Source organism: Desulfospira joergensenii DSM 10085 (assembly GCF_000420085.1).
GTDB classification, from domain to species: Bacteria; Desulfobacterota; Desulfobacteria; order Desulfobacterales; family Desulfobacteraceae; genus Desulfospira; species Desulfospira joergensenii.
In genome coordinates this window covers 634,386-692,056 of record NZ_ATUG01000003.1, presented here as the reverse complement: position 1 = coordinate 692,056, position 57,671 = coordinate 634,386, and the positions used below count along the sequence as shown (strand labels likewise).

General features: G+C 48.0%; 52 protein-coding genes (2 of these 52 cut by a window edge). 32 read left to right on the top strand and 20 right to left on the bottom strand.

The genetic code is table 11. The features are described 5' to 3' along the window. From F608_RS0127250 to F608_RS0127160, 19 genes are all read left to right on the top strand, one after another. Nucleotides 1-1,356, top strand: partial view of a sodium:proton antiporter gene (locus F608_RS0127250; protein WP_022668927.1) — the 3' portion only. 180 nt of this gene lie to the left of the window's left edge; 1,356 of the gene's 1,536 nt are visible here — the last part of the coding sequence; the start codon falls outside the window, past its left edge; the stop codon is at nt 1,354-1,356. 34 nt (nt 1,357-1,390) lie between these two features. Then, entirely contained in the window at nt 1,391-3,472 is a 2,082-nt protein-coding gene (locus F608_RS0127245; protein ID WP_022668926.1) for a PAS domain-containing sensor histidine kinase, read from the top strand. 11 nt (nt 3,473-3,483) lie between these two features. Then, on the top strand, nt 3,484-5,010 hold the full coding sequence (locus tag F608_RS33600) for an ATP-binding response regulator (protein ID WP_022668925.1): 1,527 nt from the start codon (nt 3,484-3,486) through the stop codon (nt 5,008-5,010). Nucleotides 5,011-5,032: 22 nt separating this feature from the next. Then, complete coding sequence (locus F608_RS0127235; RefSeq protein WP_022668924.1) at nt 5,033-5,425, top strand: response regulator; 393 nt, start codon at nt 5,033-5,035, stop codon at nt 5,423-5,425. Between the two features lie 63 nt (nt 5,426-5,488). Then, nucleotides 5,489-6,364, top strand: a complete 876-nt coding sequence (locus F608_RS0127230) for a universal stress protein (protein WP_022668923.1) — start codon at nt 5,489-5,491, stop codon at nt 6,362-6,364. A gap of 161 nt (nt 6,365-6,525) precedes the next feature. Then, complete coding sequence (locus F608_RS0127225; protein ID WP_022668922.1) at nt 6,526-6,999, top strand: response regulator; 474 nt, start codon at nt 6,526-6,528, stop codon at nt 6,997-6,999. A 51-nt stretch (nt 7,000-7,050) separates the two neighbouring features. Continuing rightward, nucleotides 7,051-7,596: a Na+/H+ antiporter subunit E gene (locus F608_RS33595; RefSeq protein WP_022668921.1), complete on the top strand. Its 546-nt coding sequence runs from the start codon at nt 7,051-7,053 to the stop codon at nt 7,594-7,596. Next, the gene (locus tag F608_RS0127215) at nt 7,593-7,880 is read left to right on the top strand and encodes an MrpF/PhaF family protein (protein ID WP_022668920.1); all 288 of its coding nucleotides are present in this window, start codon (nt 7,593-7,595) and stop codon (nt 7,878-7,880) included. The genes F608_RS33595 and F608_RS0127215 overlap by 4 nt, the downstream gene beginning before the upstream one ends. 13 nt (nt 7,881-7,893) lie before the next feature. Then, a complete protein-coding gene (gene mnhG, locus F608_RS0127210) occupies nt 7,894-8,238 on the top strand; it encodes a monovalent cation/H(+) antiporter subunit G (RefSeq protein WP_022668919.1) in 345 nt (114 codons plus the stop codon). 2 nt (nt 8,239-8,240) lie between these two features. Continuing rightward, nucleotides 8,241-8,486 carry a Na(+)/H(+) antiporter subunit B gene (locus F608_RS0127205; protein ID WP_022668918.1) on the top strand — a complete coding sequence of 82 codons (246 nt, stop codon included), beginning with the start codon at nt 8,241-8,243 and terminating at the stop codon, nt 8,484-8,486. Further along, entirely contained in the window at nt 8,483-9,301 is an 819-nt protein-coding gene (locus F608_RS0127200) for a Na(+)/H(+) antiporter subunit B (RefSeq protein WP_022668917.1), read from the top strand. Before F608_RS0127205 ends, F608_RS0127200 begins: the two co-directional genes overlap by 4 nt. A gap of 9 nt (nt 9,302-9,310) precedes the next feature. Further along, on the top strand, nt 9,311-9,709 hold the full coding sequence (locus F608_RS0127195; RefSeq protein ID WP_022668916.1) for a cation:proton antiporter subunit C: 399 nt from the start codon (nt 9,311-9,313) through the stop codon (nt 9,707-9,709). A 3-nt stretch (nt 9,710-9,712) separates the two neighbouring features. Further along, on the top strand, nt 9,713-11,188 hold the full coding sequence (locus F608_RS0127190) for a complex I subunit 5 family protein (RefSeq protein ID WP_022668915.1): 1,476 nt from the start codon (nt 9,713-9,715) through the stop codon (nt 11,186-11,188). A 35-nt stretch (nt 11,189-11,223) separates the two neighbouring features. Then, nucleotides 11,224-12,705, top strand: a complete 1,482-nt coding sequence (locus F608_RS0127185; protein ID WP_022668914.1) for a monovalent cation/H+ antiporter subunit D family protein — start codon at nt 11,224-11,226, stop codon at nt 12,703-12,705. A gap of 4 nt (nt 12,706-12,709) precedes the next feature. Further along, nucleotides 12,710-12,844, top strand: coding sequence for a hypothetical protein (locus F608_RS37230; RefSeq protein ID WP_279615107.1), 135 nt, complete (start codon nt 12,710-12,712; stop codon nt 12,842-12,844). A 19-nt stretch (nt 12,845-12,863) separates the two neighbouring features. After that, entirely contained in the window at nt 12,864-13,136 is a 273-nt protein-coding gene (locus tag F608_RS0127175; protein WP_022668913.1) for a hypothetical protein, read from the top strand. Beyond that, nucleotides 13,126-14,916, top strand: coding sequence for a Na(+)/H(+) antiporter subunit D (locus tag F608_RS0127170; protein WP_022668912.1), 1,791 nt, complete (start codon nt 13,126-13,128; stop codon nt 14,914-14,916). The genes F608_RS0127175 and F608_RS0127170 overlap by 11 nt, the downstream gene beginning before the upstream one ends. Nucleotides 14,917-14,927: 11 nt before the next feature. Further along, a complete protein-coding gene (locus tag F608_RS0127165; RefSeq protein ID WP_022668911.1) occupies nt 14,928-15,434 on the top strand; it encodes a Crp/Fnr family transcriptional regulator in 507 nt (168 codons plus the stop codon). A 27-nt stretch (nt 15,435-15,461) separates the two neighbouring features. Beyond that, the gene (locus tag F608_RS0127160) at nt 15,462-15,947 is read left to right on the top strand and encodes a Crp/Fnr family transcriptional regulator (protein ID WP_022668910.1); all 486 of its coding nucleotides are present in this window, start codon (nt 15,462-15,464) and stop codon (nt 15,945-15,947) included. Nucleotides 15,948-16,108: 161 nt separating this feature from the next. Here F608_RS0127160 and F608_RS0127150 read toward each other — a convergent pair whose 3' ends face one another. The 3 genes from F608_RS0127150 to F608_RS36395 are packed head-to-tail and all read right to left on the bottom strand — an operon-like array spanning nt 16,109 to nt 18,283. Further along, nucleotides 16,109-17,881 carry a Na(+)/H(+) antiporter subunit D gene (locus tag F608_RS0127150; protein ID WP_022668908.1) on the bottom strand — a complete coding sequence of 591 codons (1,773 nt, stop codon included), beginning with the start codon at nt 17,879-17,881 and terminating at the stop codon, nt 16,109-16,111. Beyond that, entirely contained in the window at nt 17,871-18,116 is a 246-nt protein-coding gene (locus F608_RS0127145; RefSeq protein WP_022668907.1) for a hypothetical protein, read from the bottom strand. The genes F608_RS0127150 and F608_RS0127145 overlap by 11 nt, the downstream gene beginning before the upstream one ends. A 23-nt stretch (nt 18,117-18,139) precedes the next feature. After that, on the bottom strand, nt 18,140-18,283 hold the full coding sequence (locus F608_RS36395; protein WP_022668906.1) for a hypothetical protein: 144 nt from the start codon (nt 18,281-18,283) through the stop codon (nt 18,140-18,142). 844 nt (nt 18,284-19,127) lie between these two features. Here F608_RS36395 and F608_RS0127130 point away from each other — a divergent pair. After that, nucleotides 19,128-19,499 (top strand): hypothetical protein, encoded by a 372-nt coding sequence (locus F608_RS0127130; protein WP_022668904.1) that lies wholly within the window; start codon nt 19,128-19,130, stop codon nt 19,497-19,499. On the opposite strand, the gene F608_RS35405 is transcribed toward F608_RS0127130, so the two are convergent. The 10 genes from F608_RS35405 to F608_RS0127080 all read right to left on the bottom strand — a co-directional run bounded on the left by F608_RS35405 (nt 19,494) and on the right by F608_RS0127080 (nt 35,560). Continuing rightward, complete coding sequence (locus tag F608_RS35405; protein WP_022668903.1) at nt 19,494-21,005, bottom strand: ATP-binding protein; 1,512 nt, start codon at nt 21,003-21,005, stop codon at nt 19,494-19,496. The two genes, F608_RS0127130 and F608_RS35405, sit on opposite strands and share 6 nt — an antisense overlap. A gap of 136 nt (nt 21,006-21,141) precedes the next feature. Further along, a complete protein-coding gene (locus F608_RS0127120; RefSeq protein ID WP_022668902.1) occupies nt 21,142-22,035 on the bottom strand; it encodes a deoxyribonuclease IV in 894 nt (297 codons plus the stop codon). Nucleotide 22,036: 1 nt separating this feature from the next. Next, nucleotides 22,037-23,920, bottom strand: a complete 1,884-nt coding sequence (locus F608_RS0127115) for a DUF294 nucleotidyltransferase-like domain-containing protein (RefSeq protein WP_022668901.1) — start codon at nt 23,918-23,920, stop codon at nt 22,037-22,039. 25 nt (nt 23,921-23,945) lie between these two features. Continuing rightward, on the bottom strand, nt 23,946-24,581 hold the full coding sequence (locus F608_RS0127110) for a LemA family protein (RefSeq protein WP_022668900.1): 636 nt from the start codon (nt 24,579-24,581) through the stop codon (nt 23,946-23,948). Then, a complete protein-coding gene (locus tag F608_RS36390; RefSeq protein ID WP_153307618.1) occupies nt 24,566-24,754 on the bottom strand; it encodes a hypothetical protein in 189 nt (62 codons plus the stop codon). Before F608_RS36390 ends, F608_RS0127110 begins: the two co-directional genes overlap by 16 nt. Nucleotides 24,755-24,833: 79 nt before the next feature. Further along, nucleotides 24,834-26,957: a 3'-5' exonuclease gene (locus F608_RS0127105; RefSeq protein ID WP_084681297.1), complete on the bottom strand. Its 2,124-nt coding sequence runs from the start codon at nt 26,955-26,957 to the stop codon at nt 24,834-24,836. 421 nt (nt 26,958-27,378) lie between these two features. After that, a complete protein-coding gene (locus F608_RS0127095; RefSeq protein ID WP_022668898.1) occupies nt 27,379-29,160 on the bottom strand; it encodes a sodium:solute symporter family protein in 1,782 nt (593 codons plus the stop codon). A gap of 133 nt (nt 29,161-29,293) precedes the next feature. Next, nucleotides 29,294-31,195: a propionyl-CoA synthetase gene (locus F608_RS0127090; protein ID WP_022668897.1), complete on the bottom strand. Its 1,902-nt coding sequence runs from the start codon at nt 31,193-31,195 to the stop codon at nt 29,294-29,296. A 96-nt stretch (nt 31,196-31,291) separates the two neighbouring features. After that, complete coding sequence (gene acs, locus F608_RS0127085) at nt 31,292-33,322, bottom strand: acetate--CoA ligase (RefSeq protein ID WP_022668896.1); 2,031 nt, start codon at nt 33,320-33,322, stop codon at nt 31,292-31,294. Nucleotides 33,323-34,060: 738 nt separating this feature from the next. Further along, nucleotides 34,061-35,560 (bottom strand): hypothetical protein, encoded by a 1,500-nt coding sequence (locus F608_RS0127080; protein WP_022663626.1) that lies wholly within the window; start codon nt 35,558-35,560, stop codon nt 34,061-34,063. 290 nt (nt 35,561-35,850) lie between these two features. Here F608_RS0127080 and F608_RS0127075 point away from each other — a divergent pair, with 290 nt between their 5' ends. Beyond that, entirely contained in the window at nt 35,851-36,504 is a 654-nt protein-coding gene (locus tag F608_RS0127075) for a lactate utilization protein (RefSeq protein WP_027363177.1), read from the top strand. Nucleotides 36,505-36,507: 3 nt separating this feature from the next. After that, nucleotides 36,508-37,140, top strand: a complete 633-nt coding sequence (dfsP, locus tag F608_RS0127070; RefSeq protein WP_027363176.1) for a DUF166 family (seleno)protein DfsP — start codon at nt 36,508-36,510, stop codon at nt 37,138-37,140. Between the two features lie 62 nt (nt 37,141-37,202). Here dfsP and F608_RS37035 read toward each other — a convergent pair whose 3' ends face one another. From F608_RS37035 to F608_RS0127045, 5 genes are all read right to left on the bottom strand, one after another. Continuing rightward, nucleotides 37,203-37,484, bottom strand: a complete 282-nt coding sequence (locus tag F608_RS37035; protein WP_027363175.1) for an acylphosphatase — start codon at nt 37,482-37,484, stop codon at nt 37,203-37,205. A 1-nt stretch (nt 37,485) separates the two neighbouring features. After that, nucleotides 37,486-38,658, bottom strand: a complete 1,173-nt coding sequence (gene dinB / locus F608_RS0127060; RefSeq protein WP_027363174.1) for a DNA polymerase IV — start codon at nt 38,656-38,658, stop codon at nt 37,486-37,488. 71 nt (nt 38,659-38,729) lie between these two features. Further along, a complete protein-coding gene (locus F608_RS0127055) occupies nt 38,730-39,110 on the bottom strand; it encodes a PilZ domain-containing protein (protein ID WP_022668892.1) in 381 nt (126 codons plus the stop codon). After that, nucleotides 39,085-39,813: an OmpA/MotB family protein gene (locus tag F608_RS0127050; RefSeq protein WP_022668891.1), complete on the bottom strand. Its 729-nt coding sequence runs from the start codon at nt 39,811-39,813 to the stop codon at nt 39,085-39,087. Before F608_RS0127050 ends, F608_RS0127055 begins: the two co-directional genes overlap by 26 nt. Nucleotide 39,814: 1 nt before the next feature. Then, nucleotides 39,815-40,591, bottom strand: a complete 777-nt coding sequence (locus tag F608_RS0127045) for a motility protein A (RefSeq protein WP_022668890.1) — start codon at nt 40,589-40,591, stop codon at nt 39,815-39,817. A 265-nt stretch (nt 40,592-40,856) separates the two neighbouring features. Here F608_RS0127045 and F608_RS0127040 point away from each other — a divergent pair, with 265 nt between their 5' ends. The 3 genes from F608_RS0127040 (at nt 40,857) to F608_RS0127030 (ending at nt 44,146) form a co-directional block, all read left to right on the top strand. Next, nucleotides 40,857-42,740 carry an extracellular solute-binding protein gene (locus F608_RS0127040; RefSeq protein ID WP_022668889.1) on the top strand — a complete coding sequence of 628 codons (1,884 nt, stop codon included), beginning with the start codon at nt 40,857-40,859 and terminating at the stop codon, nt 42,738-42,740. Then, nucleotides 42,737-43,741 (top strand): ABC transporter ATP-binding protein, encoded by a 1,005-nt coding sequence (locus tag F608_RS0127035; RefSeq protein ID WP_022668888.1) that lies wholly within the window; start codon nt 42,737-42,739, stop codon nt 43,739-43,741. Before F608_RS0127040 ends, F608_RS0127035 begins: the two co-directional genes overlap by 4 nt. 204 nt (nt 43,742-43,945) lie before the next feature. Beyond that, entirely contained in the window at nt 43,946-44,146 is a 201-nt protein-coding gene (locus F608_RS0127030; RefSeq protein WP_022668887.1) for a cold-shock protein, read from the top strand. 153 nt (nt 44,147-44,299) lie between these two features. Here the strand turns inward: F608_RS0127030 and pepN are convergent, their stop codons facing one another. Then, on the bottom strand, nt 44,300-46,912 hold the full coding sequence (pepN, locus tag F608_RS0127025; protein ID WP_022668886.1) for an aminopeptidase N: 2,613 nt from the start codon (nt 46,910-46,912) through the stop codon (nt 44,300-44,302). A 66-nt stretch (nt 46,913-46,978) separates the two neighbouring features. Then, entirely contained in the window at nt 46,979-49,324 is a 2,346-nt protein-coding gene (locus F608_RS0127020) for a tetratricopeptide repeat protein (RefSeq protein WP_022668885.1), read from the bottom strand. 476 nt (nt 49,325-49,800) lie between these two features. Here F608_RS0127020 and F608_RS0127015 point away from each other — a divergent pair, with 476 nt between their 5' ends. The 7 genes from F608_RS0127015 to F608_RS0126985 form a co-directional block, all read left to right on the top strand. Beyond that, on the top strand, nt 49,801-50,556 hold the full coding sequence (locus F608_RS0127015; protein ID WP_022668884.1) for a PEP-CTERM sorting domain-containing protein: 756 nt from the start codon (nt 49,801-49,803) through the stop codon (nt 50,554-50,556). A 380-nt stretch (nt 50,557-50,936) separates the two neighbouring features. Continuing rightward, complete coding sequence (locus F608_RS0127010) at nt 50,937-52,625, top strand: GumC family protein (RefSeq protein WP_022668883.1); 1,689 nt, start codon at nt 50,937-50,939, stop codon at nt 52,623-52,625. Between the two features lie 18 nt (nt 52,626-52,643). Further along, the gene (locus tag F608_RS0127005) at nt 52,644-53,531 is read left to right on the top strand and encodes a polysaccharide biosynthesis tyrosine autokinase (RefSeq protein ID WP_022668882.1); all 888 of its coding nucleotides are present in this window, start codon (nt 52,644-52,646) and stop codon (nt 53,529-53,531) included. A 28-nt stretch (nt 53,532-53,559) separates the two neighbouring features. Further along, nucleotides 53,560-54,954: a TIGR03013 family XrtA/PEP-CTERM system glycosyltransferase gene (locus tag F608_RS0127000; RefSeq protein ID WP_022668881.1), complete on the top strand. Its 1,395-nt coding sequence runs from the start codon at nt 53,560-53,562 to the stop codon at nt 54,952-54,954. A 113-nt stretch (nt 54,955-55,067) separates the two neighbouring features. Then, on the top strand, nt 55,068-55,658 hold the full coding sequence (locus F608_RS0126995; RefSeq protein WP_022668880.1) for a polysaccharide biosynthesis/export family protein: 591 nt from the start codon (nt 55,068-55,070) through the stop codon (nt 55,656-55,658). A 176-nt stretch (nt 55,659-55,834) separates the two neighbouring features. Beyond that, nucleotides 55,835-57,397: an outer membrane beta-barrel protein gene (locus tag F608_RS33585; RefSeq protein ID WP_022668879.1), complete on the top strand. Its 1,563-nt coding sequence runs from the start codon at nt 55,835-55,837 to the stop codon at nt 57,395-57,397. After that, nucleotides 57,394-57,671 carry the start of an exosortase C-terminal domain/associated protein EpsI gene (locus tag F608_RS0126985; RefSeq protein WP_022668878.1) on the top strand. 355 nt of this gene lie beyond the right edge of the window, so only the first 278 of its 633 coding nucleotides appear in the window; it begins with the start codon at nt 57,394-57,396; its stop codon lies off the right edge, out of view. Before F608_RS33585 ends, F608_RS0126985 begins: the two co-directional genes overlap by 4 nt.

The window sequence follows — 57,671 nt, the reverse complement described above, 5'->3', positions numbered from 1 at the left end:
GGCCACGGCAATCATGTAAACCTGGGAGAAGTGCTTCCCCTTTATTCCTGCATCCCCTTTGCCTGCATGCTGCTGTCCATTGCCCTGCTGCCCCTGGTGGCCGGGACTTTCTGGCACCATCATTTCGGGAAGATCTCCGCATTCTGGGCCGCCACTCTTGCTGTTCCCTTTGTGGCAATATTCAAGGGTGTCGCGGTTTATGAAATTCTGCACATCATCCTGGCCGATTATGTCCCCTTTATCATTCTTTTATGGGCCCTGTTTACGGTATCCGGGGGGATCCTTCTCAAAGGGAGCCTGCGGGGCACCCCCATTGTCAATACCGGGATCATCCTGCTGGGAACCGTCCTGGCCTCCTGGATGGGGACCACGGGTGCGGCTATGCTTCTGATCCGGCCCCTTTTAAGGGCCAATGCCCACCGGAAAAACAAGACCTTTATGGTGGTGTTTTTCATTTTTCTGGTGGCCAATATAGGCGGGGCCCTCACTCCCCTGGGAGATCCGCCGTTGTTTCTGGGATTCCTCCACGGGGTCAGCTTTTTCTGGACCTTTAAAATCCTGCCCGAGATGCTGGTTGCATCCGGGATTCTTCTGACGGTTTATTTTTTTCTGGATTCATACCATTATAAAAAGGAAGATGTCGTGGTTCCGGATGACGGGGAAAAACAGCCCCTGCGCCTGGTAGGGACCTATAATTTCCTTTTTCTGGCCGGGGTAGTGGGCTCGGTTCTCATGAGCGGGATAGTCGATTTGGGAACTGTCTCCACTTTAGGCGTTCACCGGGCAGTCCAGGACTGGCTCCGGGACGGGCTGCTCATCTGCCTGGGTCTGGCTTCGCTATGGGCGACGCCCAGGGTGCTGAGGGAAGAAAATGAGTTTTCCTGGTTTCCCATTATCGAGGTGGCCTATCTGTTCATCGGGATCTTTATTACCATGATTCCCTGTCTGCTTCTGCTCAAGGCAGGCCCTGACGGCGCCTTTGCCTTTTTGATCGCTGCGGTGAAAGAACCCTTTCACTATTTCTGGGTCACCGGATGTTTATCCTCGTTTCTGGACAATGCCCCCACTTATCTGACATTTTTCAATACCGCCCTGGGCAGTTTTTACGCAGGCATGCCCGAGGCCCAGTCCGTCCCCCTGCTCATGACCGAGAATGCGATCTTCCTCAAGGCCATATCCTCGGGAGCCGTGTTTTTCGGGGCCTGCTCCTATATCGGCAATGCCCCCAATTTTATGGTGAGATCCATTGCAGATGAGGCAGGAACGACCATGCCCAGCTTTTTCGGTTATATTCTTAAATACTCCCTGGTCTTCCTGATTCCGACTTTTGTGATTGTCACCTTTATTTTCTTCTAATATAGTAGGAAAGAGAGGACAAAAGGAGAAAACCATGAATTTTGATCTCCACGGCTTAAAAATAGCAATTATCGGCGGCTCCGACCCCTGTGCCCGGATTTTGGATATGCTGACCGGGCCCGGGTTAAGTAAACTGGATATCCGGGTGGTTATGGTGGCGGATACCCTGGTGAACAGCAAGGGAGTGGTCCGGGCCCGCGAACTGGGCATCCCCGTGGAAACCGATTATGCAGAGGTCTGCAACCGCCAGGATCTTGACCTGATTCTAAAACTCAAAAACGACGAAGCCCTGACACCCATGCTGGAAACCATTGATTCCTGCAGTATGAGGGTCATTGATCTGGACACATATCAGGCAGGTTCCTTTATTAATTTTCTGGAGATTCAGGAAAAGATTCTCCAGATCAAAGATAGGCTCGGGGATAAAAAAGTGACCAGGGAAGATCTGGCCGGTCTTTTTGACGAGTTTTCAGACCAAGTAATCCAGGTGGCAGACCAAAGAAACCTCCATCTTAAGAATGAAAGAGAGACCCTGCTGGAGATGGAAAAGGAGCTTACCCAGATCATCCAGGGCTCCATGATCCCCACCTTTATCATCAACAACGAACATATCATTACCCATTGGAACCGGGCCTGTGAGGACCTGACCGGCCACAGGGCCTACGAGCTGGTGGGTACGGACCGTCAATGGGTTCCCTTCCGGTCTGCCAAGCGGCCCACCATGGCCGATGTGGTGGTCAGCCAGATGTCGGAAGAAGATGTAAAAAAGTACTATGGTACATCCTGGCGTAAATCCAACATCATTAAAGAGGCCTATGAAGCCGAAGAGTTCTTTCCCCATCTGGGGGAGAATGGAAAATGGATCTTTTTTACGGCCGCTCCCATTAAATCCCCGGACGGTAAGATCATAGGGGCCATTGAAACCCTGCTCGACCAGACCGAAGACAAAAAAGCAAAAACGGAAATCGATCTCCAGGACCGGGAACTGGCCAAACTCCATGAAAAGTATAAGGCATCGGAAGAAAAGTACAGGTCCCTGTTCAACAACAACCCCAATCCCATATTCATCATTGACCGCGGGACCCTGGAAATCCTCGATATCAACCACCGGGTGGAGGGGGAGTACGGATATTCCAAGGCCGATCTTCTGGGAAGTTCTTTTCTGGAAATCGGGGAAAAAGACGACAAGATCATCAAGAAGAGGTTCATGGAACTGGGCAGGGGAGAGGCCGCTCTCTTTACCAAAAAACGGCATTTCAAAAAATCAAAACAGGCCTTTTATGTCAATATCAAGGTGGTGAACGCCAGGTACAGCCACAGGGATGTGCTCATTGCATCGACCACGGATATCACCGAGAGCATTGAAAAGGAGACCCAGCTTATCCAGGCCGGGAAACTGGCTACCCTGGGGACAATGGCAGCCGGCATGGCCCATGAGATCAACCAGCCCCTGAACGTGATCCAGATCTGTGCCGACCTCATGCTCAAGATGATTAAAAAGGGAATTTCCATTCCCGAGGATGAACTCAAGGGAATGGCCGAGGATATCATCGATAATGTGGCAAGGGCTGCAGGGGTGATCAAGCATGTCCGTGATTTTTCAAGGCAGTCGGAAAGGGATTTGAAAAAGCTTGATCTCAATGATCCCATCAGCGATGTATTCAAGGTTTTGGGCCACCAGCTTACGGTTCACTCCATCAAGGTGAATCTGGACCTGGATTCTGACCTGCCCCCGATCCGGGCGGAACACAACCGGCTGGAACAGGTATTCATCAACCTGGTGACCAATGCCATAGATGCCATGGATGAAAAGGAAGCAAAGGCCAAGGCAGGGCAGGGCGGTGATGAACCTGTGGAGAAAAAACTGACCATTACCACTCGGAGTTCCGGAAAAGAGGTGATTGCCGTGGTCTCGGATACAGGGGTCGGTATGAGTGAAGAGGTCAGACAGAAAATATTTGAACCTTTTTTCACCACCAAGGAAACCGGAAAGGGGACCGGGCTGGGTACCAGCATCAGTTTCGGAATCATCAAAGATTATTCCGGAACCATCGAGATTGAGAGCGAGGAAGGGGTCGGGTCAAATTTCACAATTAAATTTCCAGCAATTGAATAGGGGATCCTGTTATGTCGGCCAATAAGATATTGATTGTGGATGATGAAGAGATCATCGTGCGGCTTTTGTCCATGTCCCTGAGAAGCGACGGGTATGAGACCGTGACCGCCTATAGCGGGGAGCAGGGGCTGGAAAAGTTTCAGTCGGAATCCCCGGATATTGTGGTGACGGATATCAAGATGCCGGGAATGGACGGGCTTGAGCTTTTACGAAAGATCAAGGAGATCGATGCGGACAAGGAGGTTATCATCGTCACCGGCCACGGGGATATTGATTCCACCATTACGGCCCTCCAGTACGGGGCAAGTGATTTCATCAACAAACCGGTGAGGGACGAAGCCCTGGCCATTGCCCTGGACCGGGCCAAGACCAAGATCCATATCCGGGAACAGCTGGAGGGGTATACCAAGAACCTTGAGAAAAAGGTGGCCGAGGCCACGGAAGAGATCCGCCGCCGGGCCCGGTTCCAGAAACTGCTGATCCAAAGCAGCAATGACGCCATTGTGGCCTTTGATCATGATTGGAAGATCGTCGTGTACAACCCCGAGTCGGGCAGGATCTTCGGAAAAAAACCGGGTGATGTGCTCAATCAGACGACCATTGACGACCTGTATACCTCAGACCTTGTGGAGGAGTTAAAGATTCAGGCCCGGAACAAGGAATCCGGCAAAAGCACGCCCTGGCATGAAAGAACCCTGGAACTCAGGGACGGCACCCGCATCCCGGTGAGATATGCCACCAATGTACTCCATGAACGGGGGGAGTTTATGGGGATCGTTAATTTTTTCCAGGACCTGACCGAGATCAAGCGGCTGGAACAGGAGCTGGTCCAGTCCGAACGCCTGGCCGCCGTGGGACAGACGGTCAGCGGCCTGGCCCATTATGTTAAAAACATCCTCATCGGACTCAAGGGAGGGTCCTATGTGGTGGATGTGGGCATGAAAAAGAATAATACGGAAAAACTTAAGGCCGGATGGGAGACCATTAAGAAAAACATCAACCGGGTGGCAGATCTTACCCAGGATCTTTTAACCTATTCCAAGGAAAGGGAACCCGAATTTGAGCCCTGTGATCCCAACGAGATCGTGGAGGAGATCATTGACCTGGTGGCAGATACTGCCGCATCCAAGCAGGTCCGGGTTCTGAAGGAGCTAGATCCGGTTTTAGGGGAGGTGATTGCCGATCCCCGGACCATTCACAGGTCTCTGCTTAACCTGGTCTCCAATGCCGTTGATGCCTGTGAGGAGGATGAAGACCGGACAAAGGACTTTAAGATCCTCATCAAAACCTATACAGAGAAGGGCTGGCTCTGCTTTGATGTAAAAGACAACGGCTGCGGAATGGATGATGAGATCCGGGCCGGACTCTTTAATCCCATGTTCAGCTCCAAGGGGGGCAAAGGAACAGGGCTTGGCCTCCTGGTTACAGGAAAGCTTGTGGAAGAGCATAAGGGACGGATTGACACCGAATCAAGCCCGGGACAGGGAACAACTTTCACTATCCGGCTTCCCCTTGCGGAATCTGAAGCGGTTGAATAAAATTGACAAAGGAGAATAGATTATGAGTAAAAAGGTTCTTGTGGTGGATGATGATCCCGATGTGAGGTCATTCGTTGTCACAGTCCTGGAGGAAAACCAGTATACTCCTTTGGTTGCTCAGGACGGCGTGGAAGGATTGGAGAAAATTCTGAAAGATCCGCCGGATCTGGTGATTCTGGATGTGCTCATGCCGAGGGGAAGCGGTATCCGGCTTTACCGTCAGTTAAAAACGGATGAAGTCCTTAAAGGAATCCCCGTGATCATGTTCACGGGAATTGCCATGCGCTCATTTCTCAAATCCCAGAAAGTTCTGGAGGAATTTAAAGGAGGGGAAGTGCCCAAGCCGGATATTTACCTGGAAAAGCCTGTTGAGCCGGAAGAACTGGCCCGGGCCATCAAAAAAAAGATCGGGTAAAAAGACAGGGGTAGAGAACCGTTTATATATATGCGACGCCGGATAACGGCCGCGGGAGGTTTCATGAAAATTAACAAACTGCTTTTTGTGACCAAGTTTGAAGATCTGTGTTATGACGCCTTGAATTCATTGCTGAGCCTGAGAAAAGCAGATCTTGAGCATGTGGTTTTCCTGAATGTGATTGAACGGGAAAAGGTGGCCATGAAAAGGGGAGCCGGATACTTAAAAGAGGAAGAGGTCAAACTCAAGGAGACGGCCAATATCCGGTTTATTGACTGGGCGGAGAACCTCTTTGAAATGGGAATGGAAGTCGGAGCCTACATAGAGGTGTCCACCCTGATTCCGGAAATTCTCAAGGTGGTGGAACGGGAAAAACCGGATCTTATCGTTATCGGGCGATCCCACAAGGGTCCGTTGGAGCAGCTTTATTCCCGGTCCGACATCACGGAACTGACCCGGAGGACCCGGGTTCCCATCCTGGTCTTCAAACATATAGCCGAAGACAATATGGTTCCCGAGGAGCTGTTCAAAAGACCCCTTTTTGCCACCTCATGGTCCAACTCCGGGGAAAAGGCCGTGGCCTGTCTGAAAACCCTGGGACAGGTCATCGGAGAGATGCACATCATGCATGTGGTCAAGGAAAAGGACCTGGAAGGTCCGGACTCCCATGAAGTCCAGAAGGTAAGAAAAAAAGAGAGAAAAAAACTGGATGATCTCTGTGATGAATTTGAAGATGCAGGGATTTGCTGCCGGCCCCATGTATATGTGGGGGACCCGGAAAAAGAAATTTTAAAAGCGGCAAAAGAGTACCAGGCCACCATGGTGATTTTGGGCTTCAGCGAAAAAACCGCAATTCTGGAACGGTGGATGGGTTCCATCTCCAGGAATATAGCCGATAAATCTGTTTTTCCCTGCCTTCTCTTCCCGGTCAAGGGCTGACATCCTGACATCAATATATCCAAAAGCCAGGATCCGGCTGTTTTGAAGCTGACAAAACGGCTTGACTCCCATGGGGGGGTTTGCTACAAAATGACGCGAAAATGATAAAAACAAACTGAGATCTGATTTAGATATTTTTTTTGATAAACTAAAGGGTTGTTATGAAGCTTTTATTTATAGATGATGAACAGACGTTTTTGAAGTACATGGCAAAACGACTTGTTCTCGAAGGGTTTACAGCAAAAACCACCTTCTCGGGAGAAGAAGGGGTGGAGGCTGCTGCTAAAGAAGAGTTTGATGTGGCCGTAGTGGACCTTCAGATGCCCGGAATTGACGGTATTGAGGTCCAAAAACGACTTAAGGAACTTCAGCCTTTTCTGCCCTGTATCGTACTGACGGGTCACGGAAGTGTCGAGAATGCTCTGGAAAGCGGCAAGTATAATGCGTTTAAGTTTTTGTCCAAGCCCGTGGACATGGATACTCTGATTGAAACCATCAAGGCTGCCTATGACCATCGTTTGAAACAGGAAGGCCCGAATGGCGGCGATGAACCGGCCGGAAAATCGTCAAAGAAAAAGGGAAGCTTATCAAAACTTTATGATAAATTCCGTGGAATTTACGGTGTCGAAAAATAGTCGCCATATCCAACCCAGACATTTGTCTATCCCCAGATAAGGAGACCCGATTTGACTGAATCTTCCAACGGCCCTGGCCCAAACGCCGGTTCGGCTGAAAACCGTTTTTCTTTTTTCCCTTTTTTGTTCACCTTTATTCTGATGATGATCACCTGGGTGGTGCTGTCCGGAAAATTTGAGCCGCTGTTGCTGGGGCTCGGTGTGATTTCCAGCGGCCTGGTGGCCTGGTTTTTTCATGATCTGCTTTTTCCGAGCATCACCATGGGCCATGCCGGCATCGGCCTGAAATTTATCCTCTATATCCCCTGGCTGCTCCTGGAGATCATAAAGGCCAATTTTCATCTTTTGTTTCTGGTTTTTCAACCCCGGATGAAGGAGCTGATCGACCCCCATATCATCACATTCAAAACCGATCTTGAATCCGACCTTGCCATTACCACCCTGGCCAATTCCATTACCCTGACACCCGGCACCATTACGGTAAATGTCGAAAGGGATGGAACCTTCAGGGTTCATGCCATTGACAAGCCGTCTGCCGAGGCCCTGCCCGGCACCATGCTGAAAAACGTGGCTGATATCTACGGAGAGAACCAATGAATATTTTTCTTTTATATGTCGCCCTGGCCCTTTGCCTGCTGATGCTGCTTTCACTTTACCGCTGCCTGTTCGGCCCTTCTGTACTGGACCGGCTCATCGGGGTGAATGCCATCGGGAGCAAGACCGTTGTCCTGCTCCTGCTCATCGGCTTCCTCTACGAGCGGGTGGACATGTTCGTCGACATTGCCCTGGCCTATGCCTTCCTCAATTTTGTGGCCGTACTCACCGCTTCCCGGTACTTTCACAAGCGGAAAGGGCTGTACGAAGAATCATTTACCGAGTAAGGGGAGATCTATCATGTTATTAAACGGTTTGGCTGTTTTTTTTCTGGTAACGGGCCTGATCTTTTTTCTGGGAGGTGCCATCGGCATCATCCGCATGCCTGATTTTTACTCCAGGCTTCATCCGGCCGGCAAACTGGATACTCTGGGGATCATGGCCATGGTTATCGGGCTTGTCCTGATCAACCTGCACCACTTTTCCCTTGCCACGGTGCTGCTCTCCATTAAAATGCTGCTCATTGTCTTTTTTGTATTCATGTCCAGCCCTACGGCCACACATTCCATTGTTGACGCAGGCATGCGGGCAGGTCTTCGGCCCTGGACCCGAAAAAGTGAATCCAGTGCCAAAGGAAAGGAATAAAGATGTACTGGCCCATTGACCTGATCGTTTTAACCTTTGTCATATTCTGCGCCATTGCGGCCATCTCCGTCCGTGACCTGCTGGGAACCGCCATCCTGTTCGGAGCCTATTCCTTTATGATGTGCCTTTTGTGGGCGGTCATGGGTGCCGTGGATGTGGCCTTTACCGAGGCTTCCGTCGGGGCCGGGGTCAGCACGGTCTTTTTTGTCGCAGCCGTATTTCGAACCAGCAGGAGGACAAAAGATTGAAACTCTTTGCTTTCATTGTGGTCTGCCTGACCGGCGGACTTTTGCTGTACGGAACCGCTGACCTGCCGGACTGGGGGGACCCCAACTCTCCGGCATCCCTTCATCTTTCCAATTATTATATTGAAAATGCGGTGGAGGAGACCGATGTGCCGAACCTGGTGACAGCCGTTCTTGCGGATTACAGGGGGTTTGACACCATGTTTGAAACCGCGGTTGTCTTCTGTGCCGGCCTGGCCTGTTTTCTGCTGCTCAGGGATTTCAGACCCAAAAAGGACCAGTACTACCGCCATGTGCCCACGGGAGTCGTTCTCCATGTAAAGAACAACGCTGCAGAGATCCGGGTGGGAAATGAATTTGAGGACATGGACAAGGACTGGGTGCCTTCGGACACCATTATCAAGACCGTGTGCCGGATTTTGATCCCTTTTATCCAGATTTACGCCTTGTATGTGGTTGCCCACGGGGATTTTTCACCGGGCGGCGGGTTCCAGGGCGGGGTGATCTTCGGTTCCAGCCTGATTCTCATTGCCATTGCCTATAATCTCAAAACCCTGATGAAAAGGATATCAGAAAAATTTCTAGGGGTTTTTTCCGCCATCGGCGTGCTGATTTACGTGGGGATCGGTGCCCTTGCCATGTTCATGGGAGGAAATTTTCTGGACTACGGCAAATTGTCTCCGATTTTCGGGGAGCACCATATCCGGGCCCTGGGCATGCTCGGGGTCGAGATCGGTGTGGGGATCGCCGTAACCATGGTCATGGTGATCATTTATATCAATATCGTCTCCGAAGGCAGACATGACGAAGGATTATAGGATACACGTATGGACCTCTTAGCTCTGATCACGGCAAAGTACAACTACTGGCTTTATATCATCCTCATGATGATCGGGCTCTACGCCATGATCTCCAAAAACAATTTGATCAAAAAGCTGGTGGGTATGAATATATTTCAGACCGCCATTATCCTTTTCTACGTCTCCATCGGGTTCAAGCACGAAGGCACCATTCCCATTATCAAGGAAACCTCCGGTCACGGGGCGCATCATGCCGCCATCCAGGCCGCCCATTATATCAATCCGCTGCCCCATGTGCTCATGCTTACGGCCATTGTGGTCTCCGTAGCCACCTTTGGTGTGGCCATGGCCCTGTGCGTCCGGATCTACCAGAGATACCAGACCCTTGAAGAAGATGAACTCAGAATGCGATTATCGGAAAAATAGACCATGAACAATTATCCTGCACTTGTTGTGATTGCCCCGCTTCTGGGGGCCTTTTTTGCGGGCATTGCCGCCTGGGTGGAAGAACGCCTCACTTACCCCCTGGCCCTTGCTGCCATGGGAATCTCCGCCTTTTCCGCCGTCAACAACCTGATCACGGTTCTGGCCTCGGGGACCATCAGCTACCGGATGGCCGGGTGGGCGCCGCCCATGGGAATCGAATACCGGATCGACACCCTGAACGCGGTGGTCATGGTTCTGATTTCCGGCATTGCCCTGGTCAATCTGGTGGCCAGTTACAGGAACGTCCAGCAGGAAACCCCGGACCGGAGCAGCGCCTTTTACGTGATGTATCTGCTGTTCCTGGTGGGGCTTCTCGGCGTGACCGCCACCGGCGACCTGTTTAACCTTTACGTCCTTATCGAGATTACCTCTTTAACCTCCTATACCATGATCGCCCTGGGGGACAGGGACAGGGGACCCCTGGCCAGCCTTAACTATGTTTTCATCGGTGTGATCGGCGCTTCTTTTTATCTGCTGGGTGTGGGCTATATCTACATCCAGACGGGTTCTCTGAATATGATGGACGTGGCCGGAATCATACGGGGTATGGAAGGATCTTCCACGGTTCTTGCGGCCTTTATCCTCTGCATGCTCGGGATCTGGATTAAAATGGCCCTGTTTCCCCTTCATGTATGGCTGCCCAATGCTTACAGCTACGCTCCGGTGGGATTTGCCAGAATTGTCTCTCCGCTCATGACCAAGGTCATGGTCTATGTGATGGTCCGTCTGATGATCACGGTGTTCGGCCTGGACTATATCTTTACCACCCTGAATCTGTCCAAGAGTGTGGTATGGCTGGGAACCATTGCCGTCCTTGCCGGCGGGATCATGGCCCTGGGTCAGAAGAATCTGAAGAAGATGCTGACCTATATCATCGTATGTGAAATCGGATACATGGTGGGAGGCGCCTGGCTGGGGAATGAACTGGGAATGACCGGTGCCATCCTTCACATAATCAACGACGCCCTCATGACCTTTGCCCTTTTCCTGGCCGTGGGAAACATGGTCTACAAGCTCAAAACCGTTGATTTTACCGATCTGCAAGGGCTTTTCGGCAAAATGCCCTGGACCATGGCCGGATTTGTACTGGCTGCCTTCAGTATTGTAGGCGTACCCCCCACCTGCGGGTTCTTTTCCAAGTGGTACCTGATTCTGGGGGCCTTTGAGGCCGGTGCCTACCACTTTGCCGCTGCACTGCTGATTTCCTCCCTGCTCTGCGCCATTCTCTTTTTCCGGGTGTTTGAAATCTGCTTTTTCGAGCCCATGTCCGAGGGACACGGCCATGGAGAGGCTGTGGTAATGGAGGAGGCTCCGGTTTCATCCCTGGCCGCTCTGGGGATCGTAAGCCTTTCCCTGATCCTGGTGGGGATTTATTCGGGCACCATTGTGGACACCATTATCCTGCCGTTTTTAAAATGAATCTAATTTAACCCCCTGCAAAGGCAAAAGAATAAATGGAACTGATACCCTCAATCAAACCTCTTCTGGCTGTCCTGGTTTCCCTCCTGGTCATCCCTGTCCTGGTCTCTTCTTCGGAAAAGCCCAATGTCAGGGAATCCTGGACCTTTATTGCCGGTACCATCAAGTTTCTGATCGTGGTCTCCATGCTGCCGGCCATTCTGGACGGACATGAGATCGGCCTGACCCTTTTCAAGATTGCACCGGGTGCGGATATTGCCCTTAGAGTGGATGCCCTGGGGATGCTCTTTGCCCTGGTGGCCTCCTCCCTTTACATCATCACCTCCATGTACTCCATCGGTTATATGAGGGGGCTTAACGAACACGGGCAGACCCGGTTTGTCTCTTATTTTGCCCTGGCCATCTCCGCAACCATCGGGGCGGCTTTTTCCGCCAACCTGCTGACCCTCTACCTGTTCTACGAGATCCTGTCTTTGGCAACCTATCCCCTGGTTACCCATCACCAGGATGCCAATTCCCGGATTTCCGGCCGCAGGTACCTGACCTTTATCCTGGGCACTTCCATCGGCCTGGTGCTGCCGGCCATGATCTGGTGCTACCACGTAACCGGAACCCTGGAGTTTTCAGCCGGCGGCATCTTCTCGGGTCAGTTGTCCAATCCTTCCGCTGCCGTGCTCCTGCTCATGTTTGTGTTCGGATTTGCCAAGGCCGGCATCATGCCGTTTCATTCCTGGCTGCCGGCGGCCATGGTGGCGCCTACACCGGTATCCGCACTCCTCCATGCCGTAGCCGTAGTCAAGGTCGGTGTCTTTTCCATTGCCCGGGTTATGACCGGGATATTCGGCGTTAAACTGCTGGCCTCCTTTGGCCTTGGCGCCGTTGTGGCCGGGATCGCATCGGTAACCATTCTGGTCTCTTCGGCCATTGCCCTTTCCCAGGATGAGTTTAAACGGCGGCTGGCCTATTCCACCATCGGGCAGCTATCCTATATTGTACTCGGTCTGGCCCTGCTTTCTCCCAAAGGCATGACCGGCGGTCTGCTCCATATTGCCATGCATGCCTTCGGCAAGATCACCCTGTTTTTCTGTGCCGGCGCCATCTTTGTGGCCACGGGCAAAAAGTATCTGAGCCAGATGGTGGGAATCGGCTACCGGATGCCGGTGACCATGAGCGCATTTCTCATCGGGGCCTTATCCATCATCGGACTTCCGCCCACCGGCGGATTCATTTCCAAATGGTACCTGGTGCTTGGGACCCTTGAGGGGGACCAGATGATCATGCTTTTTGTGCTCTTGACCTCTTCCATGCTGAACGCAGCATACTTTATGCCCATCTTTTACAAGGCCTTTTTCTGCACTCCGGAAGAGGCCATGTTTGAACGCAAGGTGGATGAGGCACCCATGATGTGCGTGGTGCCGCTGGTTGTCACCGCTTTGATCTCTTTTGTTCTCTTTTTTGCGCCCCAGCCCTTTTTGAATCTTGCATCCCTGGCCGTTAAAGGCTTTATCGGAGGATAATCTAATGAAAAATAAAAATAAAACTGAACTCATGGAGCTGAAACACGATGCCGTTCCCGGCTATCGCCCTGTTTTTCTCGTTGTGTTCGCTGCAAGCTGTGCCTACATGGCATATATCTTATCTCAACCTTGTCTCTAGGAAATAGGCTCATTTACCCATGGAAAAAAAGTATATGTTCGACAACCCGGAAAACGTCAAGAGACTGCTTAAGGTCTTTTTCAGTTCCGTGGTTGTTCTGCTCGTCCTTGATATTGTCTACATTATTCTGTCGGAACACCACATTATTCACCGCCACGTGGAATATGAGTGGGAAAAGTACTGGGGGTTTTACTCCTTTTACGGATTTGTGGCCTGCGTCGTCCTGGTGTTGGTTTCCAAGTACATCCTGCGGCCCCTTGTAAAGCGCAAGGAGGACTACTATGACAACTAGTACCCTGCCGGCGCTCATCTTTATGCTGGGCGGCCTTCTGATTCCCTTTTTCAAAGGAAAGGGAAAGTCGGTTTATATGATGCTCATCCCGGTTGCAGGCTTTTTGAACCTGATCCATATCCCCATGGGGGAACAACACCTTCTGAGTTTCGGGGACTTTCACCTGGTGCTGATGAACGTGGACCGGCTCAGTCTTTTATTCGGTTATATCTTCCACATTATCTCTTTGATTACCGTGATCTATATCCTGAATTTCAAGGACAACACGGAATTTGTGGCTGGCTTTTTCTACGCCGGGGCAGCCCTCGGAACCATCTTTGCCGGTGATCTGTTCACCTTTTTCGTGTTCTGGGAGTCTTTGACCGTGGGATCGGTGATGCTCATCTGGTCCCGGAAGACAAAGTCGGCCCAGGCCGCAGGATTCCGGTATCTTCTGGTCCATGCATTCGGCGGGCTGGTCCTGCTGGCCGGTATTGTATTCCATTTTTCCGAAACCGGGTCTTTGGAAATGTCCCAGATCACCCTGGGCAGCCTTTCCTCCTATCTGATTTTTTTCGGCATCGGTATCAATTGCGCCTGGCCTCTTGTTCATCCATGGCTGACGGACGCCTATCCCGAGGCCACCATCGGCGGCACGGTCTTTTTAAGCGCCTTTACCACAAAGACGGCTGTCTATGCCCTGGCAAGGCTCTATCCGGGCACGGAGCTCCTCATCTGGATCGGTGTGGGAATGGCTGCCTTCCCCATCTTCTACGCGGTAATCGAAAACGATCTGCGCCGGGTACTGGCCTATAGTCTCATCAATCAGGTCGGATTCATGGTCGTGGGGATCGGCATCGGAACGGAACTGGCCATCAACGGCGCCTGTGCCCATGCCTTTAACGATATCCTGTTCAAGGGCCTGCTGTTCATGTCCATGGGCGCTGTCATGTATCGAACCGGAAAGATCAACGCCACAGACCTGGGGGGGTTATATAAGAGTATGCCCTGGACCTGTCTGTTCTGCTGTGTGGGCGCTGCCTCCATTTCCGCTTTTCCCCTGTTTTCCGGCTTTGTTTCCAAATCCATGGTCATGTCTGCGGCAGCCCTGGGTTCCCATGTTCCGGGCCAGGGAAGCCTGGTGTTTGTCTGGCTGGTCCTGCTCTTTGCATCCGCAGGCGTGTTCCACCATGCCGGGATAAAAATTCCCTTTTTTGCCTTTTTCGGCCATGACTCGGGGCTCAGGGTTAAGGAAGCCCCGAAAAACATGCTCATCGCCATGGGGATGGCTGCCTTTTTGTGCATCTTCATCGGAACATATCCGAAACCGCTCTACGATATTCTGCCCTTTCCCGTGGATTATCAACCCTATACTATATCCCATGTACTGACCCAGACCGAGCTGCTCTTTTTCTCTGCCCTGGCCTTTGTCCTCCTGCTTCTCGGGGGGATCTACCCGGCGGAACAGCGGGCTGTGAACCTGGACTCCGACTGGATCTACCGGAAAGCGGGCAGGGGGGTCTACGCCCTGCTGTCCGATACCTTAAATCCCCTGAATTCCTGGTGCGAGTCCCTGGTCAGGGCTTTTGCCTCAGGTGCGGCCGGATTTTTCAAGGACGCCTTTGCCAGGCTGGCCCTGTTCTTCTCGGTGAACTTCTGGCTGGCCCGGTCGGTCAGGGGAAAACGGCTGGAGTTCAAAAAGGGAAGGCTTTACACTGACATGGTGGAAGGCACCGTACCCATCGGGATCGGCGCGGCCGTGGCCGTCTCTTTTATTCTCCTGGTTTTTATTTTAACCTAAAGGAAAATATTATGGTAAAAATAGAAGATCTCAAACGGATTAACATGCTCAGCAAGGTGCCCGATCCCCTGCTGGAGATTATCAGCCGGGAGGCCCAGCTCAACATTTACGGAGCCGATACCCAGCTCTTTGCCGTGGGGGACAAGATCGATACCTTTTATCTGATGATCATGGGCCAGGTGGCCCTGAAGATGACCTTGTCAGAAGATATTGATGTAATTCTGGACAATCTGCAGTCGGGCCGCTCTTTTGGCTCATCCGCCCTGATCGAGGGATCTGTGGCCACTTATACGGCTGTCTGCCAGGAACCCTGTGAGGTCATTACCCTGAAGGGTTCCAGAATGCTGGAATTGTTTGAAACCAATAAAGAACTGGCTTTTCATGTAATGACCGGCGTGGCAGGGCAATACAAACGGACCATGGACAAAAGGGCCCGGATGATATTAAAAACCCTGGAAGAGAATCCGGACCTGAAGTCCGGGGTGAGCGACATCAGTGAATTGACCCCGGTCTTTTAAATCAAATTTGGAACAAGGGTAAAAAAGATGGTTGGGATAGAAAAGCTAAAAAAAATCAATTTTTTGAAAAATCTGCCGGAAGAGGTTCTGGAAAAAATCAGCACGGTGGCCCAGCTGGAAAACTTTGACGAGGAGACCATCCTCATCCGCCAGGATCAGGTCCAGCACCTGATCTATATGCTGGTATCGGGTAAAATCTATATCAATTGCCGGGCCGCATCGGGCAAGGTCCTGACCCTGGACGAACTAACATCGGGCCAGACCTTTGGCCTGTCCTCCCTGCTGGACAACTCTCCGTCCACCTATACGGCCATCTGCGCCGAGGACAGCAAGGTGATCAGCATCTCCTCGGAGCAGCTCCTTGAGCTGGCCAATTCCGATCATACCACAGGCTACCATTTGATGAAGCAGGTGGTTGAGAAGTTTAAAACACGAATGACCCGGCATACCCGCCTTTTCATGGCAGCCCTGGCGGCCCATCCGGCGGTGAGGCAGGTCAAAAGCGACAATTAAATCCTGAGCCATTCCCGGAGTGCCGGGTTTCTCCAGGCAGCCTCATTTTTCATTGCCAATAAAAAAACGGCCTTTGATTCATTCAAAGGCCGTTTGGTTTCAGGCTGATTTTTCCGGGCCACGCCCTTCTTTCAGATCGGGTCTACCCGGAAAAATTCCTTTTACGTCAGGGCAAAAATAAGAAAGACAAAAGAAATGGCCACTGCCGCCCCGATACCGATGGGAAGGGTGCCATGGGAAATGTCATTGTATAGCCTGAGTTTCTTATGGGCCAGACGTTTATCCCGGTATCCAAGAAGGAGCCAGAAATTGACCGCGAAAAACAGGCAGACATGGGTTGCCATCTGCCTGAAAAAAGCGGCGCCTTCTTTTACAAAGGCAAGGATTCCCTGCTCACTTACGCGGTTTAAGGCATTAAACCCCTTATCCATGGCCCGGTAGGAGAGTTTTCCAAATTTTCTGTAAAACCAGTCTGCGTCCAGGTTCCGGCTTCTGACCTCGGGAACGTAATAGCCGGACAGGATCAAGAGGGTAAAGGCAAAGGCACCAAAGAGCAGCAATTGAAGCTGCCCCACCACATGGGACCCGGTGTAGGGCTGGTAATCCACGGCAAAAGGCAGCAGGTTGTAAAGGGGCTGATAATAGACGCCCAGTCCCACACATAGGAAGGCGGCAAACCCCATGGCCAGCAGCATGTTCAATGGCGGCTCTTTGGCCCGGATCCCGGAATCATGGCCGAAAAAGGTAAAAAACGGGACCTTGATACCGGCATGGTCCACCACCCCGGTGGAGGCAAACTGGAGAACCAGCCAGATCAAAAAGAATTTTTCATGGGCGGATGCCGAGACAATCATGGATTTGGAAACAAAGCCTGAAAAAAGCGGGAATGCCGATATGGAGGCCGCGCCCACCATACAGAACAGGCAGGTCAGGGGCATGGTCTTGTAAAGCCCTCCGATCTCGGTACACTTGATCTTTCCCGTCATCTGCAGGACAGATCCCGCAGCCATGAACAAAAGGGCCTTGTAAAGGATATGGCAGAAGGCATGGGCCACGGTTCCGTTGAGGGCCAGTTCCGTGCCGATTCCAATTCCCACCAGCATGAACCCGACCTGGTTCATCAGACTGTAAGAAAGCACCCGGCGGATATCGTTCTCCAATACCGCGTAAAAGATCGGCACCGAAACCATGAGTGCGCCGATGACTATGAGAAGATCCGTGCCCGGAAAGGTCCTGACCAGTAGATAGACCGCAGATTTGGTGGTAAAGGCACTCAAGAATACCGTACTGGTGGGCGTGCCCATGGGATAGGCGTCGGGCAGCCAGGCATGGAGGGGAATGGCTGCTGCATTCAGTGCGATTCCAATGAAAATAAACCAGGAATATGGATCCCTGAGCCCGATATAATCAAAGGTTGTGGTTCCGTTGTGGTGGATGTAAAAGATGATCCCGGCCAGCAGGAAAAGTCCGCCGGCCAGATGGACCAGGAGATAACGAAATCCTGCATCCCGGGATGCACGGGTCCTGGGTGCAATGACCAGAAATGTCGACGCAACGGCCATGATTTCCCAGAAAACATACAGGGAGAGAAGATCCCCTGCCATTACCACGCCCAGGGTGGAGCCGGCATAGACCAGCCCGGATACGTGCTGGAGGTCGTCTTCGACCTTCAGGGCAAAGAGGACACCGATAAAGGCCATGATAGTAAATATCAGTGCAAAGATCCGAGCCAGTTTGTCCATGCGCCCGAGAATCAGGTCGAACCCTGAAAATTTGAAGGCCCAATAGTTTCCCAGGTCCAGGTTGAGCAGGGTGATGAGAACGGCAATGGGTAGGAGAAGCATGTATGCCCGCTTGAAATTACCCCTCAAAAACGGGATAAACAATGCACCGATAACAAGAATAAATGCAGGGGGAATCAGATTAGTCGTCATAGTAGTCCTCTTTTCGCATGATGAGTTTTCGCAGGAGCTTGGCTACAAAGATGAGGGTGACATAGGAGATGAATCCATATACCGCATAGAATCCGTAAAAATGCGCCACATGGAACTCTCCGTGCATTTCCACAAAAGCCTCGGCGATCAGTACCAGGACAAGTGCGACAAAGAATCCTATTCTCAGCCGGCGTACGTTTTCAGGCTTGTCAAAAATCGTTAATTCCTTTTTCATTTCAGCTTCCTTTCATGGGGTCTTCAAAGCAGATGAGCGAATATGTAGATGAAATAGATCACAGCAACACTTAAAACAATGTGGAAAGCCGTCTTGAATCCCGGGGTTTCGGCATGGTCCAGGACTTCATACTTTTCGTTGTTGAATTCTTTGATTGTGGTTTTCATAGGTGTTTTCCTTTTGCGGTTCAGGCCGTTTATATTCGAAGGTTTCAATGAACCAGGGGAACGGGAACATGGAATTTTACCCATCCCGCTGTTCCAGGAGAGGGTTCACCAATCCCAGAGCCACCAGAATCGATCCCTGGTTTTTATCTGTTCCCCTCCTGCCGTGCCCCTGTGAACCAGGGCCGGGAAAGGGGGGATTATTGCTAATGGAATTGTCTTGGGGCACGGTGCGGCCAAATTTCCTCCTTTTTATGGACAGGGGGACGTAAGAAAACATTCGCGACAGAGCTGGAAAGGACTTGTTCTCAGCAGGTTGAAAAATTAAATCAGGTGCCGGGATAAAAAGAGCATGGAACAAAAAGGTGAAATAGTGATCGGGAAAATGAAAAGGAGAATAAAAAAGAGCGGGAAGGTGAACAGGAAAATCAGCGTGGGACCAGCGGGAGAACGAACTCGAAGATGAATGGGAGAATCAGGCGAAAATCAATAAGAATAATGGTTTCCGGATGGTTTGAAGAAATGTCCTCCTTTTTTGGGGTTCAGAAATCAGACGTAGCTTCGCCCTGTCGATTCCAGGAAGCAGGCTTCATGAATTGACTTCCCTATTGTCATATATAAGAAATTTAAAAATTTCAATCCTGTAATCCCTTATTTTTGAATCTTTTGGGTGAATTTCCAAAATTTCCTCCCGGCCAAAGTAGAAAGAATGAACAGATAATAATTGACAGGGGGGCTCAATTGGGCGAAAACAAAAGATGAAGCATATGACTTTCTTGCCCTAACCCGTGGATGATTGCAAATCCGTGTCTGGATATGGTCCGGACACCAGCCCAGGAGGGATTTTATGGAAGACAAGCCCCTGCCCAATGTGTTTTTTCATTTTCGGTTCAAATTCCTTGCCGTTACTGCCATTGCATTCCTTTTCTATATCATACTGACCGGCGCCTCTGAGATTGAAAAATTTGCAGACAGCCCCCAGTTCAAATTAATGGGGCCTTTTTTTATTTTCAGCGGGATTCTCTTTCTTCTGTTCAGAAAAGTTCCCATTAAATGTCCCCACTGCCATAAGATCGTTTCCACAAAAAAAGACTGGACCTGTCCAAATTGCGGTAAGTCCCAGGGCAAAGAAAGGATACTTGCGGACAAATGTCTTCACTGCAGGCAGGTTCCGGATATCGCCTCCTGCACCCATTGTAAAAAAGAATTTAGATTATAACCCTTGAGGGGGCTCTGAATTTTTCCGGGACCTGTCTGTCTTGAGCCGGAGAACGACAGAGGTTCCCTCCCTGGGTGTGCTGGTGATGTCGATATCACCGTTGCAGTTGAGAATGATATGTCTGGCAAGGGAAAGACCCAGACCCTTTGAATTCTTCTTTTCACCGGTAAAATACGGCTTGAAGACATGGGGCAGGTGTTCAGGCAAGATCCCGCAGCCCACATCGCTGACCCCGATGATAATCTCCCGGTCCTGATACCGGGTGGACACGGAGATGATTCCCCGGGTCTCCATGGCCTGAAATCCGTTTTTGATTACGGCTGTGACAGCGGTTTTAAACCCGGTTTCCGGAAGGGATATTTCCGGAACCTCCCCTAGATTCATTTGAACCTCCACCTTGGTATCAAAGGAATTTTTCATCTCTTTGAGTACGTCCTCAATGATCAGGTTGACATCTGTTTTCCTGGCAGGTTCCTGGCCGGATTCTATGATGAGTCTCATATCTGAAACCGCCTGGCTGATCTGTTCAATGCCCCGGGCCGAGTCTTCTATGATTTCGGGATAGACCTTGAGAATGTTTTCCAGATCCATCCGGGTCTTATGATGGTTAATCTCCTGGATGGTTTTTACGACCGGTTCCTGAACTTCATCCATTTTTTTACGGCTGTTGATGATTTCCTGGAGTACCTGATACTTTTCAAGGAGAAGGGTGATCTCCTGGCGATAATTATCTATGGTATTCAGGTTGGACATGACCTGATTACCGGATTCATGCAGGGTGGCCAGGGAAGCCGATGAAATGTCTGAAACCATGACCACCTTCCTGGCCTGGAGGAATTCAATTTCCTGGGTTTCCAGGGTGATCAGAGCCTTTTCCAGGCGGGCGCTCTTGATCTGGATCATCTTTTCAAGGCTTCTATTGTATTTGGTCAGGTTGGATTCAGCCACGATACGCCTGGCAATCTCTTCGTTGAGTCGGAGATTCTTGGATTCTATTTCCTTTGTTTTTTCCTCAAGTTCTGTCAGGTGGCTGTAAGATCTCAGTGCCGTGGTCACCGTAGTGAAGAGTTTCTGGGTGGTCAGCTCGGTCTTTTCCTTGTAGTCGTTGATATCATAGTTCAGGATGATTTTTTTCTCCGGTGCCTTTCCGGGCTGACCGGTTCTGAGGATAATCCGTATTTTCTGGTTGTTCTCTGTTTCCCTGATAAATTTTGCCACCTCAAGACCGGCATCCTCGGTTTCCATAACCACATCCAAAAGAATACAGGCAATGCCCGGATCTTTTTTTATCATGGCCTTAGCCTCTTCTCCTGAAAAAGCAGATAAAAATTCAAGCCCCATGCCCTGGTATTCATAGTCGGACAAGACCAGTTTGGTCATCACATGGACTTCGTTTTCATCGTCGACAATCAGCAGCTTATAGCAGTCGCTGGATTTCCCAGGCAGAATCGAGGATTCTTCGGCAAATTGAAGATCGCCGTTGAACGATTTCTCTTTTTTGTTCATATCATCTCCGGAGCGTCGAAATTTGGCGGAACCGAGGTTGTTTGTTTCAACCTGTGACTGGATGATATTCGATTTGGCCCGGGTTGTCAATCGGCTAATGTTACAGGGATTTCTGCCGGATATCGCAGACAAGGGCCTATTTGTTTTTCCCGGGAATCATGTTTCGCAGAAAGGCCAGGTTCTTCGGATCCATGGAAATATCGCCGTTAAATTTAGGGGTTTCAAGTATCTTGGGAAGATCTATTAATCCGGGATCCCTCATGATCATCTCAAAACCGGTTTTTCCGATATGGCCTTTTCCGATATGGTCGTGCCGGTCTTTCCTGGATCCCAAGGGAGTTTTAGAATCGTTGAGATGGATGGCATAGATCCGTCCAAGGCCGATAATCTCATCGAGCTGATCCCGGGTCTTTTTCCAGGCCAGGGGAGTCCTTAGATCATACCCGGCCGCAAACATGTGGCTGGAATCCAGGCAGACCCCGCTGAGATCAGGACGTCCGACACGATCAAGCAGCCATGCAATCTGTTCAAAGGTTGCGCCCAGGCAGGTTCCCTGGCCCGCCGTAGTTTCGAGGAGAAGCCTGGGTCCGGTACTCTTTCTGTTTTCCAGGATCCGGGTCAGGGATTCGGCTGCAGTTTCAAGACCGGCTTCTTCGCCCCGGCCCAAGTGGGCCCCGGGGTGGAGGACCACATGATCAATCCCCAGCAGGGCGGAACGGTTCATTTCAGCTTCCAGGGCGGTTCTGGACTTTTCAAGCTTTTCCCTGTCATTGGAGGCGATATTGATCAGGTAGGTGGCATGGGAAAGCACCCATTGGATCTTGGCCTCCTGCCTTGCCCGGCGGAAAAGCTTGATTTCTTTGTCCGAGGGGGTCTTTTCCTTCCAGGTCCGTGCGTTTCTGGTGAAGACCTGGAGCACCCTGCATCCCAGGCCTTGGGCTTCATAAATTGAATTCTCTATCCCCTTGGCCGTTGAGAAATGGGCACCCACAAGGGTAGCAGGATCAGGGGAAGAAGAAGACAGGTCCATTTCAGGCCACCCCGGTAAACTCTATGCCGATTTTCTGCTGCATCTTTTCAACCATCCTGAAGACTTCCCTGAGCATGTGCCGGTCAAGATGCGAAAGATTGCCCGGGTTGACGTAGTTGTCCGGTATCAGATCTTCGTCCATGATGGTGGTGATCTGTCTTCTGAATCTTAAATTCATAAGAAAGTTATAGGCCTGGACAATATCCGTATACTCCTTGTTGGTCAGAGCATGTTTGGTATAGAGCCGGAAGAGTCTGACCAGGGTGTTGGTCTGGCTGATCCCGTTTTTCAGGGCATATACCCTTGAAAAATCCACAATGGGGAGGATGGCATATTTGATGTCCAGGGAATCTTTGTGCGGGCCTTCGGTTTCAACGATGAATTTGCCGAATAGGCCGATGGGGGGCTTGAAATAGAGGGTGTTCTCGGTTAAATTTCTCAGGAAACCGGACCAGCCCTGGATGGAATCCAAAAGGTAATCCTTAAGTTCTCGGGCCAGGTCAATATCTCCAAATGTGCCTTTAAAGTCAAAAAATATACTGGAGTAAAGCAGGTCTTCGGGTTTGGCAGCCCGGATCCACTGGTTGAAATACTGCTTCCACACAGACAGGGGCTGGCACCATTTGGGATTCTGGGCCATGTTGTCCCCGTCGCAGAACCGGTATCCGGCCCGGTCAAGCCGGGAACAGACCTTTCCGGCAAGGGCGTCAAAATAGGTTTTGGCCCGGTCAGCCTCTGATTTGTCTTCAATATCCTGAAACACAATGGCATTGTCCTGGTCCGATATCAGGGTCTGCTCCTCCCTGCCTTCGGAACCCATGGTAAGAAAAACAAAGGGGCAGGGGGGCGGACCTGTCTCTTCTAGACTGAACTCCATAACCTTTTCAATCACCGCATCGGAAAAGGTCGTTATCAGCCGGGTGATATACTCGGGATTGGCCCCGTTTCTGATGGGGTCGAGAAGCATCCGGCAGAGCTTTGCGTGAATGTTTTCGATCTCAGCCATCCCCTTGGCAGCCTTGATGGACTTAAGCAGAAGAAAGGTGGCCCGGGTCTGGCTGGCAATCAGATCTTTTTCCGTTAAAATCCCCGTGACATTGCCTGATTTTCCGCAGACCACCAGATGGCGCTTATCCTTTTGAATCATGGTGAGAAAGGCTTCAAACACCTGGGAGTCCGCTGGAATGAAAATCAGGGGGGAGGACATGATCCCTGACACCGGATCGGTCCCGGGCCTGTCCCTTGCCAGGATCTTTTCTCTCAGGTCTGCGTCGGTGACGATTCCGGTTACCTTTCCGGTATCCTCTTTGACCAGAATGGCGCTGGCATTATGCCGGCTCATTTTTTTGGCCGCCTCAGCAATGGAGGTGGTTTGGGGACAGGTGGCGATGTTGGGCCGGAAAATGGCGGAAATGGGCTGGTTGAAAAAAGGAAGGTTCAGACTTTTGTCCCTGTACTGCCGGGCGATGATGCCGGCAAAGGCGCTGTCCAGCATGAGAAGGCCGAAGGCATCGGTGAAATAGCTTTGAAATCCAGGGTTTTTTTTACACAGGTCTGAGAAAGAGGCGGCTTCAATGGTTAAAAAGATGCTTTCCTCAAGGGTTGTAAGGGTCCGTATGGCAATGCCCGAGTTCAGCAGGATGGAAATTCCCCCGAAATTGTCCCCGGGAGTCATCTTTCCAGACAGGATTTTCTGGTTGTCCTGTTCAAAATAATAGAAGGCCGATCCCTTAGAAAGTACATAGAGTTTGTTCAGCCGGCTGATTTCCTGGACCATAACCATGGAACCCCGGGGATGGGTCTCATAGGAAAACCAGGAAGAAAGATCCTTTTCCTCGGTTTTTGACAATAAAGAAAAAGGCGGGCCAATGGATTTTTGCTTCATAAAAGTATTTCCCTAAAGATCATGGTTAGGAAGATTCTTTAGCCGAACCGGTTTCCAGAGCATTGAAAATATCCGCAGGTATTTCCGGAAAGGTTATCTGGGCAAGTCCGAACCATTTTGCCACGAAAAATCCGGGAAATACTGTTTTTCTCTGGTTGAAATACCGGGCATCTTTGTTGTACCGCCTGCCCGCGTAAAAGAGGATCTCCTGATGCTCCCTGATGGAAGTGACCAAATCCTGATAGGATTTGGAATCCCGGACGGAATTATTTTGTTCCAGTTCCAGAACAAGCTGGGAAATATCCTGAGTTATGCGGGTCTGGGAGGCTTTAAAATCAAGGATAAGTTCCGGGTCAAGAGGGGTTTCGATTTCGTTCATCCGGTCCAGGACGACCGAAGCCTGGCGTTCATTTTCCAGAACTTTATCCACAGACTCCGGGTCCATGCTTGTCCGGGCCATGTCAGAAAGGGCCTTGACCATCTCCGATCTTTGGGCACATTCCTTGGTCCATTGTAATTTTGCCGCGTTGACCCGGCTTTTGGCCCGCAGGAGACTGGTGTATCCTCCCATAATCACACAGAGAAGAACAATCCCAATGACAACGGAACAAATTCCTGCAAACATCATCCACGGTTTTTTCGTGCTCAACTCTTCTTCCATGCCAGATTCCTCCTTAATGAAGTCAAATCAAAAAAGTCAGCAATCACCGGCAGGGCCGGAGATCTGTCTCGTAAACCGATGGGACTGCTGCAATGGCCACCTGTATTCTTAAAAATCACTGCCGGGATGCCCAAATGATCATTTTGTGCATATTCCTGAAAATGCAAAATCATTTAAAGACTCTCCCATAAACTTGGAGTATACCCAGACTAGTTATCAGTTCTTGTTTCCTCTTTCAAGTCCCCTTTCTCCTTAGTATTTCAGCCGGGCATAATAGGTTTTTTTCGAGGCTTTCAAGGCATCTTTCAAGGTCAATATCCCGTTGGCATTTAAAATGGGAATCAGTTTCAGGAAAATTTCAGCCGTGGTCAGGGCGTCTCCCAGGGCAGTATGGCGGCCGATGATATTGACCCCCAGGCGCCTGGCAATATTTTCCATGTCATGCTGTTCATGAATGGGATGAAGCACGGCAGAGAGCAGCAGGGTATCCAGGGAAGGGTTGGAAAATTTTATGCCGGTGGTTTTTTCCTTCACTTTGAGCATCTTCAGGTCAAAGGCGATGTTATGGCCTAAAAATACCGTGTCCGAGGCAAATCCCTTAAATCTGGCCAGAACTTTGTCAATGGTGTCCTTTCCCCGCACCATTTCATAGTTGATGCCGTGGATTCTGTAGGATTCTATGGGGATTTCCCTTTGGGGATCTATGAGTTCCTCAAAAAAATCCTGGTAAACGATTCGATTCTTGACAATCCGGACGGCGCCGATGGAGACGATCTCATCTCCTGCTTCCGGATTCAGGCCCGTGGTCTCTGTATCAAAAACCGTAAAGGTGAGGGATCTTAGCTGGGTATCCAGGAGAGGTCTGGCCTGATCCTCGGTCTTAAAGAGGTTGAAATTGTAAAATTCAGGCCGGGAACCGGCCAGTACAGGCGATCTGTGTTCAGCAGAACCGGTAACCTCATCGCTGATCCGCGTGGAGATCCTGATTTTATCGGTTTTGGCTTCCCCCACTACCTGGAGATGGGAGTTGTTCAGTTTCAGGACATAATCAAAATGGGGAAGGGCGTTGATTCTTTTCTTTTTTATTTTTTCGATTTTTTCCACTGCAAGGGGGGAACCGGTCCAACCGATCTCAAAACAGAGGGTCTGCCCTTCGGCTGAAACATGGAGATCAAACTCATGCAGGGTGACCATGTCTGAGATGGATACCATAAGAAAGACGATGGCACTGGTCAGGGAATAGGTGTCTGCCCGGATCTGTTTGTCCTTGAGAGGATTGAAAAGATTGATCCGGATATTATGGTTCACTCCGGCTTTTTTCTGGACCATCACGAGAAATTGATTCAGGTCCAGGCTGGTCAGGGGGAGCTTTGAAAGGGAAATGTCCTGAATCATGCCGGATGTCCGCAGAAATTCCCTTTCAAGGGTTCGGCAGCGTTCATTGAATTCCCGGTCCAGTTCAGGATGGTTTTCCAGGACCTGGCCAGGAATAAACATTTTTTCCATTAAGCCCGACGTTTCACGGATATGGTTTTCCAGGGACTGCCTAAAGGAAAAAAGCTGGTTTTCAATGGTTTCGTATTTTTGAATGTCCTGGGATATCTCCTGAAAGGCCAGGATGAACCCTGTCATGCCCCTGTCCTTATCCAGCACCGGAATGGCCTCCACACTGATGAGCCTGTGGGTGTAGATCGGGGTGATGAAATAAGAACCTGAACTCTCCTTCCGGGTACTGAGCTGGTTTCCGATTTCTTCCATGGCATGGGCAATGAGGCTTTTGTCGATGAGATGAAAAATGGACCGGCCCAGGCCGATGAACCGCTCAGTTTTTCCCGGATATATCTTATGGGTGAACATCTTCTTGGCAAGTGAATTGAACAGGATAATCCTGCCGCTTTTGTTGCAGATAATCACGCCGTGGGGGATTTCAGACATGATGGCGGCCAGAAGATTTCTTTCTTTTTCCGTCTCTTTCCTGGCGGACAGGATCTGCCGGGTGATGTTTTTGTTCAGGTTCTCGAACATGTCGGCAAAATCGTTGATTACACAGGCCAGGGTGGCGATATCCTTATTTCCTTTAACGGTCAGGCGGTGGGAGGGATTGGAGGCATAGATGACCTGGGCCTCTGCCGATATTTTTTTGATGGGCTTTATATAGAGGGTATAGACAATATCGGAGATCACCCAGAAAGCAGAAGACAGAATAAAAAACAGTCCAAGAAGCGCATATATATTACTCTGGAGAATCTCGGTCAGGACCCGGGTCTGGTCCAGGGTCAGCCCGGACCAGATATATCCGAGGATGCAGGCTGAGAGCATGAGGACAATACCGGCGCTTAAGAAGGAGAATTTCCAGAATCGGTTGGTTTGGATCATGACCTTTACAATCAAAGGATAAAGGATAAAGGATGAAGGATGAAAGAATCAGGTTTTCGCATACCGCCTCCATTGGATATCCATTGTGCTTATGAAAAGATAGGGGCCGGAACCAAGAGGGATTCAGAACACGGCTTCATGTCCTGAATCCCTCGTCTTAAAGTTTTTTTATTATACACTCTTGCAGATACAAAAGAACGATGAAAGCCGCAGAATGAAAGAATCATCCCTTAGCTCTCATCCTTTATCCTTTGTTTACCTATCCCCACCATCCCCAGCCAAATGAGGCCGTGAACAGGATGCAGAAGATAATGGTTGCAATCAGATATTTATCTTCTAATGCCATAATCTTGTCTCCTTTTGTTCAGTTTTTAGGGAGCAGCTGAAGGAGTTCACCCGCAGCTCCTGCCCGCCACCAATATCAGTCTGCTTCTTTGGTGACATCCATTGTTTCCACATCTGCTCTGCGGATCTGCTCTTCGCTGGTGGTGGACATCTCTGCCTTGAAGCACAGGGCCCACATCATCACGATACCGACGATCCACCAGATGATCTGCCATGCCCAGATGGGCGGGAAACCGCAGAAGGTGATGGCCGTATTGCCGATGAGAACACCGGGTCCCAGGGCCAGTAGATACCACAGGGGAACCAGGATCTTCATCCGGGAACGCCAGACTTTTCCTTTTTCGGAAGGTCCGTCCACGGAATCGAGCCATTCCCTGACCTCTTTCTGGCGGTCAATGGTTTCCTGGCTGTCTTTGATACCAATACCGCGGCAGAGATAGGCCACGGCAAGGCCTACAAAGATGCCCCAGCCGGCCGTATGGATGGACAGGGGATATTTCCAGACGTAATAGGTCAAAAAGCAGGCGACAATGGCCGCCAAAAGCCCGAGGACTACGCCGACGCTGGGATATCTGAATCCCCAGTGTACGCCCATGAGGCAGAGGTACATGATGGTCCCGAATGCCGTGGCAAACCCCCCGATCATAACAATGGCATCGGAGGAGGTCAGGCTGACGATAACTGCGGCAGCGGCCAGGATGGTGGCGAAGATCCGGTTGGTCCAGATCTGCTCGGAATGGGAACCACCCTGTTTTCTGACATACCGCCACCAGACGTCCCTCTGGATGATGGTACCCCCGGTGCCGATGTAGGGAGCGGCCGTGGAGTGAATGGCTGCAATGGCGCCCAGGAAGACCAGGCCCAGGACCGGTCCGGGAAGGAATTTGGTCATGAGCATGGGAACTACGTCGCCGTCAACCTTGGGTGCCAGCTCTCCGGCCATCATCAGGATCCTGGCTCCCATACCCTGGAAGGCCGTGAAGAAGAACAGGGCCAGACCAACCACAAAGGTGGACATGAACACCTGCTGCCAGGCCAGGGGCTTGGGTGAGGCGATACCGAAGTTCCACAGGGTAAAGGCGGGGGAGGACTGGATGCCCATGAGGGCAAACATGTAAGTCAGGATCATGACCGCGGTCCATCCGCCGGTGCCCAGACCGAAATGGATGAGTCCCGGTACCTGCATGTACTTGTCTTCAAGGCCGCTCAGGGACTGTGCAAAGCCGGACCATCCTCCGAACAGCGGAGAGGTGACGGTATAAAAGCCCAGCAGGATAATGCCGCCGACCAGGAGGCAGAACTGAAGCACGCCCACCCAGGTGGAGGCTTTAAGTCCGCCGGTGACCACGTAGAACCAGACGATAAAGGCCATGAAGATCAGGCCGAAGGTCTGGGGTACGCCGGCTACCCAGTAGAAGAGCTTGGCAGCCGCAATGAGCTGGAGGCCGGAGTAGAAAATGGAATAGAGAAAGGCCGCGATAACGGTGAGCCATCTGACAGCCTCGTTGTTGTAGTAGTAGGCAAACATATCACCCGGGGTGATAAAGCCGTACCGTTTGCCCATGAGCCAGTTTCTCTTGGCGAAAAACGCACCGGTAATGGGAATGGTTAATACATAAAAAGAGGCATAGGCATAGACGAGACCTGCCTTCCAGATCAAACCTGGGTGCCCGATAAATGTCCAGCCTGAAAACGAGGCAGCCGTTGCCGCCATCAAAAAGGCGATAAAGGGTATGGAACGGCCGGCAATGGCATAACCTGCCGCTTTTTTCTCAGTAAAAAATCCCCTGAGGCCCCACCAGAAACAGTAAATAATATATAATCCTAATAGGATGTATACCCACATCTTAGGGTCCATAAAATGTTTCCTCCTGTTTCATCTTTATTAAAAGTGTTGATCGGATTTTATTGATTATCAGGTGTTTCAGGATAATCAGGGCATATCGCACCACCCCCTTTCAAATTGAGTTTGGACATATGTGCTTTTGCTGTTACGCCTTTTTTCCATACCCGATCTTACCTAAAGAATCTTCAATTTCATCCAGGATGGTATAATCATCTATGGTTGCAGGGACCTTGTAGCTTTTTTGGTCTGCAATGGAGCGCATGGTGCCCCTCAGGATCTTTCCCGATCTTGTTTTGGGAAGCCGTTTGACCACCGTTGCCGTCTTAAAAGCGGCCACAGGACCGATTTTATTCCGGACCAGCTGAACCACCTCTTTAACGATCTCTTCTTCGGGCCGGTCCACCCCGGCATTCACGACCATCATGCCGAGAGGTATCTGGCCTTTCAGGGAATCGCCAACCCCCATGACCGCACATTCGGCCACATCGGGATGTTCTGCAATGACCTCTTCCATGGCTCCTGTTGAGAGCCTGTGTCCGGCCACATTGATGATATCGTCGGTACGGGCCATGACAAAGACATATCCGTCCTCGTCAATGAATCCGGCATCGGCGGTTTCATAGTATCCCGGGAATTCGGAAAGATAGGATTCCTTGTACCTCTCGTCGTTCTGCCACAGGGTAGGCAGGGTGCCCGGGGGCAGGGGGAGTTTGGCCACAATGGCGCCGATCTCTCCGGGGCCAACCGGATGGCCGTCTTCTCCGAGAACCGCCAGGTTCCAGCCGGGAGCGGCTTTTGTGGGGGAACCCGGCTTGACTTCAAATTGTTCGATACCCACGCAATTGGCTGCAATGGCCCAGCCTGTCTCGGTCTGCCACCAATGGTCGATCACCGGAACCTTGAGGCTGTTTTCCGCCCAGGTCAGGGTGTCCGGGTCGAGCCTTTCTCCTGCCAGAAAAAGATATTTGAATGGGGACAGATCAAAACCGCTCATTAACTGGGCTTGGGGATCTTCCCGCTTGATGGCCCTGAAGGCCGTGGGTGCGGTGAACAAGGTCTTTACCTTGTGCTGGGAGATGATCCGCCAGAAGACCGAGGCATCCGGGGTGCCCACGGGTTTGCCTTCGAACAGGATGGTTGTGCAGCCCTTGAGAAGTGGACCGTAAACAATATAGGAGTGGCCCACTACCCAGCCGATGTCTGAGGCGGCCCAGTAGACATCTCCCTGGTTTACACCGTAGATGGCGCTCATGCTCCATTTCAATGCCACCATGTGACCGCCGTTATCCCGGACCACGCCCTTGGGCTGGCCCGTGGTACCTGAAGTGTACAGGATATACAGGGGGTCTGTGGCTGCCACGGGAACACAGTCATGGGGTGCAGCCTGGGTCATGGCATCTTTCCAGTCAAAATCTCTTCCGTCGGTCATTTCAGCCTTTGCCTGGGGCCTTTGGAAGATAATGCAGGCATCCGGTTTTGAATCTGATAATTCAATGGCCTCGTCCAGGAGAGGTTTGTACTGAATCACCTTTTTCACCTCAATGCCGCAGGAGGCGGTTACGATGACCTTGGGTTTGGCATCGTTGATCCGGGTGGCCAGTTCGTTGGCGGCAAACCCCCCGAAAACCACAGAGTGAACCGCACCGATCCGGGCGCAGGCCAGCATGGCAAAAACCGCCTCCGGGATCATGGGCATATAGATGATTACCCGGTCTCCCTTGGTCACTCCTTTTGAGGCCAAAACCCCTGCAAACAGGGAGACCTCTTCCTTGAGATCTTTATAAGTATACTTTTTAATGGTATCGGTGACCGGGCTGTCGTAAATGATGGCATCCTGGTCTCCCAGACCGTTTTCCACGTGGAGGTCAACGGCATTGAAACATGTATTGGTTTCACCGCCTGCGAACCAGCGGTAAAAGGGAAGGTTGGAGTCGTCCAGGACTTTGTCCCAGGGTTTGTACCAGTGGCAGTCTTCAGCAATGGGGCCCCAAAACCCCTCAGGATCATTAATTGATTTCTCGTGGGCATCCGCATAGGAATTGGACATTAATTTTCTCCTCAAATAAGGTATTCAACATTTGTAAAGATATGAGATTTGAAATTTCCTAAGGTCTGTCTCAAATCTCATATCATATCCCTTGGTTTAATCCTGGACCATGGTTCTGATTTCCTCCACCACCTCGGGATTGGCCAGGGTCATTACATTGCCAACGTCGGAATGGTTGGAAATGGCACCGAGCACCCGTCTCATAATCTTGCCGGAACGGGTCTTGGGCATATCCGGTACCAGCCAGACCTTTCTGGGTTTGGCGATCTTTCCGATCTGGTCGCAGATGGCGTCTGAGATCTTTTTGGCGATCTCTTCGCTGGGATTGATCCCGGGTTTCAGGGCAATATAAAGATCCGGTTCCTTGCCCTTGATGTCGTGTGCCACCGGAACAACGGCAGATTCAGCTACTTCATCCACAACCAGGGCGGCAGACTCGATCTCCTTGGTTCCCAAGCGGTGGCCGGAGACGTTTATGACGTCATCGATCCGGCCCAGGATTCTGTAATAGCCGTCTTCGGCCCTCATGGCCGCATCACCTGTCAGGTAGGGCCAGTCTTTCCAGTCCTTGGAATCCGGGTTGGTGCAATACCGGGCAAAATAGGTGTCCACGAACCGGTCCCGGTCTCCCCATATGGTCTGGAACATGCCGGGCCATGGGTTCTGGATGCAGATGTTTCCGGCAATTCCGGGTTCCTTGATCTCGTTTCCGTCATCGTCAAGGATGATGGGATGAATGCCGGGTACTCCCGGACCTGCACTGCCCGGTTTCATGGGTTTGATGCCCGGAACCGTGGAGCATAGGAAGCCTCCGGTTTCCGTCTGCCACCAGGTATCCACGATGATGGCCTCGCCCTTGCCCACGGCGGACTCGTACCATTTCCATACCTCCGGCTCAATGGGTTCTCCTACGGTGGTCATATGCTTGAAGTGGTAGGTGTATTTGGCCGGTTCGTCCGGACCGATTTTCCGTAGCGCCCTGATGGCCGTCGGTGCGGTATGAAAGATGTTTACATCCAGATCCTGGGCGATTCTCCAGGATCTTCCCGCATCGGGGTAGGTGGGGACTCCCTCGTATATCACCGAGGATGCGCACAGGGCCAGGGGGCCGTATACGATGAAGGAGTGGCCTGTGATCCAGCCGATATCGGCCATACACCAGTATACGTCTTCAGGATGGATGTCCTGGATATATTTTGACATGGCCGTGACATAGGCCAGATAGCCGCCGGTGCCGTGCTGACAGCCCTTGGGTTTGCCCGTGGTGCCCGAAGTGTACATGAGGAACAGAGGATCTTCCGAGAGCATTTTTTCCGGTTCCACCCTTGCTCCGTAATATTTTTTCAATTCTTCGTTGATGACAATATCCCGGCCGTCCTTCAGAGGGGTCTCAGAGGAATATTTGCCCGGATATCTCTGCCAGACCAGTACCGTGTCCACTTTCTGGCCCTGCTCTTCGGCTATTTTAACAGCATCGTCTGCGTTGATCTTGTGGTTCAGGAGAGTGCCGGACCGGTAATAGGAGTCCATGACGATCAATACCCTGGACTGGGAATCCACGATCCTGTCCGCACTGGCGCTGGCTGAAAACCCCCCGAATACCACGGAGTGGATCACGCCCAGCCTGGCGCAGGCCAGCATGGTGATGGGCAGCTCGGCCGACATGGGCATATGGATGGTGACCCGGTCGCCCCTTTTGAGCTTGGCCGAGTCCCTGAGCAGAGCGGCCATCTCATTCACCCTGACATAGAGCTCCTGGTAGGTGATATGATCGACTCTTTCCGACTCGGGTTCAGGGACAAAATGGATGGCGGTTTTATTTTTATTGTCTTTCAGATGGCGGTCGATACAATTGTAGCTGGCGTTGATCAGGCCGCCTTTAAACCATTTGAAGCAGGGAGCATCACTGGTATCCAGAACTTCGTCCCAATACTTGTACCACGTCAACATCTCGGCAAAATCCGTATAATAATCAGGAAAATGGTCCAGGCTGAATTTTTCAAAAACATCCGGATCAGTAAGGTTGGCCTGGCCGATAAATTTTGATGAAGGATAGTAGTAGTCTTCCTCTTTCCAGTGGACGGCGATTTGGGCTTCTGTGGTCTCGGCAACATCTTTTTTGCTCATCAGTTATCTCCTTTGGATCTTTGGTTTTCAGCTAAAAAAGGTTATGATTTCAAGGGATAAGATATCGGCACCACCTCCTTTTTCTTTTTCACAAACCATTTGTTTTCAGAAAACGATCTTTTCGTCTTAATTTGGTTCTAAAAATATATGTTCAGCTAAATTACACAATTTGGTCTAAAACTATATTCATAACCAAGAACCAGATCAGAAGGAGGCAACGTTCAGGAAGAGGAGAAAATTACAATTATTAAGTGAATCGAATTTATCTCATGCATCAACAAATATTAAGAACTCGAGATTAAGTCAACAGAAAAATACATTTTTCATTTTTTTTCTCTGGCCGGTTTTGGGTCCAAACAGGAATTAGGATGTGAAAATTTTACGGGGAAAAGTAAAAAATCTTGTAATTACAGTCAATAAAGGGTTTAAATCCGGTTAGGTGTTGAAAAATTCTGGTTTTTTTCAGGAAGGGAAAGCCAAAATATCTTTCATGGAATCCGGGTTAAACCGGGTAAAGAAGGGTGTTGAAACCGTTCAAATTTCTGTTTCGTTATAGGTGCCCCACGCGTTTGTAATTCTTTTTTCCAATGTCAGATTGTCCGGCTTTTACCGTAGCAATATCTGGTTTTGTTTTTTACCGCATAAAATCTATTTCAGACGGCGGCCTTTGTTGTATTCAGATATACCAATAGCGACCGATCAATCGGCTCAGAAAAAATCCCGCATTGAACGTTCAATTCATCCTGTGGCAGCAAACAACTCCTTTTGCCCATCTTCTTTTTTCATTGGTTTATGCCTTGTTCCGGCCATTTCAATCAACAATGTTACGATAGTCGTCAGAGTTGATCGGACAATCACACCATGCTGGCTTCTTACCCGTGTTTGTTCGAGGCCTTCTCTTTTTTTCATCAGATTAAAGGGCCTTTCACAGTTTTTCCGGATCTCGATTGCGTCTTGAGATCCGCTATGAAAAATCGGCATTGGTTGAAAATAGCCGCTGTCAAAATCAACGATCCTTGATTTTGAACAATTTGATTCAAACGCACACTCACCCGGAACGGCATCACATCCAAATTCGTGGCCTTCCGGTGTCGATCCCAAAAACTGCATTGGAATCTCACAAGAATCATTACAGGCAACCCTTAATGGCGATTCCAAAACGTTGTCAGGAAGTTTGGCTTTCTCCGATGCAGGGGTGACGACATAGACACCGGTTTCGTTGAGAACCGAACCATCACTATCGTGATAAGCCTGGTCGGCGGTTATCAATTTGATATCAATACCCAATGTTTGAGCAAGCTTGATCAACGGTTTTAAAAACAGGCTGTCATGATGATTTGCCGCCCCGATTAGGGATACCAATGGAAAACTATGGCCTGTCGATGGGTTGATGGCTGTTAGGGTGTGAAGCCGGTAGCCAATGACGTAATACGATTTATCCCTTTTATTCCGGCGTTTTCCACAATCACAGTCCGGATCGGAATACATTCGTATTTTTTTGCCTTTGACCTGAATTGTGCAAAGGGGGTAATTGATTTCAGACGGCAGTTCACTGGAATCAACACCATGGATAACGGCACTCTCCAGACAGCCTGATTTATAAAAATGATGGAGGAAATATACCAGGACATTCATCAATTGTTTGAAATTCAGGCCACGCCGGAAGTGACACAATTCAGTATGATCTGCCTGGTGTTTGGTATTTAAAGGCAGTCTCACAAAACGCCTGTTTTGCTTTCGTTCCCTGCCAAAATATTCATCGCTGCAAAATTTCCTGTAACTGATTTCAGGGTATTTGATTATTTTTAAAAGCTCCATCCGAAATAACTGGTAGGGTTGAATATCCCTGTGCACAGCGGAATATCCGTCAGGCGCAATCAAGCTGTTGATAATCTGGTTGTCTATAAGTTGGTCAACAAACTGCAATTCCGGGTCTACAATTTCAGGGTATGGCTTTTTCAGGGTGTCAAAATGAAACAGGTTGTCGGAATGAAAATTTTCAATGTAGGACGCCATCTCAGGAAGGCTACGAATCTCTGCTGAGGGGGCCTGATCTTCAACTCCTATGAGTTCTTCGATGGGGATGTCCAAGGTTTGAGAATAATCATAATTATCCAAAACTTCCATCATGATTTGCTTTGTCAGCTCTTTTTTGGACTTCCTTGTCATCTTTTTCCAGTTCGGAAAACTCTTTTTCAATTGCTTTGTGATGATTCGCCTGATATTTTTTGTATGCATAAAGCCTCTGTGGTGTTGTTTCCTTTTTGTTTAGGCGCTTGAAAGATACAACTAAACAGAGGCTTTTTCAATTACTAACATACTGAAAATTTGTCGGATAACGTTAAAATTGCGTCATCGATTTCAACACCCTTTAAAGGTCTGGAACTCAATTCTCTGCGCATTTTTCGCGCAGATCAGGTTTCGTCATCAGTGAATAGTAAATAATTGTGGAAAAAAATAATCATTGCACAGACATGGGCCTGAAGGTATATTTCAGAGAAGTGAAAAAACAAATCAAAGGAGTCTCCATGAAAAATCCCATTGACAACTATTGGAATCTCAAGCTTGAGGCGGTAAAAGAGAGTCTTGAAAATAATAATTTTGAAGTATTCATCACAGATACGGCGGAAGCGGCCAAGGAGCTTGCCCTCAATGAGATTATTCCATCCCTCAATCCCCAAACGGTCTCCTGGGGCGGTTCCATGTCCTTTATCGGCACAGGGCTTTTCCACGCCCTCATGGACAAGAAGGATCTTACCATCATCAACACCTTTGACCGGAAAATTTCTGCGGAAGAAATGATGGAACGGCGCCGGCAGTCATTGATGGTGGATCTTTTCATTACCGGAACCAATGCCGTTACCGAGGCCGGTCATCTGGTCAACCTGGACATGATGGGCAACCGGGTGGCGGCCATGATGTGGGGACCCAGGAATGTTCTTCTCATCGTGGGCAGGAACAAAATCTGCGGTGATCTGGAGGATGCCATGGTCCGAATCAAGAACTATGCGGCTCCGGTTAACACCATGAACCTGGACAAGAAAACACCCTGTGTGAAAACCGGGGTATGCCATGATTGTGCGAGTCCGGACAGGATATGCAATTACTGGACGATTATTGAAAAGTCTTTTATGAAAAAGCGGATCAAAATTGTCCTTGTGAACCAGGATATGGGATTTTAAGTCATGCAGACCCTACTAGTGTTCCAGCAGAACGGTTCCGGAAAACACAAAATCGAGGGAATCCGAAGATTCTGCGGTCCGGGGATCGAACTGAATATCGTGAATATTGATTCCGAACTGCCGCCGATTCTTGACGATACCTCGGCATACCTGCCTGAAACCATTGAGGCTGATCTGGTTCTGGACTACCTGGTCCACCGGGACCTTTCCGAAGACCTGAGTATTATGTGCGATAAGCTGAAAATACCCGTGATCGCCCCCGGGAGAAAGATCATTTCCGGGTCTGCCCTGTGTCCGCCCATCTGCTGCGCCCTGGCCGATCACGAGGGACTTGGAGAGTACGGGAGACGGTTTGGCACACCCAGGATGGATGTGGATGTGGAAGCCGGCAGGATAAAAGAGATCCGGGTTTCCCGGGGAGCCCCCTGCGGGGCCACCTGGCTGGCAGCGGATAAAGTCCGGGACCTGCCCCTTGAAGAGGCCTTGACCCGGTTCGGTCTGGAGGTCCAGTTCTTCTGCTCCGCCAATCCGGCCGGTTGGGATCCCTTATGGGGCAAGAGCCCGGTTCATCTCGCCGCCGATATCCATTCCGGGGTGCTCAAAGGGTGTTTGAAAAAATCGAAGTCCAGGGTCTGAAAACCTGCGGGAACCGGGAGCTGTTACCGGCGAAGATATTTTTACAGGGTAAGGGTTCGGGCCTAGTACAGGACTTGAAAACCGGTCAAATCATCCTGAAAGGGCATGGGTTCGTGGATGACATCATCCACCCGGGAAGCGGGGGAACCCTTTTTACACCAGCCCAGCATATTTTCCACATCCGGCCGGCTGCCCTGGAAAAAGGCCTCCACCGAGCCGTCCGGCAGATTTTTGACATATCCCATAATTCCAAGGTTCAGGGCGGCATTTCGGGTTTCCGCCCTGAAAAATACCCCCTGGACCCTGCCCATGATTTTGACTTTACAGCCGATGGGGTCCTTCATCTTATCCTTCCTTTTGTTTTCGGGCCAAAGATGCCTTTTTTATGAAGTCGTGTCCAAATTTTTCTTCAACCGAATCCACGGCCTTGTCCACGGTTTCCCATTGTTTTTTTACCCGGTGATCCGCCGGCTGGAGCAGGTCCATCTGTACAGGAGCATGGACATCTCTGAGATGGGAGACTCCTACGCCCAGGAGGCGGATCTTTTTGGTGATCTTCACATTTTCGTACAGGGCCAGGGCATGATCAAAGATGGCCTTGGAGGAGCAGATCCAGGATTGGGTTTTCCGGCTCCGGGTGATCTGGGAGAAATCCGAAAACTTGATTTTTATGGATACGTTTCTGCAGACCAGGCTTTTTTTTCTCAAATCCCTGCCCACTCTCTGGGAATGGGCCAGGAGTTCGGCTTTGGCATCCCAAAGTTCATGGATATCTTCTGAAAGGGTGGTTTCGCTGGAAATGGATTTTCGGTCGCTACCCGTCTCAACCGGGGTGTCATCGATTCCCCGGCAGAGCAGGGAAAGCCGGGTGCCGAATTTGCCGAATTTTCTCTCTAAAAGATCGGTATTCAATTTGCGGACATCCCCCAGGGTTTTGATCTTGAGGGATTTCATCTGCTCCATGGCCTGACGGCCGACCCCGGGAATTTTTTCAATGGGCAGGATTTTGATGGTCTGATCCATGTCTTCCATTGGGATCAGTGTCAATCCGTCGGGTTTGTTCATATCCGAGGCGATTTTGGCTAAAAATTTTACTGGAGCGATTCCAATGGAGCAGGTCAGGCCAAGCCGGTCCAGAATCGTCTTTTTGATTTTAACGGCAATGGCCCTGGGTGGGCCGAATAATTTCCCACACCCCTTGATATCTACATAGGCTTCATCAATGGAGACCGGTTCCACAAGGGGAGAAAAATTCAAAAGAATCTCCATGATTTTTTTGGAGTCCCTGGCATACTTGGCCTTGTCTCCCGGTACAATGATCAGGTGGGGACACTTTTCCCTGGCCTGGAAAACGGGCATGGCAGAGTGGATGCCGAAACGGCGGGCTTCATAGCTTGCCGTTGAAACCACGCTTCTTTTGGAATGTCCGGAAACCACAATGGGTCTGCCTTTGAGCTGAGGGTCGTCCCTCTGCTCCACGGCTGCAAAAAAAGCGTCCATGTCAATGTGGAGAATCATAAAATTTTTGATTTCAGAATTTTGATTTCTGATTTGGATGCCGGTGGACTCCAAAATCTAAAATCACAAATCTAATTTCTCAGATCCTTTTTCTGTTTTTCAAGGACATATCGGTGGATCTCTTCTTCCTGTTCCCGGTCAAGATCTTCAAAGATACATCGGCAGATGCTTTCCCGGTCTATATGGGAGATCCTTGCCATGGCAGTGAGTACAAATTTTTTTTTGGCATCGGGGATGTCCAGATTCAAGTGGATCCGGTCTTGATCATCAATGGAAAATCCGTTGTTCTCAAAGGCCAGGCCCCCGGCACTGATGTTGATCAGTTTTACGGATTTTCCCAGAAAAGAGAGAGAAGGGCGGTTTTCCCGGCTGAAAATATATCTGAAGGCTTCCCTTTTATCTTCCCGGTCTCCGGGATTTACGGCCTCAATTTTTATTTTCTTTTTTTTCAAGAACAAACTCAACCCTCCTGTTCATGGCTCGATTGGCGTCGCTGGTATTGGGAACCTGGGGCATGATTTCTCCGTAACCGGTTGCAGTCAGACGGGCAGGGGCGATTCCCCTTGAGATCATGAATTTAAGAACATTTGTGGCTCGTATGGCGGAAAGCTCCCAGTTGGAAGGAAACTGCCGGGTTGCAATGGGATTGTCGTCGGTATGCCCCTTGATGTTGATGGCATAATCTGGAAAGTCCTTGAAGATTGCGGCCATTTCATTGAAAACAGGGACGGCATCTTGGTTTAGCTCAGCCGATCCGGAAGGGAACAAGGCCTCCCCGGATATGCGGATAATGACTTTTCCGTCTTTAAATTTGGATGAGATATTTTTTCCCTGTCCGGTTTTCCTGACCATCTGCTTGACAGACTCCAGCAGTTCCGTGTCCTGGGTTTTCAGGCCGGTGACCTCTTCCAGGGTAAACTCCTCGGGAGCGAGGATATCCATCAATTCCATGATTTTGGAGAGTTTTTCCTTCTGGTCTGATTTGGAATGAATCTCTTTAAGGGAGGTTTTATACCCGTTCATTTCAAAGGAGGACAGGGAGTAGAGCAGAACGAAAAAGACAAGAAGAAGGGTCATGAGATCGGCATAGGTAACCAGCCAGGTGGAGTCGTCGTCATAGGTGATGAAACTGTTGTCGTAGGTGGTGTTTCTCATCTTATTTTGTCTTTATATTCATCTTTTCAAAGGGCTTGCGCAGCCTTGAGGATATGAAACTCGACAATTTTTCATAGATAATGACCGGGTTGTTGTTGTTGATGATGGATATGGCGCCTTCCAGCATGATTTCAAGGGTAATCAGCTCGACCACGGTTCTGGATCTGAGTTTACCGGCCACGGGCAGGAAAAACATGGTGGAGAGCAGGGATCCGTAGAAGGTGGTCAGCAGGGCCGTGGCCATGGAGGGTCCGATGGCGGAAGGGTCCTGGAGTTTGCTCAGCATCTGGACAAGGCCGATCAGGGTACCCAGCATACCAAAGGCCGGGGCATATATTCCCATTTTCCGGAATACATCCTGGACAATAAAATGTCTCATCTGAAGGGATTTCATCTCCGTGGTCAGGGCGGCCCGGATAATTTCTTCGGAAGAGCCGTCTGCCATCAGGCCGCAGGCTTTTTTGAGAAACAGGGAATTGCTTTTTATCTTGGAGAGCTGGAGCAGTCCCTGGCGTCGGCTGACATGGCTTAACTTGATCATGGTGGCCACGGCGTCGTTGGGGTCTTCCTTTTCCTTGGAAAAGACAAAATAAGCCGCTTTAAAGGCGGCCACCACATCCCTGAACTGGAAGGTGATCAGGGTGGTGGCAACGGTGCCGCCGAATACGATCATCATTCCCGGAACATTGATGAAATTATGGATGTCCCCGCCCAGGAATATGGCGGATATGATCAGAGAGAGGCCTGAGATGATACCGATGAAAGATGCAATATCCATGGGTTTGGTTTTATCCTGATATAAAAAAGGGTCCGTTAAAATTTCAAGTCATGTTAATATATCGGCTTTTTGGGGTCAAGGTAAATCAGAGAAGAGACCAGTGACACCTATAAAAGTAAGAGATGCAGCCGGGAAACTATATCCAAATGCAGGAAATCCACAGCCCAATACTTAAAACATAAGGATTGAACAAGACAGGTTAAATCTGGTATTCATGGGACCTGGAAAAATTTAAGGGGAAATGCCTTTGCGGTGTTGCATAAAAATGAAAAATCAATGGATATCCAGCCTGGCAGGCGTCCTGGTTTGTCTGGTGATGATCTTTACAGGGTGCGGCGACAATCCCGGGGATCCGGGGTTGAACAAAAAGGGACAGGAAAAAAAAGAAGTTCCGCCTCTGGAAAGGAAGTTTGAGCCTCTGCCGGAGAATATCCATTGGCTGACCAACCATGAGGATCCTATTTTTTCTTCAGCAGATGCTAAAAAGGGCGGAACCCTGAGGATGGCCCTGACGAGCTTTCCCATGACGTTCAGGACCGTGGGACCGGATTCCAACGGAGGATTCCGGTCGGCCATACTCGACAATCAGCTTTCCTTGATCAATATCCATCCCAATACCCTGAATATTCTCCCGGAACTGGCCACCCACTGGGCCTTTGGCGAGGATAAAAAGACCATGTTCTTCAAGCTCGACCCCGAAGCAAAATGGTCCGACGGCAGACCGGTCACTGCCTGGGATTATGTCTATACCCTGACCTTTATGCGGTCCGAGCACATCATCGCCCCGTGGTACAATGATTACTATTCCCGGGAAATCGAAAAGGTCATGGTCTACGATGATTATACCATCGGAGTGAAAAGCACCAAAGCCGTGCCTGACCTGCACCTGAAACTTGGAATCGGCCCGGTGCCCGAACATTTTTTCCATCCCTTGGATAAGGGTTTTGTCCAGAACTATAACTGGGCTGTCGTTCCCAATACGGGCGCCTACCAGATTTCCGAGTACAAGAAGGGAAGATTTATCCGTTTCCGGCGCAAGGAAAACTGGTGGGCCAGGGAAAAAAAATACTTTAAAAACCGGTTCAATGCCGATGCGGTTCAGTATACTGTGATCCGGGACACCAACCTTCAATGGGAGTATTTTAAGAAGGGGCGGCTCGACACCTTCGGCCTGACCCTGCCCAAGTACTGGCATGACAAATCGAGGACAAGGGTGTTTCGGGACGGATTTGTCCATAGGATCTGGTTTTTCAACGATCTTCAGCGGCCCAGTTACGGCATGTGGCTGAATCTGGACAAGGAAATATTCAAGGATATCCGCCTGCGACGTGCCTTTGCCCATGCCATGAATATCGAAAAGGTCATTTCCAAGGTGTTGAGAGGCGACTACTTTAGGCTGGCACAGGCATTTTACGGGTATGGAAGGTACACGGACTATTCCATTCAGCCCAGAAAGTACGATATCGGAAAGGTAAAATCCTTGATGGAGGAGGCCGGATGGAAAAGAGGGAAGGACGGCATCTGGGAAAGCCAGGGCAGAAGGTTCTCAGTCACGGTTACCTACGGATATGATGACCATATGCCGCGGCTTGCCGTTCTCAAGGAAGAGGCCCTCAAGGCCGGGATCGAGATTGAGCTGGAAAAGTTGGACCCGTCTGCCATGTTTAAAAAATTTCTTGAAAAAAAACATGATGTGGCCTGGATGGCCTGGTCGACCAATTTGAGGCCTTCCTATTGGCAGGGCTGGCATTCTGACAATGCCCATAAGCCCCAGACCAACAATATCACCAATACCGACGATCCTGAACTTGACGCACTCATCGACCAATACAGGGCAAGCCTGGACTCGGAAGAGCGAATCAGATTGTCCAAGGCCATCCAGAATAAGATCCACGACATCTGCGCCTATGTTCCCACTTATATGATCCCCTATGTGAGAATTGCCTATTGGAAGTGGATGAAACTGCCGGCCTTCCACGGGACCCGGATGTCTGAAAGCCTGTTTGATCCCTTTTCGTCTACCCTGGGCGGACTGTTCTGGATAGATGATTCTCTGAGAAAAAAGTCCATGGAAGAGTATAAGCAAGGCATACATCTAGAACCGGTTACCATTATCGATACTCAGTTTAAACCAGGAGACTTGAATTGATTCGGGCCCAAAAGGAAAATAAAGAGGCTCTGCTGGAGGTGGAAGACCTGGTGGTGGCCTTTGATACGGAACAGGGCAGGATCTGTGCCGTGGATGGCGTGGAACTTGAACTTGCCAAGGGGTCGGTTTTGGGGATTGCCGGTGAATCCGGGTGCGGGAAAAGTGTCACGGCTTTGAGTATCATGCGCCTGCTGCCCAAACCGGTCTCCAGGATCATGGGCGGCCGGATCTGGTTCAAGGATCAAAATCTTCTGGATCTTCCCATTGAGCAGATGCACACGATCCGTGGAAAAAAGATCTCCATGATTTTTCAGGAACCCATGACCGCATTGAATCCAGTTCACTCTGTAGGACATCAGATCATGGAAGTTTTTCATCTCCACTTCCCGCAAATGGGAAGCCAAAAGATCCGGATTGCCGGGAAGGAAATGCTGGAAAAAGTAGGCATTCCAGATCCGGACAAGGTGATGAAAAAATTTCCACACCAATTATCCGGAGGGATGCGGCAGAGGGTGATGATTGCCATGGCCCTGGCCTGTGAACCTGATATTCTCATTGCCGACGAGCCCACCACGGCCCTGGATGTGACGGTCCAGGCCCAGATTCTCGATTTAATCAAAAAAGTTCAGTCTGATTCGGCCATGTCCGTTATCCTGATCACCCACGATCTCGGGGTGATCGCGGAAAATTGTGATAAGGTTTTGGTTATGTATGCCGGGAGGGTTGCGGAGAAGGCAGATGTGGGGCCCCTGTTCCAGAATCCACTTCACCCCTATACCCGCGGATTATTGGACTCCATTCCCTCACGTGCGAAAAAGGCGAAAACCCTTTTGCCTACCATAACAGGAGGGGTGCCTTCTCTTCTAAATATGCCGGATGGCTGCAGGTTTGCCGGCAGATGCCCCCATGCCATGTCCCTCTGCCGCAGGGGCGTACCGGAGATGATCCAGCACGAGAGCGGCCATGGAGTGGCCTGCCATCTATATGCCAAAGCCCTTTGAACCGGGGAGATCCGAGGCAAAATAGAAAAATTTAAATTTTTCGAAAATAATCCTTGATTTTTCAATTAACTTTAATATTATACAATCGAAGCGAAAACGGAGGGCTTCGCAGTTTCGTTCTAAAGGCACGACCCATTTGTTGGAGCGGCAGGACCTGAGGTTTGAAACTAAATATCGTTTACTTAAATTAAGGAGAGAGTCGTAATGGCAAATGGGATAGTCAAATGGTTTAACGACGCCAAAGGGTATGGGTTTATCGAACAGGAAGATGGTCCGGACGTATTTGTTCATCATTCCGGAATAAATTCAAATGGTTTCAGATCGCTTAATGAAGGGGACAAGGTCACATTTGACGTGGAAGACGGGCAGAAAGGCCCGGCTGCCGTCAATGTAACCGTTCAATAATTTTTGATCATCTTTTGCATGACCCTGAGGATTTTTAATCCGGCGGCGATGCAAAAGCAAAGATCGCGTGAACAGAAAAGGGGGTATGCTCTGCATAACCCCCTTTTTTAATTGGAAAAGACCGGATATCGCTCTTTCAAGCGGCAAGATCCGTTATTCCAGGGCCCGGGAAACGATCTCATAGACGTTTTTGGACAGGGTTTCAAGTTTCAGGATCCGCCGGAGTTCCTTTTCCATCAAGGGTTTTTGGATGTTATCGTATCTTTTCCAATGATTGAAACAAGAGGACAGCCTGGCAGCGATCTGGGGATTGATTCTGTCCAGGGCCAGGATCTGTTCCGCAATAAATTCGTATCCTCTGCCGTCGGGCCTGTGAAAATTAAGGGGATTCTGGATGGCGAATACATAAACCAGGGATCTGACCTTGTTCGGGTTTGTCAGTGAAAAATCAGGATGATTCAAAAGATCTTCCACCTGTTCCAGGGTGTCGGGAAGGTCCGAGGCCGCCTGGACCGCAAACCACTTGTCCAGGACCAGTTTGTCATCTCCCCATTTGGCGTAAAATTGTTTGACCCCTTTTTCTCTGTACTCCGGGGAGATCCGGCTCAAAATCCGGAAAGCCGCAAATTCGTCGGTCATGTTCATGGCGGTTTCAAACCGGTTCAGAACCAGGTCGCTGGTCTCTTTTTCCTTTAGACTTCCCAGAAAGGAGAGGGCAAGATTTTTCAGGCTCCGGTCGGCAGCCGCCCTTTGGGATACAGAAGCCGGATCTGCCTGGGAACAGATCTCCAGGATATCCATGAACCGGTCTTTCAACTTCCTTGCCAGGGTCTGCTTTAAAAAAGACCTTGCCCTGTGGATGGCAGAAACATCAATCAGATCGTAATGGTCCTTAATCTCCATTTCCGTGGGAAGAGACAGTGCTTTGGCCAGAAAGGCCCGGTCCGCTCCGGTATCCATCAATGCGGATTCAAAGGCAGAGATGAGTTCCGGTGAAACCGTGGGGGATTTTTTATTCTGAATTCCGGAAACCAGGCGCTGGATTTCTTTTATAAAAAGGGTTTGGGCCGCATCCCACCGGTTAAATTCATCGGAATCATGGGCCATGAAAAAGGCCAGATCCGCTTCTGTAAAATCAGATTCAATCCGGACAGGGGCGGAAAACTGGCGGAAGATCGATGGAAGCGCATCCGGTCCAATGCCTTTGAACTGGAAGCTGGTTTTCTGAGTTTTTAATTCAAGGAGGGACCGGCCTTCAGGTGTAATATCCTTTCCGGTTTTGTCCAAAAGTCCGAACCGGATGGGGATGTGCAGGGGGTTTTTGATTTTCTGGTTTCGATCGGGAAGCGTGGTTTGTTCAAAATCAAGAAAGAGAATCTTCTTGTCCGCATCATAGGACCGGTTCAGGGAAATCCGGGGAGTTCCGGACTGGGAATACCATAGTCTGAACTGGTCAAGATCTTTTCCCGAACCATCTTCCATGGCCTTGAGAAAATCTTCTATGGTTACGGCCATGCCGTCAAACCGCTCAAAGTAGAGTTTCATCCCAATTTGAAACAATTCTTCCCCGAGGATCTGATGGATCATCCGGATCAGCTCAGCCCCTTTTTCGTACACGGTCATGGTGTAGAAGTTGTCCATCTTAATATAGGACTCGGGCCGCACCGGATGGGTCATGGGACCGGCATCCTCGGGAAATTGAAAGGCGCGTAGGTTTTTTACCCCGGAAATTCGTTTCACCCCCCTGGAGTTCAGGTCCGATGAAAACTCCTGGTCCCTGAATACGGTCAGTCCTTCCTTGAGACTGAGCTGGAACCAGTTTTTAAGGGTTACCCGGTTCCCGGTCCAGTTGTGGAAGTACTCGTGGCCGATCACCCCCTGGATATTCATGTAATCATCGTCTGTGGCCGTCTGGGGGCTGGCCAGAACATACTTGGAGTTGAAGATATTGAGCCCCTTGTTTTCCATGGCCCCGGCATTGAAATCGTTGATGGCCACAATCTGGAAAAGATCCAGATCATACTCCAGGCCGAACCGGTCTTCGTCCCATTTCATGACCTGCTTCAAGGATTCCATGGCATGATCGCATTTGTCTATATTCTCCTGTTCGGAATAGATCTTTAAATCGATCTTTCTTCCGGAACAGGTGATGAATGTGTCAGAAAGGCAGGCAAAATCCCCGGCCACCAGGGCAAAGAGATAGCACGGCTTTTTAAAGGGATCTTCCCACCGGACATAGTGGCGGTTATTGTCCAGATCTCCGGATTTCACCAGGTTCCCGTTGGAAAGAAGAACCGGGTAAAGATCCTTGTCAGCAATGATGGTACAGGAATAAATTGCCATGACGTCGGGCCGGTCCGGGAATGGCAGGATCCTTCTGAATCCCTGGGCTTCGCACTGGGTGCAGATGAAGTCACCCGAGCAGTACAACCCCTCCAGACGGGTATTGGCCTTGGGATGTAAAATGGATATGATTTCCAGGGTAAACTCATTTGGGGTACGGGCAAGTTTGAAGCTCTCTTCTCCAATTTCATATTCATGGGGCAGGAGAACCATGCCGTCGGCAATTACGGACTCGATTTCAAGATCACCCTTGTCAAAAACAAGGGAGGTGGCTTCATCGGCAATTTCCAAATTTTTCCGAACCTTCATACTGGCTGAAACCCGAGTGCGGTCGACATCCAGTTCAAAAGTCAGATCAACGGTGTCCACAAAAAATTCCGGGGGCCGGTAGTCTTTTAAATATATTCTTTTTGGTGTTTCCATATTAAACTTATCTCTTGTTCTGTTTGAAAAGATATGAAAGCGTGTACTGCTTTTTCCAGTAACTCACTACCCTCCAAGTATATCCCGGGCCTTATCTGCATCCTTAAATTCCGGATCCAGTTCCAAAGCCTTTCTCATATGCGTTCGGGCCTTTTCAAATTCTTTATTTTCATAATAGGCCCATCCCAGGTGGTAATGGCTGATAGGATTTTTAGGATTGATTTCGACACTCTCTTCCAGGGTGACCAAGGCCAGATCAAAACTGCCCTGAAGGTAGTAAATCCAGCCTAAGGTGTCCAGGTAATCTGGATTGTTGGGTTCCTTGTCTCGGGCGACTTTAGCCAGCCTTAATGCTTCGTACAGTGATGATTTGGTTTCAGCCAGGATAAAGGCTAAGTTGTTGGCTGCAGGGGCAAAATCGTCTTTAATGGAAAGAGCCTGTTCCAGGTATGCCTTGGCTTTTTTTATGTCCCTTTGGGCTTTATAAATACGGCTTAAAGTCAAGTAGGCAGGCAGGTAGTTCGGCTTGATTTCTAGTAGTCGTTCATAATTGTGGACAGCTCCGGGGATATCCCTGTGATATTCGCGGATGATGGCCAGTTGTTCATAGGGTGCCGAGAGCGTCGGAACAATCTCAACTGCTTTTTTAAAAAGGGTTTCCGCATCATCGATTTTTCCAATTGACATATAAATTCTGCCCTCGATGAGGTCGATGATGGCAAGTGTTGGGCTGTCACTGGAAAAATTTTTCCGGTGTTCCGTGCAAGCGGCTATCGCTTTATCAACTTCTTTTTTCTGCATATATAGACTGACTTTATAATTCAGTGCATCCATTTGGTCCGGGTTTATTGTAAGAGCCTTGTCAAAAGCCTCAAGGGCCTGGCCCGTCTTTTTCATGCCGTTCAGTGCAAGTCCAAGTGACACATAACCAGCGGCAAAGTCGGGCCGTAGCTCCAAAACAGATTGATAGATTTTTTCAGCTCCCGTAAGGTCTTTTTCTAAAATTTTTAATTTTCCTGCAAAAACTAAAGCCTTCAGATTTTTAGGTTTTCTTTGAAGGATATAGATAATATGGCGGCGGGCAGGAAGGGTTTCTTTGTTTCCAAGAAGAATCTCGATTAGCAAAAGCCGAGCTTCGAAAAAATTCGGGTTAATCTTCAGTACCTCTAAGAGTTCTTCTTTGGCCAGTTTTCGTTCCCAGGACTCTGAAGTGGCGTATCCGGCCGCCACCCTGAATATATCTTGGCCCGGGAGATCGGATTTGCCTTTATCCAAGAGGCATTGGGCTTTAAAATATCTGGCCATGGCATGGTTGGGGGATTCTGCAATGACAGTCTCAAAATTCTTGAGCGCAAGGGGGAACTCTTTTCGAATGAAATGGAGCCTGCCTTTAAGGAAATTTGCCGATACATGGTTTTTGTTTTTTTTTAGGATGTCATCAACGTCTGATTCCGCTTTTTCGTAATCTTTTTGCAAAAAGGCAAGCCGGGCGATTTGAACCCGAATATCTGTGTTTTTCTTATCCAGGCCCAGGGCACGGTTGAATATTTCCAGGGCCTTTTCGTTTTTCTTCTGCCGGGCATAAAAAGATCCTAAATTGATTAAGGCTCTTAAGTCTTTGGGAGCATTCATGGCAGCTTCGAGAAATTTTTTTTCAGCCTTTTCGATCTGCCCCCGGCTTTCAAGAAACCGGGCCAAGTCAGCCTTTTTCTGAACCAAATCCCCAGGAACCTTGACCCATCTATTAATTAGGGGTTCTATTTTATCAAGCTCGCCTTTTTTCCGGTATAGTGTGGCCAGTTCGATATAAGGAGCTCTTACGGTCTCGTCCAGTTCAATGGCTTTCAAATAATAGGCTTCTGCCTGGTCAAGCTTATTCATAACAAAGAGCAGGTGGGCCAGGAAAAGATGGGTTTTGGGGTTGGAAGGGTCAATATCTATGGCATTTTCTAAGGTTTTTAAAGCTTGGGAAAGGTTCCTTTCCTGGACCTGGATGCTAGCCAAAAGATGCATGGCCTCAATATTATATGGATATTTTTCAAGAATATCATTGGCTGTTTCCCGAGCTTTTCTGGTCTCCTTGGCTAGCATTAGTATCTGTCCCATTCGAAGTCTTGCTTTCAAGTTATCCGGATTGAGGGAAACAGCCTGATGAAAGGCTGCAGCAGCCTTGACCGGATCTTGGAGATGAACATAGGTTTCACCCAGGTCGAACTGGGCCTGGTCATTTTTGGGTTCAAGTTGAAGCACATTTTGTAATTCGATTTTAGCCTTTTCATACTCCTCAGAAACCAAATATTTTTTTGCCTTTTCATAATGATCAGCAGCTTCATTCTGGGAAGACGAACAGGAAAAAAGGCTATTCAAACTCAGGAAAGCAAGGAAAGTAAGAACCCAAAAAATGTTTTTCATCTAAGATCCGCTTGTATCTGTTACTTTCAAAAACAAGAGAAATAAGATTCGATCTTCGAGAATCTGTTCATATTGATTAATTCTCATTTCTCTCAGATTTCATAAAAAGAAATTTTTAACATATAAACAATGATGAGGCAAACGCTAATCTTTTTTCATTGTTTCAAAAGTATCATGAGTTTCAAAAAACAAAACTATCGGCTATAGGTTGGAATTTTTTATCTTGTTTTGTGTAATTAATTTCATAAAATTATGAAATTTTTTTCTTATTTTTAAAGATCTCCCATTAGCTAAAGCCCTTTTTTTGATAAACGAGGCATTGGCTTTCATTAAATTAATCGCTCAAGACTTATGGGATCAGGCTTTCATGATAGAAATTAAAAATTGTATATCTGATATGGTATATAATTTGCTTTAAAAAAATGCATAACGTAACAATCGATAATTAACATGTAATTTGAAGTTGTGAGGAAATGATGACAAAAAAAATAATTCAAACTCTAATTTTGATTTTCGTACTGCTGACATGCAACATCGCTTTCTCAGCCGAGTATACATACTATACAGATAATTTAACTTCATTAGGACATAGTTATGCCTATGCATGGGAAATCAACTTATCGAATGATAATGCAGAGAATAAAGCTTTTGACCTAAACGATAGTATTACCAGCTTTTCATTAGTTTTTTCCGATATTAGCGATAACTATTCCGGTGATATCCTCTACGTAAACGTTTTGGATTCGGACGAAGCACGCATAGAATATAACGTGATAATCAATGATTCCGGTATTCTAACATACACTAACGAGGGGTACACCACTGGAAACTATTTCGACACTTATACTTATGATGAAGGATATACTGAAGGGTCGTTATTGTTTACCATCGAAGATGTAGATAGTACTAGCAACCAAGTAAGCGTAACATATTATGATTTAGAAGAGCCTATATACGAAGTAGAAGGTGATGACACCATGCCTATAACTCAAATCTCAAGCAATGTGATTGGCGATTTAACTGCCTACATAGCAGATGGTATTTTGACCATAGGTTTTGACTCTGATTGCCACTATTTTAATTCAGGAATCACCCTGAAATTAGAGACCGATTCGCCCGGAGGCACTTCTGCGGTTCCAGAACCGGAAACCCTGCTTCTTTTTGGGTTAGGTCTTATCGGTGTCAGTGCCTTTGGAAGAAAGCGGATGAATATAGGGGAAAAAATAGCTTAGTTTTTATCATTATTTTTTTTAAAAAAAGAACAGGTTGTATAGTATTTGCAGCCTGTTCTTTTTTGTCAGGTATTTGTCAAAGAAAGTCAACTTTGATCTAATTTTTTTATCCTCCCTACCAAGTAAAAAAAATTAAAGGCTTAGGCGCTTTTGAATCGGTACGTTTTCTAAATTTCCGTCTCCAATTTTAAAATTGGTATAAATATTGCTTGTGATTTGGTGGCTGTCAGATGTTGCAGATGGCTTTTCTGTAGGATTAGAAAAGCGTTATTAATAGGACGATTAGCGATTTAACCGTTGACAAAGACTTGATACTTGATAAAAGATAAAGGCTCTGACTTTTAAGGAACAACTGACTTAAAACTAAATTTGGAATTAATATGGTAGAACCTTTACAGGCTCCAGCACAAATTAAGCCGGACCAGATTATTGACGTCATAGTCCGGGGAAAATGGATAATTATTATACCGATTTGTTTGTCTTTGACTCTTGGTGTCTTTATGACACTAACTTCACATAAGACATATGAGGCCTCCACTCTTATTTTAGTTCAACCTCAGCGAGTCCCTACCAATTATGTACAATCTGTGGTTACTTCAACCATTAGTCAACGGATCAGCACCATTTCTCAACAGATATTGAGCCGGAGTAATTTGGAAAAGATCATTGACCAATTCGGCTTGTTTGCTAATTCCGAGAGCATGTATTTGGAAGACAAGATCGCAAAGATGCGCAAAAAGATAAAGGTAAAAATTGAGCGAGCTCGTCATGGGGCTGAGGCTTTTTCTATTTCCTTTACAGGAAGTGAACCTCAGAGGGTCATGCGCATTGCCAATACTCTAGCCAGCTATTTCATGGACGAGAACCTCAAAGTTCGTGAAGCCCAAGCCATCGGGACCAGCGAGTTTCTAGATTCAGAACTCGAAAAAACTCGGAAAAGGCTTGAAGATAGAGAACAGAAATTGGCTCAGTACCGGGCCAAATATTTAGGCGGTCTGCCCGATGAGCTGGAGACAAATTTAAGAACCTTGGATCGTCTTCAACAGCAGCTAATTGAGAAAAACACAATGCTTCGTGAAGCAAGAAATGGATTAAATATGTTGGAAAAACAGATAGCTCAATCCAAGGAGATTGCTTCCCAATCTTTCCAAGATCCCATTGGGGAGTTTGAGTTTGAAGAGGATGAAAATTTTACTGAGGCAGAAAGTGAAAAAAAATTGGCTGTTGTTAAAAATCAATATGACAATCTTCTTCTAAGGTATACTAAAAAACATCCTGATGTTGCCAAGCTAAAAAAGACCATGGAGAAGCTGGAAAAATCCATTGAAGAAGAAAAGAATGCGCTAAAGGAAGAGCAGATTTCAGAAGGCTCGAATATGGAGATGGAGACCGTCCAAGATGAAGAAAACACTGATAATGAAGCACAGAATATCGGGGCTATGTCTAACTTTGCAGCAATGCAGCAGGAGGCCCAACTAAAACAAATAAAAAATGAAATTCAAAAAATTCAGTCCGATATTTCTGCAATTGAAAAGAGCATGAAGCTCTATCAGAAACGGGTGGAGGATACGCCTAAAAGAGAGCTTGAACTTCAATCTTTGAAAAGGGATTATTCAAATATCCAGAGTGTATTTCATTCTTTGTTGGGCAGGAAATTAGAAGCAGAATTATCCGTGAATATGGAAAAAAAGCAAAAAGGGGAACAATTTAGGATACTCGACCATGCTCGGCTTCCGGAAAAGCCCATTTCACCCAATGTGCAGCTATTTTTTATGGTTTCAGTAGTTGGAGGGGCAGGGATTGGAACCGGAATTGTGTTCTTGCTGGAGATATTGAATTTTTCAGTGATCCGAAGAGATGAGCAGATTGAAAAAAATCTCGGACTAAATATTCTTGCTACTATTCCTCCTTTGGAGAAGTCATCGGACCGGTTACGACGGCGAATTACAACTATGGTCTTTACCGGTTGCTGTGTTTATGCCGGCATATTTTTAGCTTTTTTCATGGTATTGAATGCCAAAGGCTTGGACAGAACCCTTAATTTCATAAAAATGCACCTTAATCTTTAGTTCCGGGAGTAAATCATTTTGGGTAAAATTTTCAAGGCTCTTGAGAAGGCTGAAAAAAATATTCACAAAAAAAGTGTGAAATCAGATGACGGAAACGTGGCCTCATCTCTGACAAAAAAAAACCGTACGAAGATCACATCAGATCAATCGGTGGTTGACGGAAGTTTTCAGGAGCTACATAGTGAAGAAAAATTTATGAACTCGGCTCCTGAAAAGGTTCATGAAGGACTTGTTACCATATTAAAACCCTATTCACCGGTGTCTGAACAATTCAGGCTGCTAAAGACCAATATTTTTTTTCCAGAGAAGGGTGAACCTCCTCGCACAATTATGATCACCAGTCCATCCCCACACGAGGGAAAATCATTCGTTTCAGCCAACCTTGCCATCAGCATCGCCCAGAGTATTGACGAATATGTGCTCTTAATGGATTGTGACCTACGTGCTCCATCCATTCATTCTCTTTTCGGTTTTGGGGATCGGGAAATAAAAGGATTAAGCGAATATCTATCTGAAGATCTGCCCCTTCCTTCTGTATTGAGAAAGACATTTATCAATAAATTAACTATCCTGCCAGGAGGAAAGGTTCCCTCCAATCCATCGGAGCTTTTATCTTCAGAGCAAATGAGGCGGATGCTTCAGGAAGTTAAACTAAGATATAATGACCGGTACATCCTCATTGACACGCCACCCCCCTACATAACTTCTGAAACTAATGCCATAGCCAGATATGTGGATGGAATTATTGTCGTTGTCCGTCATGGCAAAACCCGGATCAAGGAAGTCCAGGATATCGTAGATATATACGGAAAGAATAAAATTTTGGGCGTAATTAATAATTTTTCTAAAAAATCGATAGGATATGGGTATGGCTATCGCAAATATGGATATGGATATCATAGATAGGCGTGAGGGCTGAGGGGATTTTGAGGTTATGCTCAGGATTTTAAAGCAGTATTTTCCAATCAGGAATATGGTTTTCCTTATTCTTGAAGGGGTGATAATTTTTAGCACCATCCTTTTGGTAACTGTTCTGCTGACTTTTTCAAGCTCCTATTGGTTTGATTTGATGTTAGTTTTTCGTATCACTCTGATCACACTTATCTGCCAAATCAGTCTTTATTATAATGATCTTTATGATTTTGAAATCGCATCTACGATTCCGGAAATTACAATAAGGCTTTTGCAGGCACTGGGTATTACATCGATTGCCCTGGCATTAATTTATTATGTTTTTCCTCTAATTATTCTGGATCAGAAAATTTATGTGTTAAGCATCTTATTCCTGATGGTCTTTATCGTTTGCTGGCGAATAGGATATATACAGATGCTCAACAGGGGTATGTTTAATGAAAAAATAATTATTTTAGGATCCAGTGATCTGGCCTTGGATATATATTCTGAGATTGATCGGACAATCGACTGTGGTTATACCGTTTCGGCAATAGTCCCTGACCCAGACCAAAAGGATTTTAAACCAAGCATTCCACCTGAAATTGTTAGACAAAAAAGCGGAAAAAAACTTTGCTCCCTTTCAAGTGAAAATGGTATCAATAAAATTGTTGTTGCCTTAAAAGAAAAGAGGGGAAATTTCCCCTTGGAAGACCTAATCAAGTGCAGGACTGCTGGAATCGATGTGATTGAAGGAAGCTCTTTTTATGAGATGTTGACTGGTAAGGTTCTGGTCAGAAAGATCAATCCGTCCTGGTTGGTTTTTTCAGAAGGGTTTCAGAAGTCTAAATTCAAGACACAGCTCAAACGGCTTGAAGATATTGTATTGGCATCTATCATGTTGATTTTGTTATCTCCTTTACTAGTTCTGGTGGGGATATTAATTAAACTGGATTCTATGGGACCGATTTTTTTTGTACAAGACAGGGTGGGGAAAGATAAAAAAGAGTACATGATGCACAAATTTCGATCCATGGTGAAGGATGCTGAAAAACTAACCGGTCCTGTCTGGGCTGGGGATAATGATAACCGTGTTACCAAAGTTGGCAGGGTGATACGAAAATACAGAATAGATGAGTTGCCCCAGTTGTGGGAAGTGTTAATTGGCAAGATGAGTCTCGTCGGCCCCAGACCTGAGCGTAAGTATTTTACCGATCAGCTCGAACAAGAGATTCCGTTCTATTCACAAAGGTTTAATGTGAAACCCGGGCTCACTGGATGGGCTCAGGTGTCTTACGATTACGGCGCTACGGTTGAAGATGCAGTTGAAAAACTCAATTATGAATTGTTTTACATAAAAAACATGTCGTTTGCATTGGACATTGTCATTATTTTAAAGACAGTCAAAACTGTTCTCTTCGGTAGAGGGGCCAGGTAAATCAGGATGCAAAAGGCAGGAAGTTGGATGTGCAAAATTAGCCCATCAAATTTCTAATTGTACATCCTACTTTTCAATACTAATTTATTCGATGAAATCGAAAGGGCGGAGCTATGTTTGGATTAAACAAAATTAAATATTTTATTATGTTACTTATAATAAATTTATCAGTATTGTTCTTGATTGACACCGGCTTCTCAGAAGATAAGGCTTCTAACTCAAATGATTACAAAATAGGAGTCGGAGATGTGCTAAAAGTTAGCACCTGGAAAGAGCAAGATTTGTCCTTTGAAGCCCTTATAGTTCGAAATGATGGGAAAATAACCTTTCCTCTTTTGGACGATCTTCGGGCCGAAGGTAAAACAACCGTTGAATTAAAAAATACTATACAAGAAAAATTGGCGGATTTTGTAGAAGCCCCCACCGTGACGATAACTCTTGTTAATCCAACGAGCCAAAAATATTACATTCTGGGAGAAGTTATGAATGTCGGTGAATATCCCTTAATCAAAAAACTAACGGTTGTCCAAGCTTTTGCTCTAGCTAAAGGATTTACCGAGTGGGCGGCAAAAGATGAAATTATTCTATTTCGCCGGCATCATGGAAAAGAAAAAATGATTAAAATTGATTATGATGATATTACTGACGGAAATTTAAAGAACGACATTCAGCTCAGGGCCGATGACATTATTATAGTACCTTAGATTATGTAAGTATAGTCTGAGTCCTAAATATAAGCGCTTTTTATTACGAAGCATTGGGTTTAATACCCTGTTGCTTGCGACGTTAAAGTTGATAGAATCCTCTACTTGATACTTCGGTCGCTTGCGGTTGGAAAATTCATTAAAAACAATCATGAGAAAATAAGGAGGGAAAGACAATGCAGCAGCGATGCCAGAGATCAGTATTTTGTATTAAGTATTCATTATCTTTCATTTTTTTGTTGCTTATCACGTCTCTTCCTTCAGCTCAGGCAGGAATGATAACTCAGCTTACTCCGACGCTCACGATCACTGAAGAGTATAGTGATAATTTTTTAAAAACAGAAACCGATACTCAGGAAGAGTGGATCACTTCATATGAACTGGGTTTTTCAATGGGATTTATCGAAAAGAGAAGTCAGGTATACCTTGCCTACAATCCTGAATACATAGATTATAAAAATTTTGACGATAGGGATAGTCTTGATCATAACGTGACGCTGAGTGGAAGCTTTCAACCGTCAAAACGAACAACTTTTGATATGGATTTGGGATACGACGGTCACCAGGGTAATAATCAAGGAGAGTCCTGGGAACACACGGCATCGGCCTTGCTCAACCATCAGATTACAAAACACCTCAATTTTTCTGTGAATCAAGATTATTCAAAAACTTTCGACCAGCAGGAAAGGACTGGGGTCTTCAAAGAACATGAGGTGAATTCAACAACCGTTTCAGTTGTAAATGAGTCTGGAGAAAAAGACCAAATAGGGGTAGATTTCAGTTATGAATTCGATGATTATAAACAGGCAGATCAGGATGAATATAAGGAGTTTAATACTTCGGGATTCATAACCTATTGGATGAATCCTTTGAACGGAATTGACTCAAATATCTCTTATAAGAATAGAAAATTGCAAAACTTCAACGACGATCTTGAAGAATATGAAGGGTATTTCAGGTATCTCCGAAAATTTTCAAAACATCTGGATGGTTATGTAAAGTACAGACACTATTTGTCTCAAAAGGATTCGGGTGATCACACCATCTATCATCCGTCAGTAGGATTTGACTGGGATGTCACCCGGGATTCGGGGATTTCAATGGGTACTGGAGTACTATTTCATGACTGGGAAGATGGCAGCACTTCAACAGAACCGTTTTTCGATGTGGATGTATATAAAATTTATGATTTCAGCCGGCGGGGAATTTTGACGTTAAGAGGTGCAAGTGGCTATGAAGATTCCACAGGCGAAGATATCGACAAGGGGTTTTCTACTTATTACCAGACAAGTTTTGATCTTGATTATCAACTGTTAAAGCACCTATCTTCAAATATTAACGGTTCCGTAAGGCTTGACGATTTTCATGGTCCGTCAAGTCAACGAGAAGATGAAACGATTACTTATGAAACCGGCATCCAATTGAATTATCAACTTAGGGAAAGAATGTTTACCAACGTATTTGGGACTTATACCCAAAATGAATACCATGAAACTGACCAAAACAGGCAGGATAAAACAATTGAACTGGGTGGCGGTGTCTCCTGGTCGCCTCTGAAATGGATCAGATTTAATCTATCTTATCAATATACAGAGTTTGTATCCGATTCCAGTGAGCGGGGCGATAGCACAGAAAATGAAGTTACGTTTTCGGTCAGCTTTATACCGAAGAGGCCAATTACTATAGACAGGATAAAAATTAAACGAATCGGTGAAAGCGGGCCTACTGAAGAAAAATGACCTGGAAAAAAACAGTCATAATAGTATCCATTTTACTCGCAACAGCAGGAAGTACTGCGCTCATAAGCAGATCCGAACGCGTATTACCTAACAGGCCTTTCAGTGAATTTCCTCTTGAGGTTGATCGTTGGAAAGGCCGCAAAGGAGCCCTTGATCCCGCCGTTTACAATATACTTGGCGTTGAAGATTATATTCTTGCAGATTACCGAAATGAGGCGGGTGAAATGGTCAATCTTTATGTGGGATTTTACCAGAGTCAGAAAGAGGGAGATAT

Coding starts and splice junctions, on each gene's coding strand:
- F608_RS0127245 (WP_022668926.1), top strand. CDS start 1,391: ATGAATTTTGATCTCCACGGCTTAAAAATAGCAATTATCGGCGGCTCC.
- F608_RS0126995 (WP_022668880.1), top strand. CDS start 55,068: ATGTTTGGATTAAACAAAATTAAATATTTTATTATGTTACTTATAATA.
- F608_RS0127120 (WP_022668902.1), bottom strand. CDS start 22,035: ATGGACCTGTCTTCTTCTTCCCCTGATCCTGCTACCCTTGTGGGTGCC.
- F608_RS37230 (WP_279615107.1), top strand. CDS start 12,710: ATGAAAAATAAAAATAAAACTGAACTCATGGAGCTGAAACACGATGCC.
- F608_RS0127195 (WP_022668916.1), top strand. CDS start 9,311: ATGGACCTCTTAGCTCTGATCACGGCAAAGTACAACTACTGGCTTTAT.
- F608_RS0127225 (WP_022668922.1), top strand. CDS start 6,526: ATGAAGCTTTTATTTATAGATGATGAACAGACGTTTTTGAAGTACATG.
- F608_RS0127175 (WP_022668913.1), top strand. CDS start 12,864: ATGGAAAAAAAGTATATGTTCGACAACCCGGAAAACGTCAAGAGACTG.
- F608_RS0127185 (WP_022668914.1), top strand. CDS start 11,224: ATGGAACTGATACCCTCAATCAAACCTCTTCTGGCTGTCCTGGTTTCC.
- F608_RS0127150 (WP_022668908.1), bottom strand. CDS start 17,881: ATGACGACTAATCTGATTCCCCCTGCATTTATTCTTGTTATCGGTGCA.
- F608_RS0127110 (WP_022668900.1), bottom strand. CDS start 24,581: ATGGAAGAAGAGTTGAGCACGAAAAAACCGTGGATGATGTTTGCAGGA.
- F608_RS0127215 (WP_022668920.1), top strand. CDS start 7,593: ATGAATATTTTTCTTTTATATGTCGCCCTGGCCCTTTGCCTGCTGATG.
- F608_RS0127010 (WP_022668883.1), top strand. CDS start 50,937: ATGGTAGAACCTTTACAGGCTCCAGCACAAATTAAGCCGGACCAGATT.
- F608_RS0127045 (WP_022668890.1), bottom strand. CDS start 40,591: ATGGATATTGCATCTTTCATCGGTATCATCTCAGGCCTCTCTCTGATC.
- F608_RS0127230 (WP_022668923.1), top strand. CDS start 5,489: ATGAAAATTAACAAACTGCTTTTTGTGACCAAGTTTGAAGATCTGTGT.
- F608_RS0127020 (WP_022668885.1), bottom strand. CDS start 49,324: ATGAAAAACATTTTTTGGGTTCTTACTTTCCTTGCTTTCCTGAGTTTG.
- F608_RS0127145 (WP_022668907.1), bottom strand. CDS start 18,116: ATGAAAAAGGAATTAACGATTTTTGACAAGCCTGAAAACGTACGCCGG.
- F608_RS0127040 (WP_022668889.1), top strand. CDS start 40,857: ATGAAAAATCAATGGATATCCAGCCTGGCAGGCGTCCTGGTTTGTCTG.
- F608_RS33600 (WP_022668925.1), top strand. CDS start 3,484: ATGTCGGCCAATAAGATATTGATTGTGGATGATGAAGAGATCATCGTG.
- dfsP (WP_027363176.1), top strand. CDS start 36,508: ATGCAGACCCTACTAGTGTTCCAGCAGAACGGTTCCGGAAAACACAAA.
- F608_RS0127030 (WP_022668887.1), top strand. CDS start 43,946: ATGGCAAATGGGATAGTCAAATGGTTTAACGACGCCAAAGGGTATGGG.
- F608_RS0127090 (WP_022668897.1), bottom strand. CDS start 31,195: ATGTCCAATTCCTATGCGGATGCCCACGAGAAATCAATTAATGATCCT.
- F608_RS33585 (WP_022668879.1), top strand. CDS start 55,835: ATGCAGCAGCGATGCCAGAGATCAGTATTTTGTATTAAGTATTCATTA.
- pepN (WP_022668886.1), bottom strand. CDS start 46,912: ATGGAAACACCAAAAAGAATATATTTAAAAGACTACCGGCCCCCGGAA.
- F608_RS0127015 (WP_022668884.1), top strand. CDS start 49,801: ATGACAAAAAAAATAATTCAAACTCTAATTTTGATTTTCGTACTGCTG.
- F608_RS0127205 (WP_022668918.1), top strand. CDS start 8,241: ATGTACTGGCCCATTGACCTGATCGTTTTAACCTTTGTCATATTCTGC.
- F608_RS35405 (WP_022668903.1), bottom strand. CDS start 21,005: ATGAACAAAAAAGAGAAATCGTTCAACGGCGATCTTCAATTTGCCGAA.
- F608_RS0127160 (WP_022668910.1), top strand. CDS start 15,462: ATGGTTGGGATAGAAAAGCTAAAAAAAATCAATTTTTTGAAAAATCTG.
- F608_RS0127235 (WP_022668924.1), top strand. CDS start 5,033: ATGAGTAAAAAGGTTCTTGTGGTGGATGATGATCCCGATGTGAGGTCA.
- F608_RS36395 (WP_022668906.1), bottom strand. CDS start 18,283: ATGAAAACCACAATCAAAGAATTCAACAACGAAAAGTATGAAGTCCTG.
- F608_RS0127115 (WP_022668901.1), bottom strand. CDS start 23,920: ATGAAGCAAAAATCCATTGGCCCGCCTTTTTCTTTATTGTCAAAAACC.
- F608_RS0127000 (WP_022668881.1), top strand. CDS start 53,560: ATGCTCAGGATTTTAAAGCAGTATTTTCCAATCAGGAATATGGTTTTC.
- mnhG (WP_022668919.1), top strand. CDS start 7,894: ATGTTATTAAACGGTTTGGCTGTTTTTTTTCTGGTAACGGGCCTGATC.
- dinB (WP_027363174.1), bottom strand. CDS start 38,658: ATGATTCTCCACATTGACATGGACGCTTTTTTTGCAGCCGTGGAGCAG.
- F608_RS0127105 (WP_084681297.1), bottom strand. CDS start 26,957: ATGATCCAAACCAACCGATTCTGGAAATTCTCCTTCTTAAGCGCCGGT.
- F608_RS0127130 (WP_022668904.1), top strand. CDS start 19,128: ATGGAAGACAAGCCCCTGCCCAATGTGTTTTTTCATTTTCGGTTCAAA.
- F608_RS37035 (WP_027363175.1), bottom strand. CDS start 37,484: ATGAAGGACCCCATCGGCTGTAAAGTCAAAATCATGGGCAGGGTCCAG.
- F608_RS0127080 (WP_022663626.1), bottom strand. CDS start 35,560: ATGCATACAAAAAATATCAGGCGAATCATCACAAAGCAATTGAAAAAG.
- F608_RS0127165 (WP_022668911.1), top strand. CDS start 14,928: ATGGTAAAAATAGAAGATCTCAAACGGATTAACATGCTCAGCAAGGTG.
- F608_RS36390 (WP_153307618.1), bottom strand. CDS start 24,754: ATGATTTTGCATTTTCAGGAATATGCACAAAATGATCATTTGGGCATC.
- F608_RS0127095 (WP_022668898.1), bottom strand. CDS start 29,160: ATGGACCCTAAGATGTGGGTATACATCCTATTAGGATTATATATTATT.
- acs (WP_022668896.1), bottom strand. CDS start 33,322: ATGAGCAAAAAAGATGTTGCCGAGACCACAGAAGCCCAAATCGCCGTC.
- F608_RS0127170 (WP_022668912.1), top strand. CDS start 13,126: ATGACAACTAGTACCCTGCCGGCGCTCATCTTTATGCTGGGCGGCCTT.
- F608_RS0127050 (WP_022668891.1), bottom strand. CDS start 39,813: ATGAGAAACACCACCTACGACAACAGTTTCATCACCTATGACGACGAC.
- F608_RS0127190 (WP_022668915.1), top strand. CDS start 9,713: ATGAACAATTATCCTGCACTTGTTGTGATTGCCCCGCTTCTGGGGGCC.
- F608_RS0127075 (WP_027363177.1), top strand. CDS start 35,851: ATGAAAAATCCCATTGACAACTATTGGAATCTCAAGCTTGAGGCGGTA.